The organism is Desulfosporosinus shakirovi, from assembly GCF_020595055.1.
GTDB lineage: Bacteria > Bacillota > Desulfitobacteriia > Desulfitobacteriales > Desulfitobacteriaceae > Desulfosporosinus > Desulfosporosinus shakirovi.
The window spans coordinates 173015-230685 of sequence record NZ_JAJDOO010000003.1; the positions used below are offsets into that span (position 1 = coordinate 173015).

The following is a 57671-nucleotide window of genomic DNA, read 5'->3' on the forward strand; positions in this document are numbered from 1 at the left end:
CAATTCCCGCCGGCTTAACATACTTGTTCAAGAATTTGAGGGATTCGCTGTCGCTTGACAAGCCTTTTAATAAATCCATATGGATAAAAATTGGCTTCTCTTTGTTATTTACTTGAAAATTGTCATCTAAAATCTCAATTAACTTCCCATACATCAAAAGTACAGCACAGGCCTTTGATTTTACGGCTGAATGGAGATTCTCAGCTTGGGCCGCAGCGATGATAGGATTATCTTTTAAGATGTTTCTTATCTCCATTAGACCTCATCCTTAAGTCTTAATCTATTTCCATTATAAACTAGGATTGTAAAATCTGAGTTATCGTTTTATTAAATGTATGTTAAACTTGAACCTGTCGCGTGAGGGATCAACTGCCGCAAAGTCATTGTCAAACCACGGGCAAGTATCTTTTAACTCACGTTTTACGGTTGTTTCATAAGTTCTAAATCATATATATTGTCGAGTTGCTTGTAAGTTTCACAAATTACCCTATCGAATTCTCCCTTGTTGATGTAAGCCTCATGGATTCCTCTAAGTCCTTGGCTAATACCTTCTCTAAAGACAATTCGTGACTGATTCTTATCCTCTACCAAAAAGACTTTACTTTCATCAAAAACGTCGACACGCGGAACTATATCGAAACGCGCCCACATTTCCTCAAGTCCGACCTCTTCGTACTCGGAATCTTTGTACCCGTATAGAACATCATTTAATCTGTTAAATAACTCGAACTTACTCAAGGGAAACAGTTCCTCATGTATTCGTTTTCCACTATCACGAATCATATTATGTAGATGGAACATTACATCCCTCAATGAAGTGCCCAGTTCATAATCACCTATTTGCTTGCCTTTAATAAAATAACAAATTCCTCCAAACATCCATACGCCACCATAATCCGAGGCTAATTCGTATTCAATTGCAAATTCCGATTTGTTCCCTATAATCATAAATCCTCCAAAAAACAATACTTAGTGGTTTCATATCACGTATGATTACCAAATAAGCTTGTATTATCAACCCTTGTATCCGTGACTCCACTTTCACCGAAATGATACATCGCCTAGTTGGTTATTGTAAACCTACACTTCGGATAAATCAATCTTAATAGTCTCCTTTAAGCCTAGCTTTTCTGCCCCTTCCGCGGAAAACTTCGAAACAGTCTTTACAACTCCAGACTATTCTAGTAGTATACACTTATACGACTAGAATAGTCTGGAGGTTTTATTTTTGGCATTGGTTAAGCTTTTTGACAGCGAATTCAAAATCATGGACATTGTGTGGGATAAGGAGCCGGTATCGGCCAAAGAAATTTCTCTTATCGCTGCTGAAACCATCGGCTGGAATAAGAATACAACCTATACGATTATTAAAAAACTGCTGGATAAAAATGCCCTTCAACGGACTGAACCGAATTTTGTCTGTACTTCCCTGGTCCCAAAAGCAGAGGTACGCAAGGCTGAAACCCAAAGCCTTATCGACAAGTTGTATAACGGCTCTAAAAAAGCCTTTTTCGCCTCCTTCATAGAAAATGACCTTACTGAGGATGAACTGGAGATGTTGAAAAAACTGATAGAAAAGAGGTAGGCCATGCTCGCTGAACTGTTTTACTGGGTACTTAACATGAGTATCATCGGCAGTGTTGCCGGATTGCTTGTTTTGTCCCTGGGCAAGCTTAAAATTCTGCCGCGTTTTGCAGTCTATGTCTTATGGCTTCTTCCTCTGATCAGGTTCTGGCTGCCTTTTGGAATTGCTAATCAATACAGCCTGCTCAACTTGATTTCTAAATTCACCACCAAAACAGTGCTTATCCGCCAGGAACTGCCTCAGATCACAACCACCAACAGTATAATGGCTGCCAAAAACTATTTCCCTCTCGAATACAAAACCGACCTGCTTAAAAACGTGCTTAATGCGGCATCCCTGATTTGGATTATCGGTTCCTGTGCTGTCATGCTAATCTTGGTGCTGCTCTACTTCATGACCAAATCAGAGTTGAAGACAGCGAAGCTTATAAGCGGCAATATCTATCAATCGGATAAAATTACCGCTCCGGCTGTCTATGGTATTATTCGGCCCAAAATCATTATCCCTGCCCAGATAGCTGCCGGGGATCTGGACTATATCCTGCTCCATGAACAGGTACATATTGCACGCCGAGACAATCTCTTTCGAGCCATAGCCTTGCTGACGGCCTGCGTTCATTGGTTTAATCCCCTATCCTGGGTATTCCTAAAGAGCTTTTTTGCAGATATGGAACTGGCCTGTGATGCCAAGGTTATCAAAAGCCTCAATGAACGGCAAACCAAGGAGTATGCCCTCGCCCTACTCACCTGCGCTTCCGGCAAAGCTTTCTTCGCCTCGGCATTTGGCGGAACAAAAACAAAGCTGCGCCTTGAAACTATTCTTTCCTATAAAAAGCTTACGATCTTTTCTTCACTCTGCTTTGCTGCCTTGCTAATCTCCCTTGCTGTCATCATAATCACCAACGCTACTGTTTAGGAGGTGCTGCTTTGAAACGAGTTTTCTTAATCATGCTGATTATTATCTTGCTGCTGACGGGTTGTACAACGTCAGACAGCAACAGAACGCTTACGGCGGACAATATTACAATATTCTATGGCTGTTCCAGTTATGCAATGTTTGGAGCGGATCAAAGGATCGTCGATAACTTGCTTAATCAGTTCAACTCTCTCAGCTTTGAAAGAACTGCACAGACAATAGGTCTGTTAACTGCCTTTCATGTATCTTTTTCCTATAAGGGAAAGGGGGTTAACAGCTTCTGGGTTGATAAGAACGGAGTGTTTTGGCTTGACGGGAAGACAGAATGCTTCAAGGTCTCTTCCGGAGACTTAAACTATCAATACATAAAAGCTGTGTATGAAGACAGCAAAAACATCTCAGCCAGACCAGCCGCCCAAGGCCATGTCAGGGTGAACAGTTATGAACTATAAAAAATCCTGTTTTCTGTCCCTGTTTATCCTTTTTTTAGCCTCTGGTTACCCTCTATACATGGGTTTTGGGAATTCTATTATTCCTGGCTTTTGAATTTGGCTTTCAAATTTCACTTTTACCTTATTGCTATTGTCATCATACTGACCGTGCTGAATATGATCTATGGCTTTGGAAAAATGATCTGAGAACATAACTTTTCTGGAAAGTGTCCGCTGTTCACAAAGACCATACCTGCCTTATCTGCTTCCTTGACAACACTCCTCATGTATCTGGGGGAGCTGGTACTGATGGATGGGGTTCTCTTTAGCTTTGGCAAGAGGTTCTTCTTTGAATCCTTAGAGATAATTCCTTTCTCCCCCTCCGACCTTGTGGTTATTCTGGGCTCCAGTGTGATTACTTATCCCCTTATGCATACAATAATTCAATATAGTAAGAATAATGTTCCCCTAGTTCCCTTCGTAAAGATGAAATACACTGTGGTAGTTCAATCTACTAGTGTCACCTCCCTTAAAGTTCCAACTCTGCCTGCGTCAATTTTCCGGGGATTTTGAGCAACTCATCTTTTTCAAGCTGCCCGCCGCAGGAATAATAGTAACCATTATCCTGCCAATCGAGCATGTATTTCACACCCGCCAATTCGATCTTGGTGAGTCCTCCTGTTGCTTTCCTGCCGTCAAACTCAAGTTCTACGGGTGACCTGCTGGAATTTGGAGGCAGATTGGTATGCTGCACCGGCCCTTGGGTGACTATCAATAACGGGTTCCGCTCACCGAAGACGGAATACATACTGAGCAGAGCACCTTTACCCTCTTTTACTTCAATCCATTGGTGTTTGATCTTATAATTCTGACCGGCCAAACTATAGGGTGCTTGACTTAAACGCTCTGCTGCCCCAGTCAACGTTATATCCTGAGGAAGATTGAGGACTTGAGTGTTTTCCTCCTCAATGGTTACCCCTTCAGGAAGATCCAGTTCAAACAGGGAATCAGGCAGTCCCTGATTGAGGTGAAGCTCCCTCACTTCCCGGCGGTTTACCAGCTCTCCTTTAACATTATAATATTCCGTTCGTATTGGCATCCAGGTTTCTTTGTCCATCCAGTGATGAGTATTCATTTCCCCCAACCCGGGAACTTCTTCACTGAATTGCACATGAAGAACCGGCCGGCCTTGCAGATATTCTGTGCCTAAGATCCGGCTGGATTTATTCTCGGCCATAGCCTTGAGGCTGTCCGGGAAATTAAAGTTGCCGCGTTCTCTGTATTCCTGGCTTAAGATAAGTTTTCTGACTTGGCGCTTATCGGCAAGCCAACTCAGCATAATTCCGTCTTTTATAATGACCGTTATGGGCCCGGTTGCCCCACTGTCCCCGTCTGTCCGATAGCAATCAGGCTTCTTGAACCAGATATGGGAGGTCATGGTGGTCGGTTTTCCCTGCTCAAAGGAAGTTGCATCCACGATTTCCTCGTAATCCTCTGTTTTCTCTATCACCGCCTGCACCTTATCCTTAATCTCGGCTACAGAAAGAGTTAATTTACCTGTCAGAGAATGCAAGAATGTCAAAAAGTCCTTCTGCTTTTTCATCTCCTCTTGCCATGCAGGGTTTTGCGACAGTTCTTGTTCAAAGGCATTTCTGTCTGCTGCTTCCATGGTTCCTTCTAAATAGTCACAAATTCGGTCCTTTATATCTGATGGCTCTAGCGTCATGTCTACTCGCTCCTTTGGTTTTTTTCTATAATCTTTCAGTGTCTCCTGCAGACGAACCCGGGCCCGGAATAATCGGGACTTGACCGTTCCCAGGGGAAGAGTGTATTCTTCCGCAGCTTCCTGTAAACTTAATCCTCTTAGATCAATATCAAGCAGGATTTGCTGTTGTTCCAGAGGAAGCCTTTTAATCGCCTGCCCCATTTCCAACTTCAGCGTGACAGCCTCCTCGACAGGCAGTTCCCCGGTGTTCAGCAGTTCCGGTGCTATCCCCGGCATTACCCTGCTGCTGAAACGCAGCAGCAGGTACACTTCATTGGTTAATATCCGCCGCCACCAACCGGTAAAAGCAACCTCATCGTTTAAGCCTGACAGGTTATTAAAAGCCTTAAGCATCGTGTTTTGTACGGCATCCTGGGCCAGATCTTTATCTCTCAGCAGGCAGAAAGCCTGTTTGGAAGCCTGGGGATAGATTTCCTGGACTAATACTTCCCAAGCGTCAAGGTCACCCTGCCGAGCCCTCCCAATCAGATCTTTTTTCACGTTTTGATTCTCACCTCAACTATTTCAATTCGAAATGCATTTCAGTACTTAGGATTCATAGTGGGGTTAAAAAGTTCCATTGTTTTTAAAAAGTTTTTATGATGACATTTCGGACCCATATGTGAACTGATTGCATCAGTCTACAACTTAAAGACAACCTAAGCAAGGCAGGCAAAAAAGATACTTCCTGCAGCTTTTTATATAGGCTAAGAATTGGTTGATTATTCCACAAGGATTATGTTATTATATTCCTATCATTCGGTGAAGGAGGTGTGGAAGGATGAATCGCGATTTTGCAATGCTCCGTCTTGAACAGTTGCCAATAGCAATCTTTGGAATTAGGTATGCACTTTCATTTAACGGGATAGCTATACCCATTTCTAAGCAACTGAGTACGGATCAACAAAATCACGAAATGACACGCCTACCATAACCGCAACGAAACCTTAAAGCTGCGACCGTAGGGACATTTCCCTGCGGCTTTTTTATGCTTAAATCCGTGATAGTGTCATTTCCCTGAAGGAGAATGAACATGATTATTGATTTTCAACACATCAAACTATCTTTTGGCGCCAATGAAGTGCTTACCGACGTCTCCTTTGAAATTAAGCAGGGAGAGCGTGTAGGTTTAATAGGCCGTAACGGAACAGGAAAGTCCACTATTTTAAAGTTAATCATAGGATCCCTTCAACCTGAACAAGGGCAAATCGCCATACGCAAAAATACCAGGATTGGTTTCTTAGCTCAGGCCCCTGAATATGACGACAAAGTGAGCGTCTATGAAGTATTGGAACAGTGCTTTCAAGAAGTAAAGAAGTGGCAGCAGCAACTAGAAGGATTAGAGCAAAAAATGTCCGCCCCCATGAACGCCGAGACTAATAAACTTAGTCAACTTATGCTGGAATATGGCAAACTTCAAGAGAAGTTCGAAGAGGCTGGTGGGTACCAAATCTCTTCCCACATCGACGGGATTGCCATCGGACTCGGCATCACGGCGGATTACTATCCACGGCCATTTTCCTCTTTATCCGGCGGAGAAAAAACGAAGGTGAGTTTAGCAGCCTTACTATTGACGCAGCCTGATATTTTATTACTGGACGAACCGACCAATCACCTAGATATGTCTTCCATCGAATGGCTTGAGACCTTTTTTAATAACTATAGGGGCACGGTCATCGTTGTCTCTCATGACCGTTACTTTTTAAATAGAGTGATAACTAAAATCATTGAGCTGGAAGACGGGGAAGCCGTAACTTATCAAACCAACTACACCGACTATCAGAAAGAAAAAGAGAGCCGCCTGCTCTCAGAGTTCACAAATTATCAAGTACAACAAAAAAAGATTAAAAAGATGCAGGAATCCATCAAACAATTAATTGAGTGGGGCAACCGCAATCCACCAAATCCCGGTTTTCATCGCCGTGCCGCATCGATGCAAAAGGCCTTAGACCGCATGATTAAACTAAAGCGACCGATCTTAGAACACAAAAAAATCGATCTCCAGCTCGAACAAAGTGACCGTTCAGGAAAGCAGGTGATTTCCCTGGAGGGAATCAGCAAATCCTATGCTAACCGCTCACTTTTCAGCCAAGTCAGTGCCCGGCTGTTTTACGGCGAACGAATCATCCTCATCGGAAAAAACGGCTGCGGGAAAAGTACTCTTCTGAAGTTAGTCTTAGCTCAGGAAAACCCGGATCACGGTGAAATACGTCTTGGTTCACAAGTTGACAGCGGATATCTCTCCCAAGACAGTGCTCCCCTCAAGTCCGACCAAACCGTCCTTCAATATTTCCGGGCAGAACTGGATATGGAAGAAGGTGAAGCCAGAAAACAGTTAGCAAAATTTCTCTTCTACGGTTCCGACGTTTTCCAGAAGATCAGCAGTTTGTCCGGCGGAGAATGGAGCCGGCTGCAACTGGCATTACTCATGTATCAAAAGCCAAATCTGTTATTGCTCGATGAACCTACGAATCACCTGGATATTGATTCCCGGGAAGCTCTGGAAGAAGCGTTGGAGGAGTTTCCCGGCACGCTGCTGGCGGTCTCTCACGATCGGTACTTTATCAACCGTTTGGCTCACAAGGTTTGGGCACTTGACCAAAGCGAGATTACTGAGTACTTGGGGAATTATAATGACTATCTGGAAAGAAAGAACAAACTAATTATTAAGATTGCAGGTAAAACAGACAGTCCGGCCAGCCTTGCAATTAAACGAGGGCAGCAAGTTAAAGCGCCTCTTTCCAAGGCAGCTAATCCGTATAATTCAGCCACTCAACTAGAAAAGGAAATAACCGCACTAGAACAACAAATTCTTGATATTGAGGCTCAAATGTCTGACCCTGCAATTTCTTTTGACTCATCAAGACTAGCTTCATTTCAGCATGAACGAGAGACTATTGAAAGCCAGCTTAATTTATTGTATGAGAAGTGGGTTGCTATTGATAAAATCATGTCCAGTCATGCGCCCAATAAAGATTAGGCATCTGCCTTTCCTAAAATGAAGTAATGTCTGTCTTTGATTGGAAATACCATTCTATCAAAGGCAGACATTACTTCATTTTAGAAAGCAGCAAAAACCGGATTAAGATCAATTATCAGGTCTGTAAGGCGCTCACGTTTATTTTTTCTTCATCAGAATATACATCCGGCCGTCCACAGCGCTTATTGTTCTGTAAAGTAACCACGCTCACGAATTTACCATTTGGTTCAATAATCCAATACTCTTTAACCCCGGCCTTTTCAAATTTATTAAACTTAAAAAGCTTATCTATCCTTGCCGTTGAAGGAGATGATATTTCTATAATCAGGGTGAGAGTACCATAATGGAGGCGCAGATTGCAAGTTATCGTTTTCCCGCCAAGTAGCTCTTCACGGTTTTTACATCGTTATTGTTCTTTGAATCGTTTATTTCTTGATCCAACTTCAGATCATTAGCAAAGGATCCGTCGTCCTTTTGAAAGAAGACGGCAGCCAAAGGAACGTTCCCTTGTCCGGCATAACCATCATCAACAATGATGATGATATCTTTCAGCCCGTCTTTACTCACATCTTCAAATGAGACCGCTTTAACGTCTACCCTATAGGGGAGGGTTGCCTGAAAACTATAAAGGATATCTCCCTTTTCATCGGTTAAATAAAATACTGCCGGTATATGGTTACCCCCAGTCAATTTTCCGGATACGAATTTAACCCTGCCCCATGAATTTAAATCCACCATGAAAGATTGATTCTCAATGGGACTAAAGCCCTCTATATCTTTAAGATTATACGGAGCGAATTGGAAAGTTCCTGCCGGCGGCTGGGCTTTATTATCCTGCGCTTTATTCGTAAGGGTGATAGTCGCTTCCATCTCATTGTTTGGTTTAAAGACCAATCTGATAGTTCCCGTATTTTCTCTCGAATCGGTAAACCGACATTCAGCCGTATCATTAATAATTATTCCGTTTAAATTGGCCGAAGCATTAGGGTAGGATGGAGCAGGACCGACCACCATGAGTTCTCCCGTTATTTCTCCATTTTCAATTTTAGAAATAGCGAAAGACACGTCGTTTCCAGAGTTATTATCCGCCTCATTTCTCTTAGTCCATGTTTTTTTAAGGTATTGATGATAATCAATTGCCTCCCTGGGTTGTTGGGTGGTATTAGTTGGAGCTGTTTTTCCGCATCCTGCTGCAAGTAGGGCCACTATCATTGCTGCTAAGAGTATTTTGCTTTTCATTTTTACCTCCGTTTTAACCCTATCCGGAATGGGATGAAATATTCTGATCCTTTACTATTTCGTCGGAGGTCTTACTTTTCCTTCCCCCAATCACCAGTCCTTTTAAAACTATACTTGTAGAAAAGTGGTAAATTGCCCTACATGGAGAAAACTGCACCAATAGTGAAGGGTGGCTTTGCTCTTTTACAGACAAGAACCCCCTCTCGTCATACTCACTGCTATATCGCGGGATTCTGCTCAAGAGAGGATTCTCGTGCTCTAATATCCGGTAGAGTAACAGCAAGCACTATTCCCAGGATTGGAAGCACACTGATAATGTTTATTGTTAATGGCAGACCAAAGTGATCAGCGATTACTCCAAGTAATGTTACTCCAATTGAACCCATGCCGACTCCAAAACCGAGCAACATACCTGAAGCAAGTCCAATATTATGAGGCAGTAACCTTTGTCCAAATACCACAGTCGTGGAAAAAGTCGAGATCAGCGCTGCTCCGACAATAAAAGCCAGAACGGAGATCCAAGTGCTGTTTAAATGCAAAAAAGGATAGATTGTGATTAGGCTAACAATCATAGAAACCAACAACCCGTTTTTTCCTCCAAAACGGTCGGCAAAAGGACCGCCCAAAATCGTGCCTACCGCCCCGGCAATTAAAAATGTACTCACTAGATATTCAGGTTCTGCAATTCCTCTAAAACTTGGAAAATAAAATGGAATAAAATAAACCAGACCGGATTGTATCCATGACCTTATTGTTACATAGAGAAGCAATATTGTTAAGCTCCCGACCTTAACCTTACTTTTTGCAGTTAGTTGTATAGTCTTTTTATGATTCTGAGCTCTTTCAACCAATATGGACTTATATCTGGGCAATAAAAACATGAAGAGTAGCGCGGCCAAAGCCCCGGGAATCATAACACCTTGAATGGACTTCAGTCCGGCAAAACTTAAGACAAATACAGCCAGCATAGGACCGAGGCCAAAGCCGAGATTTCCTCCCACCGAGAAGATCGCCATTGATGCCCCCGCTTTGCTTTCCTCACTGAGAAAATGGGCTAATTTAGACCCTTCAGGGTGGTAGCCCGCTACCCCGATACCGCTTATTAGCACCGCTAGCAACAATAGTCCGTAGGAGTGGACCATACCTGTCAGAGCCAAACCAAAGCCTGAAAGGAAAAGACTTACGGGCATCAACCAAGGCATGCTGTATCGGTCGCTAAGCACTCCGAAAATCGGCTGGATAATAGCTGAACTAAAGGTAAAGGCAAGGGCGACGATACCCACCTGAAAATAGCTGAGCTGAAAACTTTTCGCTAACACAGGCGTTAAAATCGGCAGGATCCCCTGGCCCAAATCAACCACTAGATGACCAATGCTCAAAAAAATCAAATACATATTACTCAAAATTACTGCGCCTCGTTTCTCAGATTCTCAATTTAGATTTAGTAATTCTCACTAGTTCGAGGTTATCTGGCAAAATCCTGCATGTACCAATCTTCATGATTATATATTTTAGCCATCTTTGCCAAGGTAAATAAAATAAAGCCCTACAGTTTGGGCTCAAAGTCTTCATCATTCCTGTATTTTCGCTATTAGGCAAGATAAGAACATATTATTAGAAGAAGAGTAATAAAACCACACTATATATTATGCTATGCACTCACTTAAATAGCTCTTCAAGATTCATACTAACCACTTGAGGTTCAGTTAAACCCACTATAAACACCCCTCATTTGCCAAGACTGTTGTATTTACCATATTATAGCACGATTAGCCTGTACATTCATTAATATCCTCTTTTACCTCGTGTTGCTGAATGTGACAATCACTGAACGCAGGCCGCTCGTCATCGCGTCTGAAATCAACACTATTAAGCAACAAACTTCCAAAGTCCTGCTTACCAACGCCATCGAGATCGGCCGGCGGCTGAAGGAAGCCAAGGACCTGCTCCCCCATGGGGAATGGGGCCACTGGTTGAAGGAATCGGTCGATTACTCCCAGCCCACGGCTGAAAGACTGACGAAGCTCTGCCAAGAATATGGGACGGAACAGCTAGCCTCCCCTGACAGTGACAGCAATCCAAAATCGACACTGGTGTCGATTTTGACCTACACCCAGCCACTATACTTCCAAATTCAGTCTGCTTTCCTCATCTCTTTTTTTGTTTCTCAGAAGTTTTTTACTCCAGTATTCTTCATTTGATTTCGGCCAGACAAATTTAGAGTAGCCGTCATGCATATGTCAAAAACAGCCGTTTATGAAACCAACTGGTGAAATAAAACCTATGTTCTTGTATCGAGGACCATTACTAAGATATGATCAAACTAGTGCTAGTATCAATTGGACACAAACATCTGTAGGTGTGTTTAGAGTTTCTAATTTAAAGGGAGCAACCACGGCAGACGCGATTTATAAAGCTTCAGAAAGTGATTGCGCCTACCAATATTGGCGACATCTGCTGTGTTAGGAACTTAATCATTACGACATTCAAACCCCATGACATGACAACTAACACCAATGTCAGATAAATCAGCTTCTTTCCTGTTGGCATTGTGATTATCTCCATCCTTTATGTAACTTCAACATGCAGCGTCCATACAACCTTTTCCGCTCTTCTTCAATACCAATATAATAGAACTTCTTAGCCTGGATATCCCATAAATTGAAGATAGAAATGCGAGGCTGCAACTTTGCCTCGCATTTCTTGTACTACTCACTAAGTTTTCTAGTCTTTCCCTACTCCTTATATTGTGATTCTTCTCCTTCCCCAGCCTAGGGACCAAACTCTTCTTAATCTTCCGCATACCACCGCGCGGGGATCATGGACATCTCCGTTATACAATCCTAGCCAATTATTATGATCTGGTTTTAAAATGAGTTTATTATTATCATATTGAGATTTTTTTGCCAGCCTCTATCCTAACCCTCAAACTTTATTTAATAATTTTTCCTGCTTCAACCATATCTTCACAATATTTTAGCTCTTTTTATATCTCTAAAGAATTCTTTATTTATCCTCTTCTATTCTTAGAAAGCTTCAACAAGACCGCATTTCAAATTTTCTCTTCTCTGCCAGCTGGTTATAAGAGAGATTTTAGTTGTTAAGGCGTTGAGAAGCCGTGTTATTGGCACTGAATTTGCATATTTTATTATATAGTAGCAAAAACTAAAGAGTTGACGGAAGGTCAATCGGCTTAAGGAGGGTGTTCTATGTCAACAGACCTTAGATCGGTGACGGTGAAGTTCCATTGGGCTATGTTTGAACAAATTCAGGTGATCGCGGAGAAAAGAGGCGAGACCACATCGGATACTATCAGGTATTTAATCAAACGGGGATTAGACGAAAGAATCTATGAAGAAAACACAGACCTATTGGCAATGGTCATTAGAAAGCAGGTAGAGCTTGTCATGGATTCTTATACAGTATTTCCCACTTTCAGGAACACTGATCACTCCAGAAAGGTAACCACCAAAATATTTGATGCCCGAGTTAGTTTATGCAGAACTTCCAAGAACACTGATAAAGTAAGTTAGTAGAGTACTTATAAGGCAAGCTTAATGAAGCCATTTCCTGGTATGATTCCTTCTTTCTTAATTATTAATCCACATTTACGACACCCACTTTTATAAGTGGGTGTTCCCTATTCTGCTTCGGTGGAGTAGAGTAGATGCTCAATTTTTCACAAATTCATCTGTTCTTCGGCAAGTTGATCCAGCGATTTGCCTCTAGTTTCGTTTTTAACAAAGACAATGGCTGCTAATATACCGCATAACGCAGGGATTATATAAAATAAAAACGACATCGAATATCCAAGGTTCATTTGAATGATGATACCAGCGACGATAGGAGCACTAGCCCCCCCGAGTCGGCCAAATGCATGACACCAGGCTATCCCAGTATTCCTGAATTCAGTTCTGTAAGCCTCCGCCATCAGTGGCTGTATGGCGGTAATTGCATAATTAACAGCAAAACCTAAGAAAAGAACTGCAACTAAGATTGCCCCAAAACTACTACCGATGAATGCCATAATAGCAACAGCAATACCGGCAACTGTAAAGCTTATGATGAGATTTTTTTTGCGTCCCACTAGTTCCGATACAAAGCCTGTCGAGCAATTAGCAATAACTGCAGCTGCATTTTGAGCAATTACCAAACCATAAGCTGAACTCAGCTTTAACCCTTTCTCTAACATCAATGAAGGCAACCAGGCATTGATGCCATAAACAATGAAACAACCACAAAAGTACATGATCCAGATACCGGCAGTTATTGATCTATATTCTTTAGAAAAAAGAGCTTTAGGTCCGATTACTTTGGGCGGTGGCGGAACAACTAATGCTTCAGGGTTCCGCTCTGAACATTTTCCGGTAGCAATTTTCTCAACATTTTGAAGAGCTTTAACGGCTTCTTGATTACGCCCTTTACTCGTCAACCAATGAATTGATTCTGGCATCTTAAAGTACAAGTAAATCGAATATAATAAAGGTATACCCCCCAGCAGATAACAAAATCTCCACCCTAAACCGGGAACAAAAAAGGTGGCTACAATTCCTGCCAACATCCAACCTACGATCATCCAAGCCATACCGAAGGTTATAAAAACAGCTCGGCGGCTGGTTGGTACGCATTCTGAAAAATACGTGGTTACAACAGGAATGCAAGCCCCCAACCCTACTCCGGTCAAGACACGGAAAAACGCAAACGCCTCGAAGCTATGGACAAAAAAGATGGGAACAGTTAACAGAGAATATGCGGCGACAGAGTAAACCAGGGTTTTCTTTCTACCAATTTTGTCAGAGACGATGCCTGCGATGGCACCGCCAACGATCAAACCTATGAGGCTCCAAGAGGACAAACTCCCTTTTTGAACTGCGTTCAAACCCCATTCAGCCGCAATTTGTGGCATAGTGTAGGAAACTATCATATAGTCAAAACCATCAAATACCATAGCCATGCCGAGTAAAAAAAACATCTGCCAAGTGAACTTGTTGACCCCGAAGGAATCTATTACTTCAGATACGCTATAATTTTTCATTTTTTTATTCTCCCTTTGTAATCTACATTGTTGTTATGCAAGAAATATTTGCAATAACCATAGAACATCGAGTGAATTAGTAACATAGGAACTCATTAATTCAGAAACATGGAGACACATAAGCATTTGGGCAGGCCAAAGATGCGGGAAGAAAATAAATCTTCCACTCATCAATGGCTGGGTTGCGGCATGGAAGTCTGACTAGTATAGCCTAAGTTCCTTTTTCGGGTTTGGATAAAGAAGTTTATAATGGGTGATTACGCCAAGCTTATTTGTTGGTATTTCCATCGTTGCCTGAAGGAAGTTCTGTCTTACAAAAAGGACATTTCTTTTGATTAATTCCTCCAATGGCCGCGATCTTCTTTTTGCAGTTCGGGCATTCAACGGGTTTTGATACTCCTGCTGGTCTAAAGCACATTTTTTAAATACCTCCTTTTTTCTTGTATCCGGGGATTATTGCCGCTGTTACCTCTTGCTCCCCTTAACATCGCTTTAGGTGTACATGCATCACCTAACGTATTTATAATGCAAAAATTGTGCCAACCTACAAATAGTTGGCACAATAGGCAGAACACCTCAATAAATAGGGTTTTTTGCTCCACAGAAGGAACTATGTCTAAATCTCTTTTTGCAATCGTTAAATAAGTCTAAATGTTTAAAAACCAAGTTAAATCAAAGAAACCTTACCAATCCTTTTTTGCGACTGAGTATCATTTTAGAATTCCGAACCATTGTTTAAGTGAGTTCAGCATATCCGATAAGAAGAAATTAAATAAATAACTAATTATTTATATTATAATCTTTTAATTTTCTATAAAGTGTCGAACGACTAATTCCCAGGATCTCTGCCGCATCTGGTATATAATTGTTAGAATGCAGTAAAGCCTTCTCTATTGCGACTTTTTCGAGATTCTCAAGGCGAAGTATATTGTTATTAGATGCTTCATTAATTTTGATAGGGCCACTGTCTTGAAGAATATAATTGGGCAGGTTCTCAGGCTTAATAAGATCATCCTGGGTAGTATTCACTGCATAAATCATAGCATTTTGCAATTGTCGTACATTACCGGGCCATCTATAATCGTTAATCCTTTTTTGTGCCGCCAGACCGATTTGCTGGATTTTTCGCCCACTTTTTTTACAGTAATTATTTACAAACAACTTGCTAAGAACCTCAATGTCATTACCTCTTTTACGTAAGGGCGGAATATTAAGTGTCAATACTGATAGCCGAAAGTACAAATCTTCACGATATTGATGTTCTTCTACCATTCTATAGAGATCTTTGTTTGTAGCGGCGATCAGCCTGAAATCTACCTTCTTATAGCGGCGACCTCCAATACGCATGACTTGCTTATCCTCTAAAGTTCGAAGTAAAACAGCTTGAATCTCAATAGGCATGTCCCCGATTTCATCAAGGAAGAGGGTCCCACCGTGGGCCAGCTCAATTTTCCCCGGTCTTCCACTACGTTCCGCACCAGTAAAACTGCCTCCTTCATAACCAAACAGTTCGCTCTCTATTAATTCTCGGGGCATTGCCGCACAATTTACTGCCATGAAGGTTCCTTGAGGGCGATAAGTATTGTGGATAGCCTGAGCAAAGAGTTCCTTTCCGGTACCGCTTTCCCCAATCATCAGAATATTTTCTGACGAGTTAGCAAAGCGTTGTGCCAGGGCAATACTCTTCTTGAATTCTTTGTTCTCACCAAGAATATCCTCAAAGCTATAACTGGCAATGCTTCCTGATCGATTAACTGCTAAGGCATTTATTTTTTCAATATGAGTAAGTTTTAAAACTGCAGCAATAACTCGGTCAGTGTTTAAGTTCACAATCGGCCGAATGTTCATTAAATAAGTCTGTTCATCATCAGCTACATAAAGGGATTCTTCTACGTCAATATTTTTTCCTTCCAATATCAAATCCATAATGCGAGATTGACTACAGAGAAACTTTTTTATATTAATTTTCTCTTTTAGATCCGAATTCAACTTCAACATTTGGATGCCTTCCTTGTTGATATGAATAATGGTCCCATCTCGGTCGATGCTTATAATACCCTCATCGATAAAAGCTAATGTAGTTTCTAATGTCGAATGGGTTGTTACTAATTTTTCATTAACAATCCCTAAATTGTGGTTGCTAACTTTTAGCTTTTCATTTTTTATATGTAATTTGATCTCTCCCTGAACCGCCTTGGCCAAGGAAGTTATTAGGCCTAGAGTATGGGAACGGAGATTTCGGAAACTTTCTAGCCAAGGTTTTTCTATCAATGGTTGACTCAATATAAGCGTGGCGATTACTTTTCCTGATTCATCCAGTATCGGAGCAGCCGAAGCAATAATGTTCTCTAAAGCTACGCAGTAATGCTCAGGCCCCATCAGTTGTACAGGCCGCCTCAGCCGTACACATAAAGAATGAACATTAGTGCCAATGGTATTTTCATTCCAAACTAAACCTTCCGTTGGCACTCTCATCATATCGCCTTCCTGTAGTAAAAACCCTCCGTTTTCATCGCACAAGTATAATATATAACCCGAAGTCAAAATCGTCATAACTTTAAAAGTATTAACCAATGGTCTAGCTATTTCTATAATTAAATGATTATCTTTAGTCATTTCACTAAACTGTCTTAAACTCAAATGCGGTTTTCTAACTTCCATGTAGGGGTCAATGCCCAATTCTCTAGATCTTAACCACGAATAACTTACTTCTTTGTTCATGTGAACGTTATTACAAGGATCCGTAGCATTTTGTAAAAAACTCTTTTTGCAGGATAAAATTTCTGCCCAACCTTTTTCGGTTAAATCATAATTAAAATCGTTAGCTAGACTCTGGTGCAAATTCGGAGTATCGTTTCTTGTAGGCATCTGAATTTACCTCCTCATCGCTCAACCTCTTAATAGACCAAATAATAGATAATTCTGCAGGCTAAATGCCTCTATGGTGTCCATTTTATCAAGCATATTAAATTTTTTTATTATTAGAATAACCTAATACTATATCTAATATTCGACTTAAGTCAAGTGAAAATTCCTTACAATTCATTATAAAACAACTTTATTCGAACTATTTTTTATAGCATAAATTAAACCATCGAAACAACGATTGGATATACCAATCAATAAGTATTAATGTTTCTTATGGCGATCCATAACTCTGGTAAGATCCCAAACCGGGTGAACCTGAAAAATAAGATCAGGAAATTATTATCCTGATCTTAGTAAATTCAAGAAGGAAAATCTTTACATACTCTTAGAAAGTAAACCGCCCATCTATGGCATGTGCTTAAGGGTATATTTTGTTCCGGAGACCATTATGCAACTTTATTTCTTATGGGTGGTAACAATAATGCAATCAAAGCAGCTATCAGCATCATTACACCTGCAAACCCAAAAACCGAGCTAACAGTACCAGTAGCGTCTGCTACTATTCCAGCTATCATCGGTCCAAAGAAACGTCCAACAGTGGCAAAAGTTGAGATAACACCGGCACCGGTTCCTCGAACCTCCTTAGGAAAATAATCAGTAAAGGAAGCCAATAATACAGGAACCATCCCCATACCAACCCCCATTAAGCCCACGACTACATACATACTGCTAAGTCCACTTCCGAAAACAAAAATGTAAGCAATTGAGAATACTGCCCAGAAGATACCGGCAATTCCTATGACGAATTTTCTCTCTATGCGATCGGACAACGGACCCCATATTTGTTGACCTACAAGTTGTAATAAATTATAGATTGTGACTGCAAGGCCAGCTTCCACAGCAGTAAATCCAGCGCCTCTAACAGAAACAGCCAGGAAAACAGTTATGGTCATAAACGCAAGCTGCCAGAAGATGTACATTATTCCCAGATGCCAAGTTATCCTCATTTTGAGGACATCGCCGAATCCGCCTTCCTTTGCTGGAGGAGCGGAATCAACCTCTGCATCTACGGGTGAACCTATGGGTGTCAAACCCTTATCTGCCGCTCTATTCCTTACGATAACGAAGATTAGAATTGTACATGCAAGGGCAACTGCTCCCAAAATAACAAAGGTACTTTGCCAGCCGAAAGCTTTTGAAAGCTTAGGTGCCACAATTCCTAAGGCTGCAGCCGTAAGAACCCCACCGGGGGTGATGAGGCTCATTGCCCTTCCTCTTTTACTCGGGTGAAACCAGGCTCCGATCAGCTTTGGTATTGTGGCACTATAAATACCGGCAGCCCCGAAGCCAACCAAAGCAAATAAAATGATAGCCTTGGTAAATGAATCGCCAACAAAACCAAATAATATGACCATCAAGGCTGAAATTATACCCGCTGCTGTTACTGCATTTCGTACACCAAATCGATCCGCAATATATCCCCAGATAAATGAACATCCGGCATAAGTCAAACCAAAGACTGACATGATCGTTCCTGCAGATGCATTGGTTAAGTTAAGGCCTATTTTCACTTCAGCCATGATAATCGGCAGCGTTTGTAGGCTGATCATCAGGATTATCTGAGTAAGGAACCCTCCGAAAAGAACCATCCAGCCATAATGCATTCTATTATCACTATTGGTATTTTCTTGAATCACACATACACACCCCTCGCAAACTATAATTAGAATAACATTTTGGCTTTTAATCAGCTATGATAGCTCGATGGAAAATCATTTCGGAGTTCCGTATCCCTTTATAGGTTTCCTCATGATTTTACCTTTTACATTATAAAAGCCTTGCTTCGCTAAATCTTCTTTAGTCATACCTATACTAACTAAAATTTGATTAAAATCTTTTCCCGCTGCCAATTCTGAACTAAGAAAATTATATTTGGAATCGCTATCAAGTTTTAAATAATCTTCCTTATTCACTGTTAACGCCTCCTACAATTAGGTATTTTGTTTTGATATTAATTGTTCAGGGTACCCCTCATATCGAGGGGTGCCCGAATAACCTTACATCAGGGAACAAACATTACCATTTTCTTGCCCTTTGCCGCCATTTTTTTAGCCAGTTCTTCCACTGGTCCATACTCCATAGCCTTCCCCAAGCAGTGATGGACACAAGAAGGTTTCTCTCCTTTACCCACCCGATCCTCACATAAATCGCAGAGCGAGGTAGGAACAGGAACATAGTTCCACTCCCACTTATCACCAGTCAACTTCCATGGACCAACCTCGGTAAGTTTTATTCCCCACTTGCCCCGAGGAATATTATGCTCGTTCTTGCAAGCAACTTCACAGCTATGGCAACCTGTACAATATTCATAATCAATCAATAAGCCGTTACTTGACATTTCTTTTGCCTCCAGTCCTTAAATTGTCTGCTAACTCCGTTTCAACAATGAAATCTTATGCTTCCCTCTTAGTCGCTTTGCAAATCATTTGCTTGAATGGAGCACCAAAACCGAGTTTTCCAATGTGTTTATGAGGTACCAATTTGTTGATATTCGAATCCCATACTCCATACAGGCTAGGCTCTTCAGCTGGTTTCTCGGGGAACCACCAACCATGTACTGCATGAACGACCTTCGGATGAATGCATGGCGTTAGATGAGCCTTCATTTTACACTTACCAAACATGTTCTCAAGATCGACCCAATCCCCTTCGTTGATACCAAGAAGGACAGCAGTCTCTGGATTTAATTCCACGATTGGATCTGGCGTAATCTCACGTAAAGATGGCATGTGTCTGTGCTCAGAATGGAATGAAGTGAAAGTCCTGGCACCGGTTGTAAGAATCAACGGATACTCTTTAAACAACTCCGGAGTACTGATTGGGCTATAAGGAGGCTCCTTGTAATATGGCAGAGCATCGTCTCCCCAGGCTTCGAATAGTGTGGATGTCAACTCAACCTGGCCTGTTACCGTATTGAAACCAGGCTCACCATCTGCCCGTAAAAGGCCCTTTTCATGTTTCCTGTAGGTATATTTAGGCTGATACACACCCATTTCTCTCAAGTCATTGAAATCTATGCCTAGCTCCGGCTTCAATTGCTTGCTAAAGAAATCCTCAACACTATCAAATGGCCACATATCCGGATGGAGCTTTTTGCCCAGTTCTATGCAAACCTCAATGTCAGACTTGCAGTCACCGACTGTGAAAGCCTTATTCATGGCTCCTAAGAATACGGGATTTCGCCCAAAGTGAGTAATTACTACGCCATCATGCTCAGCAAAGGTGGGCAGCGGCAGGAAAATGTCTGCGAAGGCCATCGCTGTCGGAGTCATGAAACAATCTTGTACTACGTTAAACTCCAAGGATTTAAGAGCTTTGTACCATCTGTCAGGTTGAGCTGAACAGGTAGCAGTAATGAAGTTACTACTGTTGAACCAGCCCATTCTAAGTTTATATGGTTTGCCCGTTTCCAAAGTATCTAAGGTTTCGTCTGGGTGCGTCGTAGCCATGGCAGTACTTAGTGCCGGCCATTCTTTAGCTCCGATCCTCTTATCCCAAAGTTCTTCAGAGAGATTACTACGGGTTTCTACACGCCATTTTCCTAGAAGTGCAGCAGGTGCCCCTAAGGTTATGCCACCAGGTACGTCAAGATTGCCTGTAATGGCAGCGAGAGAAAGTAATGCATGTCCGAGTTGGACGCCGTTTGGATTTTCATCGACTGCTAAGCCCCATTGAATAGCTGTAGGGCTGTTCTGTCCGATAATTCTAGCAACGTCAATAATCGTTTGTTTCGGTACCCAAGTAATTTCCTCAACCTTCTCCGGCGTGTATTCCTGAACGCGTTCTTTTAATTCGTCGAAACCATAACACCACTGATCCACAAATTCGTGGTCATAGAGGTCTTCGTTAATAATGACGTTAAGGAATGCCATTGCAAGGGCAGTATCTGAACCGGGACGTAATTGACATACATACTCCGACCGAGTACCAAGCCAAGTGATCCTTGGATCTATCGAAATGATTTTTGTTCCCAGCTTCATCATATCGATGATGGAATGGCCATAGAAACCATCTGGGTTCGACATCAGTGGGTTCTTACCCCACTCCACAATATATTTAGGCAGAGTAAATTCAGGGTTGTCATAGCGATCTGGGAAGGTACCGGCAAAATCGATCTCCGGATACCCTGCGCCTAGAATATAATCTGTAATCGCGCATCTTGGTCCGTAGCAAGACCAACCGCTGAGCGGATAGCACACATTCGGAGTACCAATTGAGGCAAAACCAAGTGGATAATAGTACAAGCATGCCTCACGTCCGGTTCCGCCAAATACGACAATCGACTCTGCACCATGATCCGCCTTAAGTTGTTTAATCTTAGGAACGATAATGTCCCAAGCTTCATCCCAGGATATCTTCGTCCACTTGTCTTTTCCTCTATCGTCAATTGACCTTTTCATAGGAGAGGTAATACGAGAAGGATGATGTACATATTCGGGTAGTGCTAGACATCTGACACACAGCCGGCCTTGACTGATGGGATGTTCTGCATCTCCCTCGACCTTTATAAGTTTACCGTCTTTAATGTGCAATTTCATGCCGCATCCTACCGGATGGTCTCCCGGAGGGGACCATCCACAGGTCCTGACAGAATAAGAGCCATCTTCATATTCCTTTTTCCATTCTTTGTTCATTTTTCACAATCCTTTCAAGAACTTAATTCTAGACTTTTAGGATCTGGCAACTTGTTATTACGCCCCATCTAAACAACAAAGGTTTCGCTTTCTACATACCACCTCCTATATGTATTTACTGACCAGATTTCCCTTTCCGCATGTCACAGTATAATAATGTTTGCAATAATCATGCCAACTTTTTAGAACCCCTGGAAGCGGCTTAAACCAAGGCTTTTTAAGGTATTTATCATTCACCCCCTCATTAGCGCTTATCTCTTTTTGGGATACGAAAGCTGTTGTTTATAAGTTCACATGCAGGTGCATCCCAGAATAATTGAACAGTCTTTTTTTGCAATTAATTATCATTTTAGGATATCTCACTTTTCATCCCTCCACTACACAAACTATTAGTGTATACTCATAGTAAAGATAAAAGGAGGTAGCAATAATGGCATTTACATTAATAGATGCAGTAACATTGTGGGATAAACTTCAAGAAAAACGTCCTTTAACAACTCCACTATCGGAACTTAAGAATGAGATGGCAATAGCTCTGGAAGACTACAAACCTAATGATGTTCTGGAACAAACCCTGCGTGAGATATTTGAACGTGCTGGTGTAGCCTACCCTGAGAAGATGCATGTGTTGCACATTAAGACAACCCTTGTAACAGCTCTTAGCCAACTTGATTGATTAGAATTCGAAAATCAAATACATTTAAAAAATGGCTGCTTCCAAAACGAAGATAGCCATTTTGTTTGTTGACCCAAGGAGGTAACATTATGTGTTGGTCTTGTAATCCCTATTGCGGAAATTGTAAGCCACCAAAAGAAAAACCCAAAAAGTGTCCTGCCTGTAATAGCTATAGTTTTCCCGAACTTAAAAACTGCAAAAAATGCGGTGCAGTTCTTCCTGAATCAGTGGCCCCCCCCACCGTTATGTGCTTATATATCGAAAAGCTGTGCGCCAATCCTTGTGGTAAATATAAAGCGCCTCCTAAAGATGGCGTCGTACAACAGTCCTGCAAGTGGCATACGCCACCGAAATCCAAAGGTTGATCTCCTTTAAGGGAATATGAAGCGAGGGAACCCGGATTTTCGTTGATTTGAATGGTGGTATACAGAGGGAGAACCTGCATTGATTCATGTAGATTCTCCCCCTGTAAGGATCGCCGACCAATCTTCCGGTGTATTAATATTACAAAAGAGCCGACTCAAATTATTATAATTTTGAAGCTCAGTTTCTTTTACATACCGCACAGAACAAGATGGATAAAGATCAATAACCTTGAGGCTATTCGCCTCAAGACTTTTCTTGATTAAGGGAAGGCAACGTCGATGATAAAAGGCATGTAACGGGTGAAGCCCGGATTGAAGACTTGGAACCACAACATCATACACCGAATTCCAAGTAGCCATAAACCGGATAAGCTCTGTTCTTAAAAAGGGTATATCACAGGCTAAGACAAAAACTTCATCATAGGCCGCCGCTTTTAACCCTTGATAAATCCCTTCAAGAGGGCCTCGACCGGGAATCTCGTCTAGAATGATCGGTACTTCAAAGCCTTCATACAATTCTGCCTTGTTGCTGCTGATCAAAACTTCTGCAAATACTGCTTGCAAAACGGTTAAACTTCGCTCTACTAAAGGCTTGCCTTCCAGTTCAAGGAAGGCCTTATTCTTTTTCATTCGCGAGCTTTTTCCGCCTACTAACAAAATACCGGTCGCCTTCAATTTTGGGAGTCGCAGTAAATTAGTAATTTTTGACGACCTCCTTATATTCAGTTTTCAAAGCTACCCAATACTCTCCCAAAGCCCATATTTAGGCACTGCCCTTCACTCCAAATAGTTTCTCAATTAAGTCACAAATCCCCTCGGCATCATCCAACCCAAAACATGGAATCCCATTATCAAAAGAGACATCACTTGCAATTGCAATAAGTTCCTCCGGTTTGGTTAAAAGCCCTTGATGGACAGCTGAACGAAATACCTCAATCTTTGGCTTGTTACCCCTCTTGTATCCCTCGGTAAAAATCACATCTACCCCCTGAATTCGGGCGATGACCTCATCGAGAGGCAGATCCTCAGAGACACTCTCCATAATGGCGATCTTATGCGGTGAGCTTATGGCGACGATATCCGCGCCCGCTTGGGCATGGTGCCAGGTATCTTTACCTGGCTGATCCATCTCGAACCCATGGACATCATGTTTAAGGGTTGCCACTCTCCACCCACGGCCCTTCGCTGCACGGATAATTTTCACTAAAAGAGTCGTCTTCCCTGAATTGGACTTTCCACCCACGATGGAAATGACGGGTATTTGAGGACATTCTTCTGATAAATGAACATGCATCTTAAGCCTCCTAGTCCGTAATCCAACCCGCCATCAAGAGTTCCCCAGGTTCCACTGACCCATGGTTTGCAGGCACATCCACTAACAAATGGCAACCAATCATGGAGCGAAGAATTCCCGATCCTTGTGCCGGAGCCGGATCTGCCCAAATTTCTCCATTTTCAAACACCGCTTGAGCACGTAAAAAGCGTCGTTGTTTCCCTGCCTTTCCAAAGCCCCTTGCCATTTTAACAAGAAATCTTCCCGCTTCTACCGTCCTTCGTCCCGCTAATTTGCGAAGTGCCGGACGAACTAAAAGTTCAAAGGTCACCATAGCAGCCGCAGGATTTCCTGAAAGGGAGATAAAGAGCTGCTTTTCTTTTTGCCCGACGGACACTGGCGTTCCCGGCTTCAGATTCAATTTCCAAAACAGCATTTCACACCCAAACCGGGCAAGTGCATGGCGCATAATATCATAATCGCCCACAGAGGCTCCGCCGGTGGCTATGACTATGTCAGTGTCTGCAAACATCTCCAACGCTTTGAGGGTCTCCTCGATTTCATCGGAAACAATAGAAACCGCTAAAACCTCACACCCGGATTCTTGAATCATTCCGCGTAGAGTCGAACTGTTACTGTTATAAATCTTAGCAGGGCGCAAGGGTTGCCCTGCCTCCATAAGTTCCGCCCCGGTGGAGATCAACCCCACCCGCGGTCGACGATATACCATGACCTGTTCCTGTCCAACTGCCGCCAGAAGCCCAATGGCCGGTGGGTTTAAAAAGAAACCCTGTTTAAGGAGAAGATCTCCCGTTTTGATCTCCTCCCCTTTCGGTATGATATTGGAACCGGGTAATACGGGATGCAAGATTGTCACTTCATCACCGATTTGTTTAGTGTCTTCCATCCTCACAACACAGTTAGCACCAAGTGGAATAGGAGCGCCCGTGAATATCTTTGCAGCCTCACCTGGCGCGATATCTCGGTCCGGGAAAGTTCCAGCCGGGATTTCACTCACCACTTTAAGCCGGAGTGGGTGAAGATCTCCTGCCATAGCTAGATAAGCATACCCATCAAGAGGCGAACGTTCAAAGGGTGGCATGGCAATTTGGGATGTCACATCTGTAGCTAATACACGATTATAAGCATCTGAAATTAAAACACACTCTGTTTCAACCGGTTGTATGCGGCTAAGTACTAACTCCAAAGCCTCTTCTAGTTCAATCATGGTTTTCATGAAGAAGCTATCACCTCGATGCCGTCACCGACACGAACAGCTCCACCTTCTAACAACCGAATAAATATTCCTTCTTTCGGCATGACACAGTCCCCGGCCTGATAGTATATTGCACATTTTGTATGGCATTCTTTACCGATTTGAGTGACTTCTCCGATACTGCTTTCCCCTATCTTCAGTTTTGTTCCAATGGGAAGGGTGAATAGTTCCAGCCCTTCCGTTGTTAAATTTTCCGCAAAGTCCCCCGGTCCCACATCCAACCCTTTGTCTGTCATCTTCTTGATACTTTCCATCCCCAGCAAGCTAACCATTCGATGCCAATCTCCGCCATGGGCATCTCCTTCAAGGCCAAAGTTAACTTTCAAAAATCCTTCACCCACATTTTTCTTCCGCATCCCTTTCCCTTCACTCGTGCAAACAGCTATGATTTTACCCATTATTAAGTCCTCTCTTTCATCTCATTGGATATAAGAAAATTCACTCTCCTAGTCGAGGTAGAAAGCAGGGTAATCGAGCTTCGAACTACGACCTGCGATAATGCCCACTTTTTCCCCCTAGCTTTTCAACTAAACAAATATCCCCAATCACCATTGTTTTGTCCATCGCTTTACACATATCGTAGATTGTTAAGGCAGCAACACTGACCGCAGTCAGGGCCTCCATCTCAATTCCGGTTTTCCCATTGACTTTTATGGTGGCTTCGATATGCACCTCACCAGGTTCCACTAAGTTAAAACTAAGCTTTGCCCCTGTAATCATGAGGGGATGGCACATAGGAATGATCTGTGAGGTCTGCTTTGCTGCCATAATCCCAGCCACTTGAGCCACCGCCAATACATCCCCCTTGGCAATTAACCCGGACCGAATGCGTTGAAAAGTTTCTGCCTTCATTGTAATTTTTCCGCGGGCTACTGCCACCCGGGAGGTTTTTGCTTTTTCACTGACATCGACCATACGGGCCCGCCCTTGTTCATCAAAATGTGTTAAATCCATAGTAATTTCAACCTCTCTTCTTAGGCCCCGGTTCCGAATGAGCATAGAGGATAACGGCATACAGTACAATTTAAACATAGTCCTCCCAGACCTAATCTGGCTACCATGGGCTTCGTAATTCTCTCTCCTGCCAGAACCGAAGGAAGCAAAAGATCAAAAATTGTTGTTGCATGGTACATTACACAACCGGGTAATCCGAGAATAGGTATATCCTTCATATATGCAACCATGATCATTGCGCCTGGTAAAACAGGTGCCCCATAGGTGATAATTTCAGCTCCAGCCTCTCTAACTGCCCGTGGAGTTACATCATCCGGATCAACGGACATTCCCCCTGTCGTCAGAATTAATTCAACACCCTGCTCGACGAGTGAATTCACCGCTCCAGAGATTTGCCCGGCATCGTCAGGGACAATAATATGATTGAGCACATTACAGCCATAATCTTCGATCTTCTTCTTAACAACCGGTCCGAATTTATCCGTAATTCGACCCTTAAAAACCTCGTTACCTGTCGTTATAATACCTGCAGTCAATTTCTTAAAAGGCTTCACCTGCACAATGGGCTGGGCAGCACAGACCGTTTCTAGGGTTTGGAGCTTATAGTCATCAATTACCAGCGGAACTACTCGAACTCCAGCTAAGATATCCCCTGCATTAACCGGCCGTCTATTGCTGCGGGTGGCAATAACGATTTCATCAATCATATTCAACTGTATCAGCAGATTTTCGTCTACCGTAAACAACCCTTGATAATCGGCAATCAGGCTGACTTTTCCTTCTGTTGGTTCACTAAGTCTGATCCCTGGGCCTACAATTGCTTGGGCAATTCTAATTGCTGCCTGGTTTTCATGTACTTTTCCCTCATCTATTTTCCAAATATAAATATTTTCTTTCCCTAACTTTAATAGTTCCGGAATATCTTCTTCCACAATTACGTGCCCTTTGGTAAAGGCTCGTCCTTTAAATTCATTCGGAACAATCTTAGTGATATCGTGACATAATACAGTCCCGACTGCATCTTCAACCCTGATACTGTGCATAACAGCACTTCCTTTCTCAAGCCTTTTAATTAAATGAATTAATAGGTGCTTTCTTAGCTGCTCTAGGGATATATGGGATTCTCTACCCCCCTATTTCATTCATGTTGCGCAGAATCGGAACATAGCCATCGCCTTGGATACAGTGCCTGAAGGGCTTGGCTTTAATACCGTCATATAAAAATTGTTCAAGATCTTCGCCATAATTTTGAATATCCAGTTCGACATTGGAATGCAGACAAGGTTTGAGTTTGCCATCTGGTGTAATCCTGATCCGGTTACAGTAATTACAGAAATGACTGCTTAGGGGACTTATAATTCCGACCTTGCCTTTACTGTTTGGCAGCTTATAGAGTCGTGCAACACTTCCGTGTCCTTTGAAAGGCAGGGGAATTAAACGAGGGACCCTTTTCAATATCTCTGTGCTTGCTAAGAACTTTTCTTGATCCCAGATACTCGCTTCCCCTAATGGCATAAGTTCTATAAAACGAACTTCGATATCATCATCCATGGTCATGCCTACAAATTCTTCAATCTCATTATCGTTAACCCCACCTATGAGTACCACGTTGAGCTTAAGAGGCCATAGCTTTGCTTCCTTTGCAGCTTGAATACCTGCAAACACATGGGAAACATTGCCCCCCCTTGTGATCTTTGCATATTTCCTGGAATCCAAACTGTCAATGCTGATATTGACTCGAGTTAAACCCGCCATTTTTAGTTGGTCGGCGCAGTCTTTCAATAAAATCCCATTTGTAGTCAGACCCAAATCCTTTAACCCTTGATTTTTAAGCTGTGCAATATTTCTAATGACTTCAATGATTCCATTTCTGACAAGGGGCTCTCCACCTGTAAGCCTAATTTTTCTGATACCCAGCTTGACGGCACTTCTGGCAATCTCCTCAATTGTTTCCAAGCGAAGGATTTCCTTCCGTCCTTTCTTGGCTATTCCCTTTTCAGGCATGCAATAGGTACATTTTAAATTACATAAATCAGTCACAGATAAACGCAGGTAATTTATATCTCTGCCGAAACTATCTATCATATTTCCAACTCCTCGTAAGCCAGCATTCCGTGAATCTTTAACGAGTCTATTTGTTGCGGCAACTATTTATCTCTATCGCATAGCGGCATGGGGATAAGCATAAAAAATCCTGCATTTTTAAAAAATGCAGGAAAAGACGTAGGGGTCGGTTTTGTCACCCAAACCTTCTTTTGCTTGCATCTCCTTCGCCAAACAGCAAGTAATAAAATTTCTTCTACTACTCTGTGGACTTTTTGCCCAGACCTTATCTCCATAGTGTTAACTTTAGGATCAAAGGTTCGGAGAAGCTAATCTAAACTATTTAAAGTCTGTCATGAAACTTTTGTTAATCTTTGCTAATACTATTCTCCTTTCTTTATGAAGGAAGTTCTATATCCCTTACTATTGCAAAAATGGTGCCACATTGGAGGTTCAAAGGAATTTTCATCCCGAGCATTGCCTTTAGTGCTTTTGTCCACATTCTGTCTCAAATGACTTAACTTCTGATTGTGTCATTTTGCGAAATAATTGTCTTTTTAGAACTAGAATTACAGGAATCGGCCTATAAACCATCAAGAAAACTTGGCTGACGCCAAGTCATAGACCCTTCAATACTAACTTTGGCTTGGTTCACATTGAACTACTCGACAAGGTATCCCATTGTATGTCCATGTCCCAATTAATTTATCTGATTTCTCAAAATCCCCATTCGTTAGAATGTTAGCATTGGAAATCCAAAGTCCACCCAATGAAGGTTCACTGGCCTCCATTTCAGGATACCACCAACCATATTCCACACTCACAACTTCAGGACACATATTTGCGTATTTTATGGTAAACAAAGCCCTCCCTTGTTCCGTCTCAACCCATACTTCACGTCCCTCCTGAAGACCAAACCGCTCTGCTGTTTTAGGATTGATTTTAGCCAAGGGCTGAGGATGAAGTTTTCGCAATCGCTCAAACTGACGAAAGCTGGAGGCGTTGTAAGGCTGTGTCCTCGAACCCGTAATTAACTGCAGTGGATAGTTTGCATCCGGAGATAATGGTAGTACAGGTTCCGGCAGGGGTTCAGACCCTAACTCCAGTAGGATCTCACTATATAACTCAACCTTTCCGCTGATAGTTGCGAACCCTGCTGGTTTTCCCCCTGAAACATCTGTAATCTCATGCTTTTGATAGGTATTGGGGGTTGCATATAGTCCTTCACTACAAAACTCTTCCCAACTCATATTCGCAGGGGCCAGACATTTTCTTAAGTTGTCTTGCATGGTTTCTTCTACCCAATAGTCACTTTGTCCGAGCCTTTTCCCCAGCTCTCTCCAGAAAAAAAAGTCAGGTTTTCTTTCAAAATAGGGTTGAAGAGCCTGCTCTCCTCCGTAAGCCAGGTTAGCCGTTCCGGCTTTAGTCTCAAACAAAGGCCGTTCGAAAGCACCTGCACTGGGAAGTACATAGTCAGAAAGCATAGCGGTGGGTGTGTTAAACAATTCTAAGGTTATGAGCAGGTCAAGACTTTTTAGGGCTTGATAGATCAACTGGGTGTCTGCCTGAGTAAGCAAAGGATTAGTCGCCGATACGATCAACGACCTAATGGGATAGGGTTCCCCGGATAGCATCGCTTTCCACACTAAGTTTGGGTGAGCAGAAGTGAGGTAGCGCATGGGCATGCGCTTGCCATGACGCATTGTAAGTTCCCGCACTCGTTCATAACCAGGATAGGATTGAAGCAATATCTGATCCTTTCCTAATTGTTTTTCTAGGGATAGGTCTGGAAAGCTATCACTTAACTCTTGATCAATTTCAGGGACAAAATCAGGCATTTCGGCTAAATGAGATGCTCCGAGAACATCAATATTTCCCGTTATTGCCCGCATAATAGCTAAAGCACGGTGAACCGCAATGCTATTTGATCCGAGTTGATCTATTCCTCGCCCACTGTACAAAGATGCCGGTGGGCTTTTACTATATAAGCGTGCCGCCTTAATGATATCATCTGCTTTAATCCCGGTAATACCCTCAACATAAAGGGGGTTGAAGCGCAGGACATGTTTCTTCAGCTGTTCAAATCCATGGCACCACTTTTCTACAAATTCATGGTCATACAGCCCTTCCGTAATAATTACATGCAGTAGACCCAGCGCTAAAAATCCGTCTGTCCCTGGTTTTATCTGCAACCAAAGCGTAGCCCCTTCAGCCGTCTTGGTACAGCACGGGTCAACGACTATTAAAGGTTTCCCTGTGCGACTAAACTCTAACACGGTTCTCCAAAACAGAGAATTATCCGATTCTTTCGGGTTTGTTGCCCAAACCATAGCACATTGAGTATGACTGGGATCAATTTCATTTTCAATGGTCCATCCATAGGTCAAGGTATTGATCCAAGTTGCCGGATTCCAACAGATTTGTCCAATTCCCATGTTGTTTGGGCTTCCAAAAAGATTCATGAATCGATGAAGGGGCCAGTAAGAAGTATTTGGACCTCCGATTGCTGTAGAAAGCATTTCCGGTCCGTATTGTTCCTTCAAACTTTGCAATTTCTCAGCGATCTCATCTAAAGCTTGATCCCAACTAATTTCCTGCCATTGGCCACTGCCCCGTTCCCCAACTCTTTTACGAGGATAATTTATTCGCCCTGGATGCTCTAAATATTCCTGGGCAAGACGCCAGCGTTGACATCCCTTCAAAACACTGTCATCACAGGGAAATCTAGTGTTGTCGGGAGTAATATCAATTAATCGCCCATCACTTACCGTAGCTGTATGTCCGCACAAATACCCACAGAAACGACAATTTGTTCTTACCTGTTTTTCTTCTTTCATTACTTACTATTCCAGGCTTTTAAGAAAGCTTCGTGACCCAGAGGTAGTCTGGAGCGATATTTTTGCTCACCAGGCAGCCATGTTCTGTCTTGACCACTGTAAACTACCAATAAACGCATGATAAGTCCTCCGAGGATAACAAGTAAGGCACCGAGTCCTTTCATTAGATCACCGGGGATTAAGACTAACACCAAGGGCAGAAAGGTTCCTAATAAGAGGAAACCACCCTTGAAAGGCATAGCGTAGTTTCCGCTGATCCATCTTTCAGCAGCAATCGTTTCACGTTTAGTCGATCCGGAATGTTTGATCCAGACATATCCTATCCAAAGAATCAACTGCAATGCCAGCAGTCCCGCTACGAAAAATGGTAATCCCCTCAAAACAGCCGATGAAGATGCATCAACAATACCCCAACTTGAAACTATTGAAGAAATTGCGCCATAAACGTACTGACTAATCATGTGGGCAGCCCCCCCGGTAACCAGCGAAGAGATCAGGAATAATCCCATGATTCCTGTGCCCGTCCAGAAGGGACGGGATTTATGCCGCGCAAGCAGGACACCTGGGTAAGTGGCTACAATCATACCAAAAATTACATTGGTTACAGCAAAAAACTCACGAACTGGGATCGAGTTACTCCAGGGAAGGGCTCCTATCCCGAAAGAAGTATAGATAAAGCCCGATCCTATGGCAAACAACATATTCCAAGCACCGAAGGTCAAAATAGCCTTGGGGTTCATAAACACCCGCCAAGATTGAAAAGGACGGCCAAGTTCCAGTACCAATAAGCATGCTCCCAGCCCAACAAAACAAGGACCCAGTAAATTTCCCAGAACCGAGGTCATTCCAACTCCTAAAAACAAATCACTAAGTCCAGCTATTACAAGCATCCCACCGCCCATTCCTGCGAAAAAGAAATCGACGGCCAGCATCCAACCCCACGTCTCATGTTTTTGTGCCATCAAATCATCCCTCCAATCCATAGATGTAGAAAACGTAAGGTTCAGTCCCAAGATCATCCAGCAAGCGGACCGCATGCTCCCCGTTTACTAGTTTAAAGACTTCACTGGTTTCATCATCTAGGTCACCGAAAATACGAGCCTTTTGATGACAACTCTGGACACAACGAGGGATACTTCCTTTATCAACTCGATCAAAACAAAAATCGCACTTTTGGACAGTTCCTTTTTCATGGTTAGAAACACGTGCACCGTAAGGGCAAACCATGACACAAGTCTTACATCCCACACACTTGGACTCTTCTATCCAAACAATCCCATCTTCCCGTCTCTGGGATGCGCCGGTTGGGCAGGAATTCACACAAGGGGTTTGTTCACAATGCATGCATAAAAGAGGAATATGAGCCATGTGCAAATTAGGATATACCCCGGTAGGACCAACTGTCGTTACAGGATTATAGATCATATCGACAGGAAGATTATTATGAACTCTACAGGCAACTGTACAGGAGTGGCAGCCAATACAACTACGTGTATCTATCACCATTGCATAACGCGCCATGTTAGTTCCCCCCCTTTTCATCAGTTGCCGTAACTTTATAAATTTTACATAACAAGCCTCTGTTAGCCCAAGTTCCGCTCATCGGGTCGCAGTCCTCGTCTCTAGTACTAGTCAAAACATTAGTATTGGATTCTAAGCACCCACCCAAATCCGGTTCAACGACTTCTCTTTCGGGGAACCACCAACCGCGCTGAGTTATAATGACCCTTGGAGCGACGGCTTGGGTTAAGTCAGCTTTTTGTTTCATACGACCACGCTGGGTTTCAATCCAAACCCAGTCATCTTCTTTAATAGAATACTCTGCTGCGGTCACGGGATTTATTTGGAAATAGGGTTCATGTCTTAAGTAACGCAGGTCTTTGATCTGGAATTGTTCCGAATGGTGGAAGGGCATAAACCCATTACCCGTCGATAAAACCAGCGGATATTCTTTTGCCAATTCCGGATGATCTATCTCATTTTCTACGGGACCAACGTATTCCGGTAAGGGAGAATACCCCAGGTCTTTCAAGACGCTGGAATAAAGTTCAATTTTTCCTGAAGGTGTAGCAAAACCTTGCCTTTGAGATTTGTTGTATTCCCTTTCAGGAAAGTGGAAACGGTAAAATTCAACAAACTCGTCATAGGTGTCGAGACCATACCCACATGGTTCTAATTTGTAATGGTAAGCATCTTCGACAGTTTCCCAAGGCCACATTTCTTTTTGCCCTAATTGTATTCCCAGATCTTTCCAGAAGTTATAATCATTGCGTCTTTCATACATAGGCTGTATGGCGCGTTGGGAAGCAAGAATAAAGTCAGCACACCCATAGACAGTGGTCATGGTCGGGCGTTCAAGAGCACCGGCTATCGGCAGAACATAATCGGAAAGAGCCGCTGTGGGGGTCATCCAGTAATCACAGGTTACCATGAATTCTACCTTTCTTAAGGCCTCTAAAACCACTTTGCTGTTTCCATAGGAGTTAACGGGGTTGGTAGCTGAGACCAGCAATGCCCTCACCGAATAAGGCTTGCCCGTAAGAATTGCATTAAAGACTGAGGGGGGGTGAGCTTCACACATCCATTCTGCGGTAGGTGCTTTGCCCCAAACTTTCCTTGTATTTTCCGCAATTTTGCTATATCCCGGCCAGGTCATAAGTTTAAAGCGATCTGAGCCGATCTGCTTTGCTTTTTGTTCGTCGGTCAGATATTCATTGCATTCCATCTCTTCTTCCGTAATAGAATCTAAACTGGGACCTGACAAGAGATCTGATCCGATTCTATCCAGGTTACCGGTGACTGCTCTTAATAAGGCACGTGCATGAATGGCTCCTCCGGCTGTTCTACCCTGCTGATCCAGCGTAGTCCCCCATTGGATATTGCCTGGTTTGTTTGTGGCGTAGATGGTAGCAACTTCTCTGATTTGTTCTTCAGTAAGCCAAGTAAGTGGAGCAGCCCATTCCGGAGAGAAGTCTGCCACATGGGTAGCCAGTTCTTCGTAGCCTACGCAATTCTCTGCAATAAAGGCATCATCGGCTAAACCTTCATAGATAATAACATGCAACATTGCTAAAGCCAGAGCACAGTCTGAACCGGGACGAAGAGGCAGCCACAAATCTGCTTTTGCCGCTGTTTCGGTATAACGCGGATCTATCACAACTATTTTCAGCCCTTTTCTCTGTAACTCTGTAAGATGGTGCATTGCCGGCATGCCTGAAGCTCCGGGATTCTGTCCCCATAAAATTATGACGCGACTGTTACCCATGTCCAAGTCAAAGGGACTCCAACCACAAATTGCCGTTTCTATCATGAAGGTTGGCATCCAGCAGAGATGAGCGTTGTGAAATCCATTTGGACTGCCGAAAAGATTCATAAACCTACGACGAGCCCAGTCATCCGTACGTGCCGTACCACCGGCTGTGGCCACAGCTTCAGCCCCGGATTCATCTTTGATTTGGGTGAGTTTAGCCGCAATTTCACTAAGAGCTTGATCCCAGGAAATCGTTTCCCATTTTCCTTCGCCCTTTTTACCAACCCGTTTTTGTGGATAATTGATCCGGGCAGGATGATCAATGTGTTTTAAGGCAATATTTCCTCGACAGCACAATCCACCTGCATTCGTCGGAAATTCGGGATCACCTTCGATGGCTATTACTTTGCCATCTTTCACGTAAGCTAAAACGCCGCAGTTCTCGTGACAGAAGTAGCAACATGATTTTTTTATTTCTATGCCTTCTTGTTCCAAATCAACGTTTCTGTTCATCTAAACCCTCCAAAAAAATAGAATTTTTATAAATGTCTTTTCAAAATTAGGGCAAAATCTAAAAATATTTATTCCTCGCAGTCTAACGGATTCAGCTGATATGAACAGAAGGGGACGAAACTGCCGTCAGGTTTAGATACCACCATGCTGCATTCTTTAAGGCGCTTTAGATCCATGGTCATTGCATCCATGAAATTCATGATGATTATGGAAAGCCCTCTCTGGGACTCAGGAAACATTTTGTCCGCAATATCAGTAAAGACTGATCCTTGTGGACTGTCTGGATCGAAGTGGCTGCTGAAGTCTTCAGGTGTTATCCGGCGTGTGATCGGTTCATAGATACCTTCCTTTTCGAGTAGATAGGTACCACTATCGCATAAGGGATGTGCGCAACCCAGCGGCCACAAGTCATATGGTTGAATTAGTCCCTTGCTCTGTTTGGCCAGCATGAAAATTACGTCTCCCATTGATAGACGACGTCCCGCCGTGACCTCAAAACGCCCTGAAACAAAGGCAGGTTGAAGAGCAATTCCGGCAACCACATCATTATTCTCTAAAGCAAACTCCAGGACATCGCCCAAGCGATGATGATTAATTCCATAAATTACAGTCATGGCCAAGACAACTTGTATTCCGGCCTTTCGACAATTATCCAGGGCTTTCAGTTTTGACTTTAGTAGGTCTTTACCGCGAGTTTTTTCATATATAGCGTCTTCCAAGCCGTCAAATTGTAGATATATTCCACTTGCACCTGCATTCGCTAATTCTATTAAATATTCAAGGTCATTAGCAATGACGATCCCGTTGCTATTAATTTCAATTGCCTGGAATCCTACTTTTCTACCCGATCTTACAATTTCCGCTAAATCTCTTCGTGTACTTGGTTCTCCTCCCGTCAACTGAATGCTGGTTAACGGACTGGTCTTCTCCATAATCTTTGTATATTGTTTTTCAAGATCTTCAAGATTTGGATTGATTGCCTGTCTGACAGTGGTATCAGCTGACATGAAACAAACAGGGCATTTCATATTACAACTATCGGTAACTTCAATTTCAACTAAAGTAGCGTGCCGAAGGTGGCTTGAGCACAGACCACAATCCTGAGGGCATCCTTTTTTTGAAGGCTGTTGGGATTTTAATGGATTAAAAGGGAAGCGGAAGGATTTCATCCAATGATAGTGTTTAGCATCCGGCCAAATACAGACAGAAAAGGGTCCATGTTCAGAACATTCTTTTTGAAGATAAACAAGGTTATCTTTAATAACAATCTTAGCATCTATAGTTTGCAGACAGGTAGGGCAAACACTTTGTGTATATTCATTGGCTGTAATAGCGTTTAATATTTGCATTATTTACTTACTACCTCCTTTCTTCATCGAATGAACTTATAATCACATACTATTGCAAAAACGATGCCAAGCTGGATATTCAAAGGAATTTCAATCCGCCCATTGCCATTAAGCGCTTTCCACGACATGGGTCTTCATACCAAACTTACCGATTGTGTCATTTTGCGAAATAATTGTCTTTTTAGAACTGAATAATGCCTTTCATTCTTTCCTCAATTTTGGCTGATCTTTATGTTAGCCTTCATATTCATCCATGAATTGTAGATATTTTCATTAAATGCATTTATGTCACGTATGTAAGGGGTATTAAAGCAGCAAGCTGGTGCTTCTTTATGGGAATTTTTTAATAGCCCTCGCTCAAGGTCCTTTGGATTTAGACTAGCGCAATAAGGCTTGGGTATAAATAATTCAGGATGGACCAGAAAGGCTGCAGCTACTACATCCCAGTTATAGAATCCATCAATATTGAAAGCAGCCATCATATCTTTAAACCAGCACATGCATTTGTTCTTAATATAATAGGCAAACGGGTTATTACTATTCTCTAGTCTCGCATTTAGATCCGTTTCAGGAAAGAAAGCATCAAGACAATTGTTTCCGGTTAAAATCGAAATGTTATTACCCTCTTTTAATATCCACTCAGTAGCAGTAGGATCACATGAAAAATTAAGTTCATCCATAATTTTTCCATTAATACTTAGTTTTTCAGTTATTCCACCCATCATAACAATCTCAGATATCTTAGCGAAGAGATTATGATCCTTAATATAGGCAGAATAAATATTTGTTAATGATCCTGTAGCAAGAATCGAAATATCTCCTGGAAATGAATTAACGGTTTCAACAATGAAATTAACGGCATCACTTTCTCTATTGTACCTGTTCGGACATCCCTTGAGTACTCGAATGTCTTCTCTACCTATCTCTTGAAGCATGGTAGTCGTATTTGAGAACACCGTCTCAACATCACTATTTCCATACGTAGTCGTTATCCCGCAAATCTCTATTGTATCTTGGCCTAATAGATACAACAAAGCTAACCCGTCATCCACGTCACACCCTTTAACCCCCATCGTATTATCGCAGTCAAAGATAATTTTTCTTGTCATGTCAACTTTCTCCTCTTTTTACAATTAGTAGTTTAGTAATGATATAAATTCCTCGGGTTCAAATTCTGATAGGGGATTTTAAAACATTTCCATGGATTCTGATAACTTTTTAAGCGAATCAATAATATTTAAGTGTCGAAGTCATATATATACTTCATAAAGATATGCAAAAATCATGCCAGGCCGAGAATCGGCGTAAATCTCTCGCTATTGCCCAATTCTGCTGTTTCTCTTCCGTCTTACGTACTCTAAATAGTTTCGTTTTGGGTTCATTCTTTCATTTCGAGACAATTGTCCGGCAATGATTCAAAAACAGAATCATAACACGATTCTGTCCTAAAACTTAGGAATGTCATTTTCACACCCCCACTTTTGCTACTATAACAAGAAAACAAAAGCGTTCTTACTCCACTTTGACAGTGAAATGAGAACGCTTTTTGATTGCAGTAACCACTTTGGTTTTTGGGGACTGATTTTTCAGGACGGCCCCTAGGGATGGTATTAAAATTCCCCATTACGATCCATTCACAATATTTACAGGCTTTTGCCCATTTATGACACGCCTTACATTGTTCCAAACTCCCTGATGCATTTTACGAAAGGCACCTTCTGTCGTACCACCAATATGTGGTGAAAAGATCACCCTGCCTTTTGCTTCAGGCTGTAGCGTAAGCAATGGATTTTCTAACGTAACCGGTTCAGGCGTTAAGGTATCAAGACCTGCCCCTGCTATTTTCCCTTGGATCAATGATTCTTTCAAAGCCTCCTGATCAACAAGTTCACCTCTTGATGTATTGATCAGCAATGCTGATTGTTTCATTCTATTTAGGAAATCCTTGTTCACCATCTCTTTCGTCTCATCCGTAACTGGAACATGAAGACTGATAATATCACATTTGCTGATTAATTCTTCCAGAGGCATATACTCAACATTATATTCCTGTTCCATTTCTTGGGAATCCCTTCTTCTGCTATAGTAGCTCACTTTTGTCCCAAATGAAATCAACCTTTTTGCAGTTTCTTTGGCAATGGCTCCAAAACCTATAAGTCCCACATGACAATCCCCCAGCTCCGTGATCCCTTCAAGTATCTGGCTTTCTTTGGCCTCGATCTGCTTACCGGTTCGCACCATATGGTCTCCCCAGATCAATTTGCGTTGTAATCCCAACATGAGCATAATGGTTTGTTCTGCCACTGCACCAGAGTTTACGCCGGGATTATTACAGACATAAATCCCGTTTCTTTTTGCTGCTTCGATGTCAATTCTGTTAAAACCTACACCTTCTGAATGAATCAATTTCAGATTCGGCATATTTGGAATTAAATATCCGCTAATCTCTTTTATGGCATCTGCAAAGATAAAATCGGCATTTTTAGCACACTCAAGAACTTCCGCATCGCTGGTAGATTGACTCAAATAAATTAGTTCCAGGTTTTCAGGTATATCACAATATTGTTTATATTTTTCTATCCTATTTGGGTCTACAAAAATAATTATTTTCAAGATTATCCCTTCCTCATCTTTATTTATTACCAATATCCCTAAGCTCATAGGATCGCTTTTTATACTTTTCACCACAACTTTGCAGACATTAGACATCTATCGTGATTTTTCCTGCTAATTCGTAAAAAACAACCATTTCTTTAGAATGTAATACTCTTAAAAAACTGCCGAAAAACATGATTTAATGAAGGATGCTTCCAGATACATTTCAATCTTCTCAAAGGTATCTCCATTGACTAAGGCCCGCCCAGGCTTTGTATATTCCGTCCAGGCCATGGCACACCAGGAAACAGCTCGTAAGGTATTGAAAAACTTGAAACTCTCCACCCGATCTCTAAGGGTTTCAATCTGGGGACAAAGGGGGATTTTCTTAACATAACTCCTTAAGAATTGCTCCTCTTGCTCTCTGCTCAAGACGCAATTACGCTTCCACAAGGTTGTTGTCCTGATCAGAAACATACTTAGGTCTTGGGCTGGTTCACCATAGATTGGTTTTTCCCAGTCGATAAGGTGGCAACTCTGTAACTCCTTATTCACGATGAAATTATGAGAATTGACCTCTGTATTGATGACAGCACGCCAAGGTTCTTTCTGAAAGTAGATCTCTTCTTTCTTTTTTTCTTCAGCATGTAATAAAACCTCTTCAAGCAGCTTCTTAACCTGTGGATTGGCTTGTGGACAGTCAAAATAGTGGGTTAATAAATCTTTAGCTTCTTGGTTAATTGCAGAGAAGGGGCCCTCCACTTTAACTAAATAATCAAGCTCGGCAGGGAGAAACGGCAGACTGTGAATTCTGGAGAAGGTAAGCGCAGCTTGAGTCAGATCTGTGCGGTAATTCAAGGGTTCTCCCGGAAGATACTCCATCACGAGGAGTCCATAGGGAATATCATTCTGGCTATCATCAAGGAAGTAGGGTTTCGGGGTTACTCCAGAATGCTTTAGCAATTCTAAGGTTTGATACTCATAGTTGATTTGGTTGGAAAGGTTCATTTGACTCGCTGTATTAATTCTAAATACATAGTTTTTTTCTGAGGTTTCAAGGAGATAATTAAGATTGTACTCTCCTTGAGCTAAGTACTTAACCTTCACTATACCCTGCAGATTCATAGAATCCTTAAACCCTTGACTACTTACATACTCCTCTACATGTTGGCGGAGTTGTTCATTAAGCACTCAATCTACTCTCCTTTCCATACCACCTGCATCTAAGCAAATCAGGCTTGATTTTTTAGACCATTAAAAGAAACAAGGGTCCAATCAATATCCAAGCCTACTTGGTTGCCAATTTCTAAGTCAAAGTAGTTGCTTCCCCTAGCGATGAAAATCAAATTACCTACCGCAACTTTTATGATGCTTTGCCCCCCAACATATTTCTTTTCTGTAATCACTCCCATAGGTCTGTCATTTTCCGGTCTTACAACCTTTATATGTTCACTCCGTACACAAGCTTCGACTCGACCGCCTCTTTTCAGTGCCGGAACGCGAAATCGGTACCCCTCCGTCTGGAACACTCCATCCTTCAATAATCCCGGGATAAAGTTGCATTGTCCAAATAAGCTGGCAACCTCGCGGGAAACCGGTTTATTGTAAATATTGATGGGTTTATCCATCTGAAGGAGTTTCCCATAATACAGCACAGCGATCCGATCTGCCATCATCATCGCTTCATCTCGATCATGGGTCACGAGAATCGTCGTCATTTTGAAGTCTTTATGGAGTTTGAGAATTAAATCTCGTAGATCATCTCTCAGTTTTGGGTCAAGATTGGATAAGGGTTCGTCGAGAAGAAGAACTTTAGGTTCCAGAGCGAGGACACGGGCCAAGGCAACACGTTGCTGCTGCCCACCGGATAACTGAGAAGGATACCTTTTTTCCAGATCAGGCAGCTGCATAAGGTCTAACAACTCCCGGGTTTTATCCATTCTTTTCTTTCTGGGAGACCTTTGCATTCTCATGCCGAAAGCTATATTTTCTGCAACGGTGAGATGAGGAAACAGTAAGTTTTCCTGAAAGACCATAACAACATCCCGTTTTTCAGCCTTAGTCTTAGTCACGTCAAGCCCGTCAATCCAGATGCTTCCTTGATCCGGCTGAATGAGTCCAGAGATCAGTCTTAACATCGTCGTTTTACCACAGCCGGAATGTCCCACAAGAGCCATGAGTTCCCCAGCTTCGATTTCCATCGAGATTTTTTCGATGGCAGGCTTTCCTTGATAGGTCTTGGTCAGGTCATTTAACCTAATCTTTGCCATAAGCTCTCTCCTATTTCTCCACTTACAGGTAGTAAACGTTTGTTTTTTCTTCGGAGTCAGTGATAACTCGTTCTATAATAAGCATTAGGATTAGAGAGGACAGGATAAAAATCAAGCTTAAACCGGAAGCCATCACTCGATCACCCGAGTTGACAAAAGGAAATAGCAAAATGGGTAGGGTCATGATTTTCCCTCCCCCAATAAGATAGGTGAGAAAATACTGACTAAAAGAAACGTTGAACATAAGGACTCCTGCAGAAATCATGCCGGGATACAAAAACGGGAGGGATGTAAACCAAAATCTTTGCCACCCGTTCGCCTTGAGGATCTTGGCCTGATCTTCCCATTTCGTTCCTAAAGCTTTATAAATACTGGCAAAAATCCTAATGCCGTAGGGCAGCACAAGCGGCAGATGCACTAAAATGACTCCGAGGAGAGTGTCTGCCAGCCCATAGCGTATAAAAGCAATCTGAATTCCCATCCCAACAGCGATGGTTGGAATAATCGTCGGTGCAAGTACTAATAGTTCGATAAGTCTTTTTCCCGGAAAAATGTATAAGCCCAGGGCTTTCCCTGCCGGAATACTGAGTATCATGCCAAATCCAGTGACAACCAGGGAAATGAGAATACTCATTCCCAAGCTTGAGAGCATCCTGCTCTGTTGAGAAAACAGATATCTCCATCCTCTTAAGCCGAATTCGTTGGGCAGCAGGGCGTTTGATGCCCAACCTTGACTAAAAGACCAAATAATTAAGACGAGAAAAGGAAGGATCAGGACTAAGAGAATTGAGACTAAGACTATGTGGCCCAGTGCCTTTGATCTATCCATTTTTTCTAACTCCATTTCCTTAGATACTTTTTCGCCGACAAATAATAGATAAAAATTGAGACCGCACAAACCAGTGATACGATCATATTAATCACCATGGCAATCGGTCGAGCGGAAAGATCTGCAGAAATGAAATTCAGGTAGGCCCAGACCGGCATGGTCTTGGGATAAGTTGCACCTAATAAATAAGGTACTTCAAAGGCACCAAAGGAATAAGCAAACACAAGCGCAGAAGCAGATATGATACTTGGCATGCTTAAAGGGAGGATAACGTGGAAGAATACTTGCCCCGGTGAAGCTTTGAGATTTTGGGCCGCTTCTCCTAACTTTGTGTGGATGTTTCTCATGACGGTATAAACCATAAAAGTCACAAAGGGTATTTCCTTCCAAATATAGATCAGAATAATTCCCAGAGCATTTTGTGTATAAAAAAAAGCTGGAAAGGAGGCTGTATCTGATATTAAGCCTCCTTTTAGTAATAGACGGGAGAGGATTCCTCCTTGGGAGAGAATAAAGACGATCATCAGAGCCACGACTAGATGAGGCACAGCAATTGGGAATTTATAAAGGAACGCTATAAAACTCTTCTTAACCGAAGTCCTTAACAGGTAATAAGCCAGAAATGTTCCGCTGACCGTGGCTATGGTTGTGGAAAGGAGGGCAATATAAAAGGTGTAGCTAAGAGATTTGAAAAACTCCGGTTTATTTAACACTTCCCGATAATACTTAAAGGTTAAATCCTCTTGTCCGATAGCTGGAAAATAACCTAAGCTCTGGATAAATGCTAAGATAAAGCCCCCCAAGAAGAAAATAAGAATAACAGACAAGGCCGGTGTGAGATAGAGATACGCTTTTAACGAATCTCTACTGACCACTTTGGATGACCTGTTCTTTCCACAATTCTTCGATAACCGGTATATAGGCTGCTGAGATTTCCGGGAGTCGATGAGTCTGAAGCTCTTCCGTTGAGAGAGTGGCAATTCCGGGGTTTATCCCTTCAAGGTCTTTAAGTGACTGAGGATCCAGCTTATTTACATCAAGAGAGATTAAATCTCCCCAATTCTTAGGTTCATACTTACTTAATTGAGCTTCAGGGCTCAACATAAAATCAGCTAAGGCTAGCGCCCCATTTTTGTTGGCAGCATTGAAAGGAATCGCCAGGAAGTGAGTATTTCCGATCGTCCCGTTATTCCATAGGTTGGTGCGTACGCTATTGGGCAAAAGTCCCTGCTCGATCATCCCTGAAAAAATAGCGGGATTGTAGGACATCGTAATGTCTACTTCTCCATCAGCAAAGAGTTGGTGCAATGCCGCAATGGAAGATGGGTAAGTTTTTCCTTGACGCCATAGGTAGCCTTTAGCAGCTCCTAAATAATCCCACAAAGGTTGCAACTGCTTATTAAGTGTTGCTTTATTCACTTGTTCTGTATAAGGAAAAGCTTGGTAACCTCCACACAGCTCATACATCAATTGCCTGACAAAAACACTTCCTGTGAAATCCGGCAATTCCGGATAAGTAAATCTTCCTGGATGCTTCTTTAGCCACTCCAGCAGTTCAGCGCTGGATTTAGGGGGATTCTTTACTTTAGTCGTATCAGAGGCAAAAACGAATTGCGCTTTTCCGTAAGGAACTTCATATCCTTCAACAGGGAATCCGAAATCATTAGCAATATCCGGTGCCGTTTTATCGACGTAATTTTGATAGTTGGGGACTTTATCCGCAAAGGGTCCCCAAAGCAAGTTGGCCTGACGAGCTGTACGGAAATTTTCTCCATTGATCCATACGAGGTCGATAGAGCCTTCCTGCTTGTTCGCTTGTTTCTCTCCGATGAGCTTATTCAAGTACTCATCCGGCCCCATGGGAACGCGATTCACCTTAACCCCATATTCCTTCAGCATGGAACTCGCTACAACTGCATCAACCCATGTGTTAGTCCGCTCATCCCCGCCCCACATATAAAAATTCACCGTAGTCCCCTTGGCCTCTGACAGAATAGTCGTCCACTCTTTATCCAGGGGATTATTTTGAACCTGGCCTGGGGTTGGCACAGACGAATTGCTGGCACATCCTGTCAACAGCACACTAAGCGTCAGAAGTATCCTCAATAATTTCTTCACTGGTCTATCTTCCTTCTCTCTTTTTACTGAATAACTCATAACCATTGAACTCTTTCAACTAAATATAAATTCTCTGCGCGAGTGACTTTCCTGCCACACTTTCCCAGCCCAAGCGGGATCTGTCAGTAAAGTCCTTCCGATCCCTACTAAATCCGCAGTATCACTAGTGATTATCTCATTCGCCGCTGACCGTGTCTTAATTCCCCCTGTTACCATTACCGGAATATCAACCACTGGTTTTATCGCTCTTGCCATATAGGTAAAGAATCCTTCAGGTCCGCTCTTGAGATACCCGCAGAGCCCTCCTGATAGATCCAAACAATCTATGCCTGCTTCTCCAAGCCGGGGAGTGGCTTCTACACTGTCATGGATATGATTCCCGCCAAATAAGCGATCATCAGCTCCCAGTCTATAAAATAAGGGCATATTTACTCCAATTGCTTTTCTCACGATGCTTATAACTTCAAGTGGAAACCGTAAGCGTCGTTCTAAAGTTCCACCATATTCATCCCCACGTACATTCGTCAAAGGAGAATAAAATTGGTTCAACAAATAACCATGTGCCCCGTGAATCTCGACGAAATCAAATCCTGCCTGTTTTGCTCGCCGCGCAGCTCTTCCGAAGTCAGCAACGATTCTTCTGATCTCTTCTCTGCTTAATTCACTGGGAGGATTTCCGGTCTCTTCTTGCTTTTGACCAAATCGAGAAAGATAAGGAGATCGTATCCCCGAAGGAGCAGAGGGCGAGTGAAGAGCTCTGGCTCCGGCATGACTGATTTGGATTCCCACCGGTACCCCTTCCTTATGGATCATAGTTACAAGTTTCTTCAACCCATCGACCATTGAATTCTTATGAATTCCCAACTGCTGGGGATGAACTTTCCCTTTGGTATTAACGTAGGCATGTTCGACTATGATAAGCCCCAGCCCCGCCCTGCCCCGCCATTTCATTGTCGGATCTTGCCCGGGATATACACGGGCTCGAAGTAAATAATGGTCTATTAATTTGGAAGTAACTTCACCTTTTTCTGTGGCAATATCAAGTGCCATAGGAGGCATCACTATACGATTACTAAGGAAAAGATTTCTGATTTGGAGAGGAGAAAATAAATGACTCATAGTTCTATCAACATCCCATCATAAGCTAAGGACACATTAGGATAGCTCTCAAGCTCTGCTTCGATTTGGGCAACCGTCGTTGGTGTACTGTAATGCATCGCCAGATGCGTGAGAATCGTGTGTTCAGCTCTAACCATATTTCCTAACTTGATGGCTTCGACCATGGACATATGGCTATGGGGATACCAATTCTCCCCATGAAAGGTTGAATCACAAATCAAAGCATCAACCCCTTGAATTCTCTCGGCTGTTGACTCCGGCAATCCAGATGTATCTGTGAAATAAGCTACTCTTTTTTCCGCTTCCAGAAGAATACCCGCGGTCGGGATACTATGCCTGGCCGGTAAGCCAGTGAGCTTTACCTCTCCAAATTGATAGGTCCGCTCAAATTCCCAGGTTTCAATTTTAAAGACATCCTCTAAAAAAGGGTAAGCCGACCGGAATTCCTCCACTGAACCAGGGGGTAAGAAGAGCCTTAGGGGTCGTTTCCGGCTGAGTTTAATATAGAATTCAAGGTCTCCGATCCCGCCAAAATGATCATAATGCCAGTGTGTGATAAAAAGATAATCCAGAGATTTGATCCGCTCTTTGATTAACTGGCTTCTCAAATCGGGGGAAGCATCGATTAGTAATCTTTCATGTCCAATATCAAGGACTGCCCCGCTGCGAGTCCGGGCCAGGTGGGGCTTTTCTTTAGCTTCCAGACAGGCAATACAGTCACAGTAAAATGATGGCACTCCCGGGCCGGCTCCGGTTCCCAATAACTGAAATCTAACCGTCATATTAGTTCCTCCTGAATTCTTCAGAAACGCATATCAGTAAACTAGTTCAAGGACACTATTCTAAATATAGGACAACTGAATCGCTTGTTCAGAACACTGTCCGACACAGGTATAACAAGCACTGCAAGCTTCAGGATGAACAGCTGTTGCCACTTTCCGGCCATCCTTTTCGACCATTTCCAATACCCCGGTAGGACAAAAATCTACACACAAGCCATCCCCAAGGCACTGATCCGAGTCAATAAAGATTTCTACCCTCGCTGCACTGTCCCCTTTGCTCTCTGGTCGCCTCGAACCAATCTTATCCATAACAGGGTGAAGATAGATTTTCTTCCTCTCTTCAGGTATACTCTTCTGAGCTAACTTCTGAAGAGATTGCGCCATAGGTTCCAGTAAATGAGTCGGAACGGATAGATAGAGTTCAAAATCATCAATTTCACTGGAAGCGCGAGCCCCATAACAACCAAAGGAAATATTCATTTCTCCTGTATTCATTGGTTGAACGATCAAATCGGCACATGTCGAGTTGAACCCTGAGGTTTTAAAGGCTTGGCGTTCTCCATTATGATAGGTTTGAGCACAACAGAGCCACATCGCTTGCTCAGGCCATATGGTAAAAACCACCACATCCGGTTCAAATGTTGCTTTATCCAGAGGGGCAAGCAGGGTCGCTTCATAGCTTCCAGCCTTAAATTCGGAGCGGGAGCTGATCATCTTTCGGGCGGTTTCGATGTTTGGCATTTTTTTAAACAGGAGATATAGATCTCCTGATCTAAGCTTGGCTGACATTTCTACCAAGCCCAGGATACCCGACCCGTCTGGACAGGCGTGACTGCGAGGCGGCATATATAGACAATTCCCTCGTCTTGCCGTAATAATCGATTGGCAATGTCGTAAGGGCACAGGTGGTTCGAACATCTGCGAAGGTCTCTCTTCTCCAGGTCTCATCATTCTCACTGCCACCGGATCCCAACGAAGTGAGAGAGTCTCTTTGAAAATTTTCATCATCTCTTGGTAATCCAAATTTTATCCCTTCCTCTCAGCTGCTTCTAACCCAGCGTCCACTAGTCTGCCATGACCCGTTCCCAAAGTTTTTCTCCTTCCGGACCATCAAACATCCTTTTAGCCTTGTTCTTCAGCCCCTCGAAATCCTGGTCTAAATCAAGCAACAAATTTAAGACATGCTTTGTTGGAACACGACCGGAATTTTTACTAAGATTCAGAACACAACTCAAACAATAGGACGCCATAATTTTCGCACCGGAACGCTTAATTTCATCCAAACGAGACTTTACCATATTATCTGCCAATTCAGGTTGAAAGTGCGTAACCTGACCACCGCTGCCGCAGCAAGCCGTCGTCTTCCGGCTATGCTCCATTTCAACAAGCTGATACCCTCTTTTCTTGAGAGCAGCGCGAGTTTGGCTCGCAAAAATTTCTTCAAAACGATCTGGACAAGAATCATGAATTGTCACAAGTTTCAATGGATCCGACTCTGTTTTTTTCAATACAGGAGAATCACCTAAAGCCTCATAGATGGTCATTAAAGTGATTCCCAGGTCACCCACGGCAGGCCTAAGCTGATAGTAGCAACTTGGACAGGCAACAATCAGTGATCTTACTTTAAGCTTTTCAAGCTTCTCCATAAGATAACTAGCATAGTCATCTCCTCGCCTCTGTAAACCCAATTGATACAAGGGCTTACCGCAGCAATCTGTCAGAAGCGTGAGCTCTGGATACCTTTGGTTAAGGTTATTAAAAGCTGCTTTTGTTAACTCCGGAGAATAAGTGAGTAATGTACATCCTGGGAAAAAAGCAACGGGGCTAGGCTGATCAAGAGAAAATTCTTCGTAATGAGTGCCATTTAATTCTCGGTAAAGAGTCATTACATTCAAATCTCGGTCTGGGAACATATACTTAAATTCGTCGATTAAAATCTCATTATCTTCAACAGCTTTTGTCCTTGCTTCAGCGAACATAGTTCTTGGGCTTAATGAAGCCGGACATACCGCCTCACACAAACCACAGAGAGAGCATGCATAGGCCTCCTCAACAGTGGGTTGACGCATGGCAATGCTGACTAGATCTTCACCAATTTGCTCCAACATTGGACATTCAGCAATGCATTGTCCGCAATTAAGACAATTGTCACCAATTTCTTGACAGGCATTATTCAATTTCTGAGAAGAACTCATACATGTCTCCCTTCTATCATTTCTTAATTAGCTATGCTTTTCTCCTGAAAGGCTTTCTTATGCGTTATGAGTGAACTCGTTCAACCAAAGCTGAACATCTGGTCTTCAGATTGGGACTCTACCCCACCTGAAGTTTTACGAAGAACCATATAGTGGGGCTCTTAAAAACCGGATCATCGTCAGACGGTTTCTCTCACAGGGGGTAAAGCGTGAGATTTCAGGCCTAAATCATCTAAAAGACTAATCGTTCTTAGCGGGACAATCACCTCTGGGTCGTTCTTTGCTGCCAATGCTATACCTTGAAGAACTGGCAACTGACTTGCCAGGTCTACAGGGATATCCACATCAGGAACCATTTCTACATAACCAAAAGGAATTTCATCTTTGGCAGCCTTAGTTACCAGCATATCTAATGCTGTGATTCCGTTTAGATTATAAAATACGTTATTGAAATTAAAGTTTGTCGTACAGGTTAAACCTACGAGAGAAAAACCGCCTTCCTGGCAGGCTGCTTCCACGAGGGAAGCCCCAATGAGCGTGCCATCGCTTCCCCTAACTTCGCGGATAGCGCCCTTTTGTCCGGATTCCGTGAGGCTAAGTTTCTCTAACTTGTTTAGCGCCTCTCGGAGAATATGGAGTTGCAATGTTGGTAAATCTCCACCGCTTATGAGTACCGCATCTGCCAATCGTTCGTCTGACCCTGATTTGAGAATAAAATCCGTTGCATATTGCATGCAATCATCGAAGCTACCTCCCTGATCTGAGAAAACCCCGGCAATTCTCAGCGGATATTTAACTTGGGTCAAAATGGAGTCAAGGTATGAGCGATCTCCATCTTGGTTATAACAAATCCAAATATCCTCTTCTTCGACAGAAAGACAAACATCAATGACGTCTAGAATACAGGCTTGATAAAACGCATTGGCTTCTTCGGGCGTAAGAATTCCTCCGCGAGCTTCAGTCAAACGGGTCTTACACACTCCGACTTTAGGCACCTTGGTAAAAACAATGATCGCTTTTTTCATCTTAAATTCCTCCAATATATTTCATAGAGATTGGTTTGCAGTCCTCTTTGTCCGGACATTCACTGCATTGTTCTCTGTATGGCTCTGGTAATTCGAGAAAACTAAAGGCTTTAAACCCCATGTTTATATAAAAATCAGTTGCATACCCTCTTGCTACCGTCGTAATGTGATAAGATTCCTGGGGTTCAAATTGCGATAGAAGATTTTTACAACATTCCCATGGATTCCGAACTATTTCTGTCATAAGAAGTCGCCCTATTCCTTGACGGAGACTGTCTTGCTTAACCCCTAGTACCTCGAGAAAAAAACGTCTCTTTTCATACTCAACAACCTTGGCTCCTGCTACTACCCTTTCATTTTCTTTGACGATTACCTGATCTTCAATCTCACCGGGAAAACCCATCCCATACTCCATGAGAATTTCACTTAGCTCAAATTCATCCTGTGGTTCAGCAAAAAGTATCCTAGCTACCACAATCATCTCCTACTTTCGTACCCCAGTAATTTTTTTGTCATAGTTGAAACAGCAAAATTAAGCGCTAAGACTTATAACTTTGGTAATACGCAAGAATTATGCCAACCCGAAAATCTGCGTAATTCGACCATCCATGGCCGTATTTTAGACTTTTCAGCGTCTTACGTTTTCTTAATTTAAGTTTCATTTTGGGGTTTTTTTTCATTTTGAGACTACTTAGGCTTACTGAAAATCAGACAATGTTTAACCCATATTCTAATTTTTTTGTACCATGGGACATTTAACATTAGAAAAAACCTCCCGAATTAATATAAACAGGGAGGTTTTTTCTAATGGGACGATTCCTGTCATTTTACTATTGTTGCGCACTCACCAGCATCCCCTTTGAGGATTTGAGTAGCCCTCTCTTCTTCGGCAATCGAAATAACTGCATGATCCATCAAATATTGGGCCGCTTTATCCGCTTTTAAATCAAACAACACTTTCTCAACTAGTGGACCTAGGTTCTCTCTTGCATTTTCTTTATCCATGCCGATGCTAGTAGCAAAGGACTCAAGACCGTAATTTAATTCCTCCTCATTGACCTCAAAACCCCTTTCTTCAATAAGCTTTTCAAATATATATCTTGATTTGGTTAAGAATTTGGCGTCTTCCCACATTTGCTTTTTGAGGATCGCTAGGTTGCTATTAGTCATTTGAAGATACTGCTCTACGCTTCCTCCTTGGGATGCCAATTCATTGGAGAACTGTTCAAGCATCATATGGGCCTGCTCCATTATTACGGATTCGGGAACGAAGAACACACACGTATCCATTAACTTTTTAATGACAGCCTGTTTTTGCTCATTTGAAGAACGCTGGTAAGCCATTTCAAGCAGCTCTTTTTTAGTCTCTAAACGCAATTCCTCCAGGTTATTCACGTTTCCTATTTCCTGAGCAAATTGGTCGTTTAGTTCTCTAATTTGAATGTTTTCGATTTTTTTAACAAGTACTTTGAATAGAGCCTTTTTACCTGCCAATTGTGGCACTTGATATTCCTTAGGGAAGCTAATTTCAACATTTAACTTATCGCCTTTTTTCACACCTAGTAGTTTATCCTCGAAACCGGGAAATAAAATGTCCGAACCAAGAACTAGTTTGAAATCTTCTTGGCTATCAATATCGGAATCGCTGTCTTCTACTGTACACTTATAATCGAAAGTTACTGTATCTCCAAGAACAGCAGGTTCAGTCGGTTTATCGATTACTATTTTATTTTTCGAACGTAAGGCTTGCAAATACTTCTCGATATCTTTTTCAGTCACTTCATTAATCTTTGGCACCGATATCTCCAATCCTTCAAGCTTTCCAAGGATAACTTCAGGTTTAACTGGCACACGAACCTTGACATTAATCGGTTCTCCTTTTAGGATGTAACCCACTTCAATATCGGGTTCACCAATTGGTTTTAGCTCCAAGTGCTTAATAGCAGCATAATATTCATCAGGCACAACAAAATCAATGGCATCTGCAAGAAAGATTTCCGGTCCAAATTTTGATTCTAACATTGCTCGAGGTGCACTCCCCTGGCGAAAACCAGGGATATTGTAGTTCTTAGCATTTTTTTTGTAGGATTTTTCAATACTTTTTTCAAATTTTTCTGCTTCAATTACAAAATCGAAGTAAGCTTCACTGTTTTCCGTCTTTTCTAAAGTTGCATTCATGAGTTCCTACTCCTTCTAATTAATAATTATGATGCGGGTTACAACCCTAATCCAATTTACTTATTCACTCTTTTATGCCTAAAAGTGCATAAACTAACCATCCCTTATACCGGATCTTCATATAGTTTTAGATAAAGCTCATATCCTTCCTCTCCCTCAAACATCGCAGCAGCCTTTCCTTTGACTTCTTCATAGTTCTCTTCGAAGCCAAGTAAGATATTAAGTGCATGACGCACCTTAATTTTACTCTCGGCAATATTCCCAAAATTAAGTACGCAAGCATGACAGTAGGCCAATAAAACATCTGCTCCGGCCTCTTTTGCTTCCTCTAAATTCTGCTCTTCATGCTCTGTGGACCATTCCGGTCGAAAATGGCCGAGTTGACCGCTACTTCCACAGCAAACAGAATCTCTACCTTGATGTTTCATTTCGACTCTCTGATAACCTAACTGATCCAGTGCCTCCCCGACCTGCTTCCCGTATACTCCTTCAAATCGATCAGGACAGGAATCATGAATAGCATATACTTCAGAGCTTTGCTTTGGAATAAATTCGTCTTGTAAAGCTTCGTAGACTGTTATGATTTCTATATCCTGAAAGGCCGCTTCTTTTTTAAATTGGTAATAGCAATTTGGGCAAGCAATGACAAGGCACTTTACCCCTAACAGGCGTGCCTTTTCTCTTAAGTCTGCTTTAATCTTATCTCCTCTTTCGGGAAGACCGATATGATACATTGGAATTCCACAACAATCAGCCAAGAACAAAGGACTATCATTTTTCTGGGCTAAAGTCTTGTAAACCTTTTTGGTCAATTCAGGGGAATAAGTCAACATGGTACACCCGGGTAAAAAGGCCGTATCTGCTGGCAAGGAGTAGTTAAGCTCAGAATAATCAATTCTATAGTAATCCCTGAAAATGCTCATTACCGTAACTCCCCGGTCTGGGAAAAGGTATTTGTATTCATCGAGGTCAATTTCACCATTTTTAACAGCCTCCACTCGTCGTTGCCCAAACATCCGAAAGGGGCTCAATCCGACTGTGCAGACAGCCTCACATTTACCGCAGAGAGCACACCCATAGGCCTCATAAAATTCAACACCTCTTGCTGCAATACTCCCTGGTGACATGTCAAGCTCTGATAAGATGCGGCAACTTTCAGCACATTCCCCGCAACTCACACATAATTCAGCAATCTCTTTTTCCCAGTTCTTCTTTTCCTGCTTCAATTGAAATCTCACCTTCGATTTCTCTTGCAATCAAGCTCTTTCGTAATTAGTGGACCAAACGGATGAAGCCACTCCATAGTGGCTGTTATTGGCAAATTGTTTCGCTTTAATTAATCATTAACTGTCCAAGAATATATTTCTTATGCATGACAGAGCATTTCAATTCACCTTCTAAAGTTCGGCCGCCAACTTATCCAACCTTACGGATAAGCTAGCCATCTCTTCAATACTGGCATTGACCTCTTCACTGGCCGCTGCCATTTCTCCAATAGATTGCAGTACTACTTCTGAAGATTCGGTAGTATTCCCCACAGAGTTTTGAATTTGTTTCGTAAGGTCCCTAATCTTTACCACCGTCTTTCGAGATTCTTCGGATAGTTTTCTAATTTCTTCTGCTACAACTCCGAATCCCCTTCCCGAATCGCCAGCTCTGGCTGCCTCGATAGCAGCATTCAGCCCCAGCATATTGGTCTGATCAGCAATCTCTTTAATGAAGCTCATGACTTGATCAATATTGTCCGTTAAAACTTTTACGTTCTGGACTTCTGTATTCAAGTGACTTTGGTTCCGATTAATCTCGGTGGCCGACGCCGTGATCTCCTGCATGGCGGCAGATACTCCAGTCAATCCCTCGCCTTGCTTTTTGGACATTTCTTTAAGATTGGTTGCCAGCTGACGGGGCAGGATTAACCCTAAAGAAGCGATGGCCTCACCCGTATCCTCATCAAACATAGGGGTACACGTGACTAAAGACGGGATTCCATAATATGATTTATCGATTTCAGTCACAAATTCTCTGCCTGTTTTCACCGCTTGAAGTGCAAGCTCGTCAGCCGGCTCTTCTATCCGTATTTTTTGAATATCAAATTTTCGGGATCCTTGCTTATGCCGGTACACTTTTTTATCATTAATAAACATCACGCCGCCTTCAGGCAAGAGATTGGCCAGAATCGGAGCGTAATACTTAAAAGAGCTGGCAAGTGGATGCCTGCGTGGCAAGGCGAAAGCCCAGGTTCCTTCGACATTGGAGTCATCATCGGCCCAGATCGGACCGCTGACAAACATCACTCTCACACCATAGACACTGGCATCATATTTAATAACCTCTACCTCTCTATTTTTCAACGCTCGGTCGGCCGCCCCCCCAGCCTTGATCGGATCCCCCACATTCACATTCAACGCCTCAAATTTTTCAGAAACTCGGTAGGTTACTTTTTCTAAATCACTCAGAAAGAAAACAGCCCCTTCCGAATACGTTGTAATCACAAAAGAAAAGAGAGCTTTTATTAATTCCGTTTCTCTGGCATGAACTCTAATTTGTTCCATACTTTTCCCTCCATTAACGGCCATCTTGACCAAATTACCGGCAACTTCTTCAATGGACTAACTGCAGAACTTAGAAAAGGCAAATATAAAACCTCTGAAAATTCTATTTTCGACAGACTTTGACCCTTGTCCACAACCCTCTTTTCCTTGTGACACAGATCTGCTTTCCTATGCCATTGATATGTCAGATATTTATTGCAATAAACATGCCAACTTTAATGACCAACTCCGCTTTGGCTATATTCCTGGGTTATTCAATTCTTTCCCTCAATTATGATGGTGAGTTCAATCTCTTTTTGAGATTTTATTGATATTTTTCCTTGCAAATAATTCAAATTTATTCCTAAATGAGCTTACCTTATGCCTATTTCTCTTTTGCGACAAAATTCCTTTTTTAGAATTGTCATGATTACAGAACATTTCTTTGCTCATACATGGGACTGTTTATCGGCCGGTCTCTCGGACACAACAAAAATCCTTCTCATGACAATGAAAAATGCCCGCATGAGAGACAACACTGTACTTAGATGTTTTAAACGTCAAATTCTTATAAAAAAAGCACCTGCCTTAATTCAGCAGATGCGATTAAAAGTAGAATATATACAGATGGCGTCGGATACCATGAGAACTATTAGAAACATCAATTGCAAAGCGTCGGTTAACCCTCAATAGTCTTGAGGTAATTATCTCAATCCTAATGTTTATTGGTATGTGCAGAGTTTTTGACACTTGATTCGTTATCATTTGGTCAAGCCCTTTGTCAGATAAGGACACATACGAGTATCAACCTCCCATATTTTTACGACTTTTATTGAGCAACTCTCTAAAAGTTATGTTTCTGACGAAGATTATAATTCACAACGATTCCAGAATGACCTTGTTTTTCTTTATACTCCCGATGATGATTCCCACGGTAGTGAAAATAAGGGCCAGAATATGTATCCAACCAATTGTCTCATTTAAAAAGACGACACCACCGATCATGCCCGCAAAAGGCATACCGTTTAAAAACATAGCCGTTCTGTTGGCACCCAAATGTTTAATACCATCATTCCAGCCCAATGTCCCTAAGGCTGTAGCTCCCCAGGCTGATAATAATAAGATAAGTACAGCCGTTGAAGATAAATGAATCTGTCCATAAACCGAAGGCCCAAAGGAAGCCAGCGTTCCGATATTTAACAATACCCCTCCTATTAAGGTGGAATAGGCGGTCACTACTAAGGTTGGAATCGTCGTTTCCAACAATTTTTTTATAAGCAACCCCCCAATGACATAGGTCAACATGGCTAATAACATAATGACATCTCCGATTAACGAAAATTCGAAAGAGCCATCTGGGGATTTCGAGAATACTACCAAAACAACCCCTGCAAATCCTAATAGAATTCCAAGCCCTAAATTCCTTGTAAATTTTTCGTTTACAAAGATGGATGCCAACAGAGCAGTTGTCAGAGGATTTAAGCCGAGAATAAGGGAAGCATTTGTGGATGATGTCACAGAAACTCCATAGCCCAGAAGCAACTGATGTATGCAAACAGAGATTAATCCAATCCCAAAAAGCAATCCCCACTGTTGTTTAGTTGGATTATACAATCCGTATTTTTTAAAAACAAAAGCTAACAAGAAAATTCCCGCAAGGGGCATTCGTATTGCGCCTACCAATATTGGCGACATCTGCTGTGTTAGGAACTTAATCATTACGACATTCAAACCCCATGACATGACAACTAGCACCAATGTCAGATAAATTAGCTTCTTTCCTGTCGGCATTGTGATTATCTCCATCCTTTATGTAACTTCAACATGCAGCGTCCAATCTTTTTGGTCTCCTGCTCTAGCATTATAATAGCACTTCTCTGCCTGGATATCTCTCATGAATTGCAGAAAGAAATGCGAGGTAACGTTGCCTCGCGGATTTTGGACAACGCACAATAATCCCGCTTATCATGAGCGAGATTATTGGTAGCCGTGGGCAGAACGGATCTCCACTCCGTCAAAACCTGCTTCCTTTACACGGCGGGCAGCATCCTGAAAGGCTGGACGATACCGGTAATTTCCTGTAGGGTAAGCTCTTTAGGGGTATTTCCATTCCAAGGATGGGGAACTGACTACAACGGGATTAATGTGAATGAGTGGTGTTCATTAATTCAGTATGAACCGTTTTTAATAATTCTGGAATTTCTAAAGTCTGTGGGCAATTTTCTGTGCAAATTCCACAAGACACACATTGATCCCCACCACTACCAGCAGGTACCAAATTACTTTGATAGACAATTGCGTCTATGACATGTGATTTCATAAGCTGTTGACTGTTATATAGCTTAAATATTTCAGGAATTGCTACCCCTTGTGGACAGGGCATACAGTATCTGCAGCCGGTACAGCCAATGCTGTTTTTGGCTTCATAAGCCTCACGAATCTTTTCAATCAAATTCAAGTCCTCTTCTGACATAACATTTGGAGCAGCATCTTCAAAAATTCTCAGATTATCCTTTAATTGCTGCATAGTGCTTGTACCGCTCAAAATTACGGATACTTCCGGCATGTTGTAAAGCCACCTAAAACACCATTCTACCAAAGAGCGCTTTTCCGGATATAGATTAATTAAATCCTGTGCTTCCTTTGGAACAGTATTTAGGATATAACCCCCTCTAAGCGGTTCCATTATAACTGTAGCTAAGCCTTTATTTGCAGCATAAATTAGACCTTCAAGACCCACTTGTTGTTTCACATCCAGTATATTAAGCTGAATTTGAGCCATCTCCCATTCATAGCTGTCAACGATTTCTTTGAATGCCTCAAAGGTATTGTGAATAGAAAAAGCTTTATGAGCTATTTTCCCCTTTTCAATCATTTTATCTAAGAAACTCAGACCATCAAATTTCTTAACCTTCTCCCAATGACCATGATTCATATTATGCAGAAGATACACATCAATATGATCTGTTCCAAGTCGTATTAACTCTTCATCCAGATACTTTTCGAAGTCTTCATATTTATCGATATTCCAAATAGGGCTTTTGGTCGCTAAATAAATTTTATTTCTATAGCCATCTTTTAAAGCTTTTCCTGTTATGATCTCGCTATCTTTGTAAACAAATGCTGTATCAAGGTAATTCACTCCATTATCAATAGCGTAACGTACCATTTCAATAGCTTCTTTTTCATCAGAAGGAAACCGCATACAACCAAGTCCAAATCTAGATACTTTCATCCCTGTTTTCCCATATTGTACGTATTCCATATTTTCAACTTCTTTCCATTTTTGTTTATTCCTTTTGAAAATTATCTTCCGTCATATCCTGACCAAGTATGCAAGACATGCTTTGCACATCATGTCATTTTTCCTTTTAGTATATCTCCACTTTCCCAGAATTTTAAAAAATCCTGTTAAGCTAGTTTGATTGTATATCTTAGAGTTGACTCGAAGTCAACAATTTTGTTTCTTAAAAACCACCCAATTTAACAACCTGAAGTAATTCTTCATAATACGCCTTATCTGTTGTTCCAAATATTAAACTGAGTCTGCTATAAAAGTTTTGAAGTTAAATGGGTCTTTCGAAATGACTCTAAAAAATACTCCATAGCTTTATCCGAATCACATTTAAAGTAGTCACACCATTTCTCATTGAAAACAACAAACGCAATCATTGGGACAAAACCAGTGAAAAATTCATAAACTAGCTCGCGCTGATGTTCTGGAGAATTCTCCTCAATTTCACCTGACTCATTTTTAGTTTCAATTAGAATATCCTCCCATATGGAAAAGGAGATGAAAAAATGAGCACCATCTTAGAATGTAACGATCTTACCCAAAAATTCGGAAGTAAAGCAGCCGTATCTTCCGTTAATCTAAAGATAGAGCGCGGGCAAATCGTAGGGCTTTTGGGACCTAACGGCAGCGGAAAAAGCACCCTGATTAAGCTTGCCAACGAACTCTTAACCCCCACCAGTGGAAAT

52 protein-coding genes, 2 pseudogenes and 1 riboswitch (2 of these 55 running past the window's edge) are annotated in these 57671 nt (G+C 42.2%); of the genes and pseudogenes, 9 read left to right on the forward strand and 45 right to left on the reverse strand.

What is annotated here, in order from left to right; translation table 11 throughout:
- Window positions 1-256 carry the 5' end (the start) of a glycerol-3-phosphate responsive antiterminator gene (locus LJE72_RS04345; protein WP_229246400.1) on the reverse strand. 308 nt of this gene lie to the left of the window's left edge, so the window shows 256 of its 564 coding nt (coding positions 1-256); the start codon lies at window positions 254-256; the stop codon falls past the left edge of the window.
- A 164-nt stretch (window positions 257-420) separates the two neighbouring features.
- Entirely contained in the window at window positions 421-948 is a 528-nt protein-coding gene (locus LJE72_RS04350) for an Imm42 family immunity protein (protein WP_229246401.1), read from the reverse strand.
- A gap of 280 nt (window positions 949-1228) precedes the next feature.
- On the opposite strand from LJE72_RS04350, the gene LJE72_RS04355 reads away from it, so the two are divergent.
- From LJE72_RS04355 to LJE72_RS04365, 3 genes are read left to right on the forward strand one after another with little or no spacing between them, the layout of a single operon-like run.
- Complete coding sequence (locus tag LJE72_RS04355; protein ID WP_229246402.1) at window positions 1229-1585, forward strand: BlaI/MecI/CopY family transcriptional regulator; 357 nt, start codon at window positions 1229-1231, stop codon at window positions 1583-1585.
- A gap of 3 nt (window positions 1586-1588) precedes the next feature.
- Window positions 1589-2500: a M56 family metallopeptidase gene (locus LJE72_RS04360; RefSeq protein ID WP_229246403.1), complete on the forward strand. Its 912-nt coding sequence runs from the start codon at window positions 1589-1591 to the stop codon at window positions 2498-2500.
- A gap of 11 nt (window positions 2501-2511) precedes the next feature.
- Window positions 2512-2952 (forward strand): hypothetical protein, encoded by a 441-nt coding sequence (locus LJE72_RS04365; RefSeq protein WP_229246404.1) that lies wholly within the window; start codon window positions 2512-2514, stop codon window positions 2950-2952.
- Between the two features lie 508 nt (window positions 2953-3460).
- Here LJE72_RS04365 and LJE72_RS04370 read toward each other — a convergent pair.
- Complete coding sequence (locus tag LJE72_RS04370; protein WP_229246405.1) at window positions 3461-5197, reverse strand: sigma-70 family RNA polymerase sigma factor; 1737 nt, start codon at window positions 5195-5197, stop codon at window positions 3461-3463.
- Window positions 5198-5477: 280 nt separating this feature from the next.
- Between LJE72_RS04370 and LJE72_RS04375 the strand changes: the two genes are divergently transcribed.
- Both LJE72_RS04375 and abc-f read left to right on the forward strand, forming a co-directional pair.
- The gene (locus tag LJE72_RS04375) at window positions 5478-5630 is read left to right on the forward strand and encodes a hypothetical protein (RefSeq protein ID WP_229246406.1); all 153 of its coding nucleotides are present in this window, start codon (window positions 5478-5480) and stop codon (window positions 5628-5630) included.
- 99 nt (window positions 5631-5729) lie between these two features.
- Window positions 5730-7676 (forward strand): ribosomal protection-like ABC-F family protein, encoded by a 1947-nt coding sequence (gene abc-f / locus LJE72_RS04380; RefSeq protein ID WP_229246407.1) that lies wholly within the window; start codon window positions 5730-5732, stop codon window positions 7674-7676.
- Window positions 7677-7791: 115 nt separating this feature from the next.
- Here abc-f and LJE72_RS04385 read toward each other — a convergent pair whose 3' ends face one another.
- From LJE72_RS04385 to LJE72_RS04395, 3 genes are all read right to left on the reverse strand, one after another.
- Window positions 7792-8043, reverse strand: coding sequence for a Uma2 family endonuclease (locus LJE72_RS04385; protein WP_312038893.1), 252 nt, complete (start codon window positions 8041-8043; stop codon window positions 7792-7794).
- Window positions 8040-8915 carry a hypothetical protein gene (locus tag LJE72_RS04390; protein WP_229246408.1) on the reverse strand — a complete coding sequence of 292 codons (876 nt, stop codon included), beginning with the start codon at window positions 8913-8915 and terminating at the stop codon, window positions 8040-8042. The genes LJE72_RS04385 and LJE72_RS04390 overlap by 4 nt, the downstream gene beginning before the upstream one ends.
- Window positions 8916-9133: 218 nt before the next feature.
- The gene (locus LJE72_RS04395) at window positions 9134-10318 is read right to left on the reverse strand and encodes an MFS transporter (protein ID WP_396390355.1); all 1185 of its coding nucleotides are present in this window, start codon (window positions 10316-10318) and stop codon (window positions 9134-9136) included.
- A 408-nt stretch (window positions 10319-10726) separates the two neighbouring features.
- Between LJE72_RS04395 and LJE72_RS04400 the strand changes: the two are divergent.
- A pseudogene (locus LJE72_RS04400) lies at window positions 10727-11038 on the forward strand (DUF3102 domain-containing protein); the annotation flags it as partial.
- A gap of 295 nt (window positions 11039-11333) precedes the next feature.
- Here LJE72_RS04400 and LJE72_RS26155 read toward each other — a convergent pair.
- On the reverse strand, window positions 11334-11465 hold the full coding sequence (locus LJE72_RS26155) for a hypothetical protein (protein WP_282437829.1): 132 nt from the start codon (window positions 11463-11465) through the stop codon (window positions 11334-11336).
- Between the two features lie 659 nt (window positions 11466-12124).
- Between LJE72_RS26155 and LJE72_RS04405 the strand changes: the two genes are divergently transcribed.
- The gene (locus LJE72_RS04405) at window positions 12125-12448 is read left to right on the forward strand and encodes a hypothetical protein (RefSeq protein WP_229246409.1); all 324 of its coding nucleotides are present in this window, start codon (window positions 12125-12127) and stop codon (window positions 12446-12448) included.
- Between the two features lie 146 nt (window positions 12449-12594).
- Here the strand turns inward: LJE72_RS04405 and LJE72_RS04410 are convergent, their stop codons facing one another.
- The 7 genes from LJE72_RS04410 to LJE72_RS04440 all read right to left on the reverse strand — a co-directional run bounded on the left by LJE72_RS04410 (window position 12595) and on the right by LJE72_RS04440 (window position 21512).
- Entirely contained in the window at window positions 12595-13950 is a 1356-nt protein-coding gene (locus tag LJE72_RS04410; RefSeq protein WP_229246410.1) for an MFS transporter, read from the reverse strand.
- A 268-nt stretch (window positions 13951-14218) separates the two neighbouring features.
- Window positions 14219-14368, reverse strand: coding sequence for a hypothetical protein (locus LJE72_RS04415; protein WP_229246411.1), 150 nt, complete (start codon window positions 14366-14368; stop codon window positions 14219-14221).
- 362 nt (window positions 14369-14730) lie between these two features.
- On the reverse strand, window positions 14731-16818 hold the full coding sequence (locus tag LJE72_RS04420) for a sigma-54 interaction domain-containing protein (RefSeq protein WP_229246412.1): 2088 nt from the start codon (window positions 16816-16818) through the stop codon (window positions 14731-14733).
- A 446-nt stretch (window positions 16819-17264) separates the two neighbouring features.
- Complete coding sequence (locus LJE72_RS04425) at window positions 17265-18515, reverse strand: MFS transporter (RefSeq protein WP_229246413.1); 1251 nt, start codon at window positions 18513-18515, stop codon at window positions 17265-17267.
- A gap of 75 nt (window positions 18516-18590) precedes the next feature.
- On the reverse strand, window positions 18591-18791 hold the full coding sequence (locus LJE72_RS04430; RefSeq protein ID WP_229246414.1) for a hypothetical protein: 201 nt from the start codon (window positions 18789-18791) through the stop codon (window positions 18591-18593).
- 89 nt (window positions 18792-18880) lie between these two features.
- Window positions 18881-19216 (reverse strand): 4Fe-4S dicluster domain-containing protein, encoded by a 336-nt coding sequence (locus tag LJE72_RS04435; RefSeq protein ID WP_229246415.1) that lies wholly within the window; start codon window positions 19214-19216, stop codon window positions 18881-18883.
- Window positions 19217-19271: 55 nt separating this feature from the next.
- Window positions 19272-21512 (reverse strand): molybdopterin-dependent oxidoreductase, encoded by a 2241-nt coding sequence (locus LJE72_RS04440; protein WP_229246416.1) that lies wholly within the window; start codon window positions 21510-21512, stop codon window positions 19272-19274.
- 430 nt (window positions 21513-21942) lie between these two features.
- Here LJE72_RS04440 and LJE72_RS04445 point away from each other — a divergent pair, with 430 nt between their 5' ends.
- Window positions 21943-22188 carry a hypothetical protein gene (locus LJE72_RS04445; RefSeq protein WP_229246417.1) on the forward strand — a complete coding sequence of 82 codons (246 nt, stop codon included), beginning with the start codon at window positions 21943-21945 and terminating at the stop codon, window positions 22186-22188.
- A gap of 449 nt (window positions 22189-22637) precedes the next feature.
- Here LJE72_RS04445 and mobA read toward each other — a convergent pair whose 3' ends face one another.
- From mobA to LJE72_RS04595, 31 genes and pseudogenes are all read right to left on the reverse strand, one after another.
- Window positions 22638-23228, reverse strand: coding sequence for a molybdenum cofactor guanylyltransferase (gene mobA, locus LJE72_RS04450; protein WP_282437830.1), 591 nt, complete (start codon window positions 23226-23228; stop codon window positions 22638-22640).
- An 88-nt stretch (window positions 23229-23316) separates the two neighbouring features.
- Window positions 23317-23847: a molybdopterin-guanine dinucleotide biosynthesis protein B gene (gene mobB, locus LJE72_RS04455; protein ID WP_229246419.1), complete on the reverse strand. Its 531-nt coding sequence runs from the start codon at window positions 23845-23847 to the stop codon at window positions 23317-23319.
- 10 nt (window positions 23848-23857) lie between these two features.
- Window positions 23858-25063, reverse strand: a complete 1206-nt coding sequence (locus tag LJE72_RS04460) for a molybdopterin molybdotransferase MoeA (RefSeq protein ID WP_229246420.1) — start codon at window positions 25061-25063, stop codon at window positions 23858-23860.
- Window positions 25060-25500, reverse strand: coding sequence for an MOSC domain-containing protein (locus tag LJE72_RS04465; RefSeq protein WP_229246421.1), 441 nt, complete (start codon window positions 25498-25500; stop codon window positions 25060-25062). The genes LJE72_RS04460 and LJE72_RS04465 overlap by 4 nt, the downstream gene beginning before the upstream one ends.
- Before the next feature lie 85 nt (window positions 25501-25585).
- Entirely contained in the window at window positions 25586-26056 is a 471-nt protein-coding gene (gene moaC, locus LJE72_RS04470; RefSeq protein ID WP_229246422.1) for a cyclic pyranopterin monophosphate synthase MoaC, read from the reverse strand.
- A gap of 20 nt (window positions 26057-26076) precedes the next feature.
- On the reverse strand, window positions 26077-27099 hold the full coding sequence (locus LJE72_RS04475; protein ID WP_229246423.1) for a molybdopterin-binding protein: 1023 nt from the start codon (window positions 27097-27099) through the stop codon (window positions 26077-26079).
- Between the two features lie 82 nt (window positions 27100-27181).
- On the reverse strand, window positions 27182-28141 hold the full coding sequence (gene moaA, locus LJE72_RS04480; RefSeq protein WP_229246424.1) for a GTP 3',8-cyclase MoaA: 960 nt from the start codon (window positions 28139-28141) through the stop codon (window positions 27182-27184).
- 164 nt (window positions 28142-28305) lie between these two features.
- Window positions 28306-28437, reverse strand: a riboswitch (molybdenum cofactor riboswitch).
- 297 nt (window positions 28438-28734) lie between these two features.
- A complete protein-coding gene (locus LJE72_RS04485) occupies window positions 28735-30936 on the reverse strand; it encodes a molybdopterin-containing oxidoreductase family protein (protein ID WP_229246425.1) in 2202 nt (733 codons plus the stop codon).
- Window positions 30936-31898, reverse strand: coding sequence for an NrfD/PsrC family molybdoenzyme membrane anchor subunit (nrfD, locus tag LJE72_RS04490; protein ID WP_229246426.1), 963 nt, complete (start codon window positions 31896-31898; stop codon window positions 30936-30938). Before nrfD ends, LJE72_RS04485 begins: the two co-directional genes overlap by 1 nt.
- Window positions 31899-31902: 4 nt before the next feature.
- Window positions 31903-32457 (reverse strand): 4Fe-4S dicluster domain-containing protein, encoded by a 555-nt coding sequence (locus LJE72_RS04495; protein ID WP_229246427.1) that lies wholly within the window; start codon window positions 32455-32457, stop codon window positions 31903-31905.
- Window position 32458: 1 nt separating this feature from the next.
- The gene (locus LJE72_RS04500; protein ID WP_229246428.1) at window positions 32459-34699 is read right to left on the reverse strand and encodes a molybdopterin-containing oxidoreductase family protein; all 2241 of its coding nucleotides are present in this window, start codon (window positions 34697-34699) and stop codon (window positions 32459-32461) included.
- 68 nt (window positions 34700-34767) lie between these two features.
- The gene (locus tag LJE72_RS04505) at window positions 34768-36048 is read right to left on the reverse strand and encodes a radical SAM protein (protein WP_229246429.1); all 1281 of its coding nucleotides are present in this window, start codon (window positions 36046-36048) and stop codon (window positions 34768-34770) included.
- Window positions 36049-36260: 212 nt separating this feature from the next.
- Window positions 36261-37157: a nucleoside hydrolase gene (locus tag LJE72_RS04510; protein WP_229246430.1), complete on the reverse strand. Its 897-nt coding sequence runs from the start codon at window positions 37155-37157 to the stop codon at window positions 36261-36263.
- 514 nt (window positions 37158-37671) lie between these two features.
- Complete coding sequence (locus LJE72_RS04515; protein WP_229246431.1) at window positions 37672-38661, reverse strand: 2-hydroxyacid dehydrogenase; 990 nt, start codon at window positions 38659-38661, stop codon at window positions 37672-37674.
- A 156-nt stretch (window positions 38662-38817) separates the two neighbouring features.
- On the reverse strand, window positions 38818-39834 hold the full coding sequence (locus LJE72_RS04520) for an aminoglycoside phosphotransferase family protein (RefSeq protein WP_229246432.1): 1017 nt from the start codon (window positions 39832-39834) through the stop codon (window positions 38818-38820).
- A gap of 41 nt (window positions 39835-39875) precedes the next feature.
- On the reverse strand, window positions 39876-40913 hold the full coding sequence (locus tag LJE72_RS04525) for an ABC transporter ATP-binding protein (protein ID WP_229246433.1): 1038 nt from the start codon (window positions 40911-40913) through the stop codon (window positions 39876-39878).
- Window positions 40914-40935: 22 nt separating this feature from the next.
- Complete coding sequence (locus tag LJE72_RS04530; protein ID WP_229246434.1) at window positions 40936-41742, reverse strand: ABC transporter permease; 807 nt, start codon at window positions 41740-41742, stop codon at window positions 40936-40938.
- Between the two features lie 5 nt (window positions 41743-41747).
- Window positions 41748-42617: an ABC transporter permease gene (locus tag LJE72_RS04535; protein ID WP_229246435.1), complete on the reverse strand. Its 870-nt coding sequence runs from the start codon at window positions 42615-42617 to the stop codon at window positions 41748-41750.
- Entirely contained in the window at window positions 42607-43860 is a 1254-nt protein-coding gene (locus tag LJE72_RS04540; RefSeq protein ID WP_229246436.1) for an ABC transporter substrate-binding protein, read from the reverse strand. The genes LJE72_RS04535 and LJE72_RS04540 overlap by 11 nt, the downstream gene beginning before the upstream one ends.
- Before the next feature lie 54 nt (window positions 43861-43914).
- Window positions 43915-44979, reverse strand: coding sequence for an NADH:flavin oxidoreductase (locus LJE72_RS04545; RefSeq protein ID WP_229246437.1), 1065 nt, complete (start codon window positions 44977-44979; stop codon window positions 43915-43917).
- Window positions 44976-45761: an MBL fold metallo-hydrolase gene (locus tag LJE72_RS04550; RefSeq protein WP_229246438.1), complete on the reverse strand. Its 786-nt coding sequence runs from the start codon at window positions 45759-45761 to the stop codon at window positions 44976-44978. Before LJE72_RS04550 ends, LJE72_RS04545 begins: the two co-directional genes overlap by 4 nt.
- A gap of 60 nt (window positions 45762-45821) precedes the next feature.
- Window positions 45822-46784 carry a DUF169 domain-containing protein gene (locus LJE72_RS04555; protein WP_229246439.1) on the reverse strand — a complete coding sequence of 321 codons (963 nt, stop codon included), beginning with the start codon at window positions 46782-46784 and terminating at the stop codon, window positions 45822-45824.
- Between the two features lie 41 nt (window positions 46785-46825).
- A complete protein-coding gene (locus LJE72_RS04560; RefSeq protein WP_229246440.1) occupies window positions 46826-47956 on the reverse strand; it encodes a (Fe-S)-binding protein in 1131 nt (376 codons plus the stop codon).
- A 179-nt stretch (window positions 47957-48135) separates the two neighbouring features.
- Complete coding sequence (locus tag LJE72_RS04565; RefSeq protein ID WP_229246441.1) at window positions 48136-48981, reverse strand: TIGR04282 family arsenosugar biosynthesis glycosyltransferase; 846 nt, start codon at window positions 48979-48981, stop codon at window positions 48136-48138.
- Window position 48982: 1 nt separating this feature from the next.
- The gene (locus LJE72_RS04570) at window positions 48983-49462 is read right to left on the reverse strand and encodes a GNAT family N-acetyltransferase (RefSeq protein ID WP_229246442.1); all 480 of its coding nucleotides are present in this window, start codon (window positions 49460-49462) and stop codon (window positions 48983-48985) included.
- A gap of 341 nt (window positions 49463-49803) precedes the next feature.
- Window positions 49804-51159, reverse strand: a complete 1356-nt coding sequence (tig, locus tag LJE72_RS04575) for a trigger factor (RefSeq protein WP_229246443.1) — start codon at window positions 51157-51159, stop codon at window positions 49804-49806.
- Window positions 51160-51263: 104 nt separating this feature from the next.
- Entirely contained in the window at window positions 51264-52385 is a 1122-nt protein-coding gene (locus LJE72_RS04580) for a (Fe-S)-binding protein (protein WP_229246444.1), read from the reverse strand.
- Window positions 52386-52556: 171 nt separating this feature from the next.
- Window positions 52557-53711 (reverse strand): methyl-accepting chemotaxis protein, encoded by a 1155-nt coding sequence (locus LJE72_RS04585; protein ID WP_229246445.1) that lies wholly within the window; start codon window positions 53709-53711, stop codon window positions 52557-52559.
- A gap of 855 nt (window positions 53712-54566) precedes the next feature.
- Window positions 54567-55481: a DMT family transporter gene (locus LJE72_RS04590; protein WP_229246446.1), complete on the reverse strand. Its 915-nt coding sequence runs from the start codon at window positions 55479-55481 to the stop codon at window positions 54567-54569.
- Between the two features lie 192 nt (window positions 55482-55673).
- Window positions 55674-55816, reverse strand: a pseudogene (locus tag LJE72_RS26475) (oxidoreductase); the annotation flags it as partial.
- A gap of 14 nt (window positions 55817-55830) precedes the next feature.
- Window positions 55831-56955 carry an aldo/keto reductase gene (locus LJE72_RS04595; RefSeq protein WP_229246447.1) on the reverse strand — a complete coding sequence of 375 codons (1125 nt, stop codon included), beginning with the start codon at window positions 56953-56955 and terminating at the stop codon, window positions 55831-55833.
- Window positions 56956-57491: 536 nt separating this feature from the next.
- Here LJE72_RS04595 and LJE72_RS04600 point away from each other — a divergent pair.
- Window positions 57492-57671 carry the 5' portion of an ATP-binding cassette domain-containing protein gene (locus tag LJE72_RS04600; protein WP_229246448.1) on the forward strand. It continues 474 nt past the right edge of the window, so the window shows 180 of its 654 coding nt (coding positions 1-180); its start codon is at window positions 57492-57494; the stop codon falls past the right edge of the window.

Excerpts from the sequence above, each read along its gene's own strand:
- LJE72_RS04415 (WP_229246411.1), bottom strand. The coding sequence starts at position 14,368 with ATGTGCTTTAGACCAGCAGGAGTATCAAAACCCGTTGAATGCCCGAAC.
- LJE72_RS04390 (WP_229246408.1), bottom strand. The coding sequence starts at position 8,915 with ATGAAAAGCAAAATACTCTTAGCAGCAATGATAGTGGCCCTACTTGCA.
- LJE72_RS04560 (WP_229246440.1), bottom strand. The coding sequence starts at position 47,956 with ATGAGTTCTTCTCAGAAATTGAATAATGCCTGTCAAGAAATTGGTGAC.
- LJE72_RS04505 (WP_229246429.1), bottom strand. The coding sequence starts at position 36,048 with ATGCAAATATTAAACGCTATTACAGCCAATGAATATACACAAAGTGTT.
- moaA (WP_229246424.1), bottom strand. The coding sequence starts at position 28,141 with ATGATAGATAGTTTCGGCAGAGATATAAATTACCTGCGTTTATCTGTG.
- LJE72_RS04405 (WP_229246409.1), top strand. The coding sequence starts at position 12,125 with ATGTCAACAGACCTTAGATCGGTGACGGTGAAGTTCCATTGGGCTATG.
- LJE72_RS04445 (WP_229246417.1), top strand. The coding sequence starts at position 21,943 with ATGGCATTTACATTAATAGATGCAGTAACATTGTGGGATAAACTTCAA.
- LJE72_RS04530 (WP_229246434.1), bottom strand. The coding sequence starts at position 41,742 with ATGGATAGATCAAAGGCACTGGGCCACATAGTCTTAGTCTCAATTCTC.
- LJE72_RS04500 (WP_229246428.1), bottom strand. The coding sequence starts at position 34,699 with ATGAACAGAAACGTTGATTTGGAACAAGAAGGCATAGAAATAAAAAAA.
- LJE72_RS04435 (WP_229246415.1), bottom strand. The coding sequence starts at position 19,216 with ATGTCAAGTAACGGCTTATTGATTGATTATGAATATTGTACAGGTTGC.
- moaC (WP_229246422.1), bottom strand. The coding sequence starts at position 26,056 with ATGGATTTAACACATTTTGATGAACAAGGGCGGGCCCGTATGGTCGAT.
- LJE72_RS04545 (WP_229246437.1), bottom strand. The coding sequence starts at position 44,979 with ATGAGTCATTTATTTTCTCCTCTCCAAATCAGAAATCTTTTCCTTAGT.
- LJE72_RS04570 (WP_229246442.1), bottom strand. The coding sequence starts at position 49,462 with ATGATTGTGGTAGCTAGGATACTTTTTGCTGAACCACAGGATGAATTT.
- LJE72_RS04350 (WP_229246401.1), bottom strand. The coding sequence starts at position 948 with ATGATTATAGGGAACAAATCGGAATTTGCAATTGAATACGAATTAGCC.
- nrfD (WP_229246426.1), bottom strand. The coding sequence starts at position 31,898 with ATGGCACAAAAACATGAGACGTGGGGTTGGATGCTGGCCGTCGATTTC.
- LJE72_RS04460 (WP_229246420.1), bottom strand. The coding sequence starts at position 25,063 with ATGAAAACCATGATTGAACTAGAAGAGGCTTTGGAGTTAGTACTTAGC.
- LJE72_RS04485 (WP_229246425.1), bottom strand. The coding sequence starts at position 30,936 with ATGAAAGAAGAAAAACAGGTAAGAACAAATTGTCGTTTCTGTGGGTAT.
- LJE72_RS04595 (WP_229246447.1), bottom strand. The coding sequence starts at position 56,955 with ATGGAATACGTACAATATGGGAAAACAGGGATGAAAGTATCTAGATTT.
- LJE72_RS04550 (WP_229246438.1), bottom strand. The coding sequence starts at position 45,761 with ATGACGGTTAGATTTCAGTTATTGGGAACCGGAGCCGGCCCGGGAGTG.
- LJE72_RS04475 (WP_229246423.1), bottom strand. The coding sequence starts at position 27,099 with ATGCACAGTATCAGGGTTGAAGATGCAGTCGGGACTGTATTATGTCAC.
- LJE72_RS04565 (WP_229246441.1), bottom strand. The coding sequence starts at position 48,981 with ATGAAAAAAGCGATCATTGTTTTTACCAAGGTGCCTAAAGTCGGAGTG.
- LJE72_RS04525 (WP_229246433.1), bottom strand. The coding sequence starts at position 40,913 with ATGGCAAAGATTAGGTTAAATGACCTGACCAAGACCTATCAAGGAAAG.
- LJE72_RS04410 (WP_229246410.1), bottom strand. The coding sequence starts at position 13,950 with ATGAAAAATTATAGCGTATCTGAAGTAATAGATTCCTTCGGGGTCAAC.
- abc-f (WP_229246407.1), top strand. The coding sequence starts at position 5,730 with ATGATTATTGATTTTCAACACATCAAACTATCTTTTGGCGCCAATGAA.
- LJE72_RS26155 (WP_282437829.1), bottom strand. The coding sequence starts at position 11,465 with ATGCCAACAGGAAAGAAGCTGATTTATCTGACATTGGTGTTAGTTGTC.
- tig (WP_229246443.1), bottom strand. The coding sequence starts at position 51,159 with ATGAATGCAACTTTAGAAAAGACGGAAAACAGTGAAGCTTACTTCGAT.
- LJE72_RS04495 (WP_229246427.1), bottom strand. The coding sequence starts at position 32,457 with ATGGCGCGTTATGCAATGGTGATAGATACACGTAGTTGTATTGGCTGC.
- LJE72_RS04590 (WP_229246446.1), bottom strand. The coding sequence starts at position 55,481 with ATGCCGACAGGAAAGAAGCTAATTTATCTGACATTGGTGCTAGTTGTC.
- LJE72_RS04510 (WP_229246430.1), bottom strand. The coding sequence starts at position 37,157 with ATGACAAGAAAAATTATCTTTGACTGCGATAATACGATGGGGGTTAAA.
- LJE72_RS04420 (WP_229246412.1), bottom strand. The coding sequence starts at position 16,818 with ATGCCTACAAGAAACGATACTCCGAATTTGCACCAGAGTCTAGCTAAC.
- LJE72_RS04375 (WP_229246406.1), top strand. The coding sequence starts at position 5,478 with ATGAATCGCGATTTTGCAATGCTCCGTCTTGAACAGTTGCCAATAGCA.
- LJE72_RS04440 (WP_229246416.1), bottom strand. The coding sequence starts at position 21,512 with ATGAACAAAGAATGGAAAAAGGAATATGAAGATGGCTCTTATTCTGTC.
- LJE72_RS04360 (WP_229246403.1), top strand. The coding sequence starts at position 1,589 with ATGCTCGCTGAACTGTTTTACTGGGTACTTAACATGAGTATCATCGGC.
- mobB (WP_229246419.1), bottom strand. The coding sequence starts at position 23,847 with ATGCATGTTCATTTATCAGAAGAATGTCCTCAAATACCCGTCATTTCC.
- LJE72_RS04585 (WP_229246445.1), bottom strand. The coding sequence starts at position 53,711 with ATGGAACAAATTAGAGTTCATGCCAGAGAAACGGAATTAATAAAAGCT.
- LJE72_RS04465 (WP_229246421.1), bottom strand. The coding sequence starts at position 25,500 with ATGGGTAAAATCATAGCTGTTTGCACGAGTGAAGGGAAAGGGATGCGG.